The sequence below is a fragment of the Streptomyces sp. NPDC058758 genome (assembly GCF_042746075.1).
GTDB lineage: Bacteria > Actinomycetota > Actinomycetes > Streptomycetales > Streptomycetaceae > Streptomyces.
Window position 1 is genome coordinate 1 of sequence record NZ_JBHYPS010000023.1, and the last position, 54,323, is coordinate 54,323.

The following is a 54,323-nucleotide window of genomic DNA, read 5'->3' on the forward strand; positions in this document are numbered from 1 at the left end:
CACGTCCTCGTCGACCGTGTCCACCACGAGCACGACGACCTCGGGCGCGGGGTCCGCCGTCTCGCTCCATTCCGTCACGTTGATCTCGGGCCGGGGCCGTAACTGGCTCGTCACCCCCGCCTGCGAGATCGGGTCCTGCGCGCGCAGGGCGACCGTGGTTCGTTTCGTGGTCGTCATGGTGTGAGCACGCTTTCGCGGATCACGTCTTCGCTGAGGTCCAGGGCTGCGTTCAGGCTGCGGTGCAGCGGAGAGGGCAGCGCTCCTGTCCGAAGGCCGCTCCTGGCGATGAGGACGCGGAAGTTCGTGAGCTGCGTGGGGGAGACCAGTTTGTGGAACAGCGGGTCGACCAGTGCTTCCCGTGCGGCGAAGCCGTCGTCCGCGTCCAGGATTCGGCAGTGGATCTGATCGGTGATGCGCTGGGCTGTTGCGGTGCTCGCGAGGGGGGCGAGGTTCAGCGCGGTCAGGCCGAGCCGCGTCTGGAAGACGACCGGTCCAGGCGCGACAAGGACGGCGAGCACCGCGTCCGTGAGTTCGTCCGGGTCGGTGCCAGCCCGGTGGCACAGGGCTGCGAGGCAGGCGGTCACAGCCTGTTCCCAGGGCTCGCCCGGCGCCGTTTCTGCGATGAGGCGAGCGGCCTGGTCGGTGCGGTCGCCGGCGAGCGCTGCGACGACGGCGACCTGCCGGCCGTCGAGCATGCGCTGCCCCACGCCCTTCCATTCGCGGAGGTGGGTGAGGGCTTCCTCCCAGCGGCCCGCGGTCGCGAGCGCGCGGGAGCCGTCGGCGAGGAGTACGCGCCACAGCCAGTCGCGTACCTCTGCGCGATCGGCTGCGGTGTGGGTCAGGTCGGCGGGCACGCGGACGGCGTCGAACTCGGTCTCGATGCCGTCGCTGACTGCGTGGAGGAGGCGCCGGAGCCGGTCGAGTGCGTCTTCGGGGGCGCCGGCCCGGATCTGGAGTCGGGCCAGGTTGACGACGGGTTCCAGGGCGCGGATCGCGCTGCCGGCCGGTAGGGGAGCGGCGCTCAGGTACATCGTGGCGTGCTGCTCGCACAGTTCGCGTGCGTGGTCGGGTTGGCCGAGGTCGGACGCGAGGAGCGCGGCCTGGTTGTAGACCGTCGAGGCGACGGAGGCGTCCATGGTGTCGCTCGCCGTCTGCGCGAGGGCCACCAGGTGCTCGACACGTTGGTGGAGGGGGACGCAGGCGGGCCGGGGGCGGGGGACGAGTGGGAAGCGGGTGGCGGTGTCAGGCAGTGCCGGCATGGGGCTGATTCCTCTGGGCGGTGGTGGGGTCGGGGCCGAAGACGACCGTCCTCGCGGCACAGGAGAGGGCCGCCTGGACTGCGTGGGGGAGCCCGGCACGGTTCCAGGCGAAGAGCACGTGGTGGGCGAGGACGTCCCGCAGGCCGCGGTGCAGGTGTCCGGTGGCCGCGAGGCGGCGCAGGTCGGTGCCGGCGTTGATGTAGCCCTGGGCCCAGTCGGCGAGGCGGGCGAGATCCGCGCCCGGCCGCAGCAGCTCCTCGGTGCCGACGGTGATCAGGCGGCGGACCGCGGCTTCGTGGCGGGTGGCGCTCGCCGCGTCCGGCAGGGGGCGGTGGGCGCTGACCCGGGCCCAGACATCGCCCTGCTCGTACCAGTCGAGTCCGGCCGAGCGCATCATCAGGCCGCACATCAGGAGGGACGTCTCGCTGCGGTGGCTGGTGTCGTGCTGGAGGTGGAGGGTCAGGCCGCGGCTGTCGTGGTGGAAGAGGCGGTGCGCACCGTCCATGGCCTGGGGGCCGCCGAAGGCGTGGGTCTCGGGCTCGTAGACGGCCCTCGTCCAGCCGGTGATGTGCCCCTGCGCGGTGAGGGCGTCCAGGGCCGCGGGGAGAGGGTCGCGGCCGGTGGTGGAGAGCTGGTAGCGGATACGCCAGCACGGGTGCTTGCGTATGAAGAACCAGGCGGCGATGGTTCCCTCTGCCACGGCGGCGCGAAGCTGCGGGGCGAGGTGCGTCAGCGCGGTGGGCTCGGCGGAGGCCCAGTCGGCGAAGGCCACGTTCGACTGGTGCCAGACGGGTTCGGGCATGGCGGCTCCCGGGGGTGTGGTCAGGCCAGGGCGAGGAAGGTGTCCCAGTGCGGGGCGGGGGCGTTGTCCGTGCCGACCGTGTGCAGGGCGAGCGCCGCGCCGGCGGTGCCGTCGAGGAGTTCGGGGGCGTGGCCGGGGGCGTCGAGCGCGGCGATCAGGCGGTCGGCGAGGTGCGGCAGTTCGGCGGCGATGGCCTGGTTGCCGGTGTCGGTGGCCATGCGCCACGAGGCGTGCAGCAGTCCGGCCATGCCGTGGCACAGGCCGATCTCGGGCAGCCTGTCGAGTTGGGCCTCATCGCGCAGGACCGCGAGGAGGGCGCTCTCCGCGGTCTGGACACGGCCGGGGTCGCGCAGGGCGAGGCCGGCGAGTTGCTGAGCGCGGGCGGTGCCGGCGGCGCCGTAGCACCATGAGGGCCGCGGGCGCAGTTCGGACGCGATGTGTCCGGCCGCGTTCTGGTCGGGGTCGATCAGACCCGGCCACCAGGGGCCGGAGCCGTTTTCCTGGCGCCACTGGTCGGTCCAGGCGCAGATGCGTTCGACCGCGCCGGTCAGGCCGGGAAGGTCCATGCCGTACAGCAGGGCCCGGGACAGGACGGCCAGCGGGGCGCTGATGCCGTGGGCCATGCCGAAGTTGCCGTGGCCGCCGGGGTAGTCGGGCTGGGGGTTGCCGGTGGTGCCGACGTTCATCCACCAGGGCGGGAGGCTGGCCGGATCCGGCAGGGGTTCGGTCAGGAGGACGAGGTACGCCATCACCTCCTCGGTGATCTCGGCGTCGCCGTACCGGCTCAGGTGGTAGGCGCCGAGCCCGCTCAGCCCGCGGATCAGGTCGAACTCCTCCATCGGCGGTCGCTCGCCGCGGGCGAGACGCTGGTGGGCCTGGGCGAGGCGGGCGCGGGTGACGTTGATGGTGGCCGCGTCCAGGCGCGACAGGATCCGCGGGTAGCGGCCGGTCGCGCTCTGCGCGCGGTGGAAGACGAACGCCAGGGCCGGGGCCCCGTAGTACGGGCCCGCGTTGGCGGCGGCGCTGACCTGGCCGCGGACGCTTTCGGTCAGCCAGCGGTGCGCGGTGTCCCAGTCTCCGTGCCCGGTCCGGGCCCGTTCGACGTGGAGCAGGGCGATGCCGGCGGCGCCTCCGGCGAGGGACTGGGGCCAGCCCCGCCAGCCGTCGGCCCGGCCGGCGAACCATGCGGTGGACGGGTCGGCCACGGCCCGGGCCAGTGTGTCGGCGGCGGCCAGTGCGGCGGGGACGCTGAGCGTCGTGGTCACGGGTTCCTCCATGCTCGGGCGGTCCAGCTGAGGGCGGCTGCTCTGGCCAGGTGCAGATGGCCGCGTTCCTCGTCCAGGCCGGGGCCGCACATCCGTACGTGATGCAGGTGCAGCAGGTCCGCCAGGACGTCCTGCGGTTGCGCCCCCGAGGCGTACAGCGCGCGGCGGTAGTCGGCGAGCGCGGCGCGGCGCTGCGCCCAGGCCGCGGCGATGTTCCCGCCGAGCGCGTCCGGTGTTCCGTGGGCCAGGTCGACGGCCTGCTGGTAGACGGCGCGGGGCGGGGCGGGTGCGTGAGCGCGCGTGTGCGCGATGAGCCATTCCATTCCCGCGCGGGTGGTGCCGAGCAGGCCGGTGGCGATGTCGGCCATGCTGGCGGCGGTCAGCGCGCGGGGGGCCGGCCCGGCAGGTGTCTGTGCGGCGAGTTGGGCGACCGCCGCGGCGGAGTCGGCGGCGAAGTACGCCTCCGCCTCGGTGATGGCGCCCGGCCCACCGAAGCGGGCCGTCTCCGGCAGGTGGGTGTCGACGGTGAGGTGCGTGATCAGACCGCGCTGCCGCAGCCGTTGCGCCCACTGGCCGGCCGTCTCCATGGCCCGGCCGACGGTGGCGGACGTACAGGTCAGGCGGAGGCGGAGGTGATCGGCGGGGTCGGGGTAGCGGATGAACCACCAGGGCGGTGAGCCGAGTTCTCGCAGGAGATCAGGCAGGTGCCGGATCAGGATGGAATCCTGCCGGGCGCGGTGGCCGTGCAGCTGGAGGTAGAGGCGGCCCCCGCAGCCGGGAAGCTGCCCGCGCTCGCGGTCTGCGACGTGGCCGCCCGTCACCGGGACGGGGGCGGCGCGCTGGTTTGCGGCGAGGGGGATGACGACCTCATGCGCACGGTCGCCGGTCCATCCCAGGTCCCCGGCGTGCGGCGCGGGGCGCAGGGACACGGTCCGGTGGCGGTCCAGGTGGGCGCGCAGGACGGCGCGGTGCGCGGGTTCGGCCAGGTCCAGGGGGAGCGTCTGGTCGGCCTCGCTCAGGTAGACCCGCGAGGGTAGACCGGCTTCCCGCGCCCAGCGTTGCAGGGCGGCGTCCCATTGCGGCCACGGGGTGCTGGGCTCGGGCAGCTCGGTGTCGGTGAGCCGCCAGCGGGCCGGGGACAGGATGGTGCGGCCGTAGCGCAGCGCGGGCAGGAACGGCAGCGCGGACGCGGCGGTGCCCCACTGGAAGCCGGCGCACGGCGCGGCGAGCGCGACGGGCGCTTCGGTCAGGAAGCGGGCCAGAGGGTGGGTGTGCCGGGTCAGGTCGACGGCGTTGAGGAGCAGCGTGTGCACGGGCCGACCGGAGGCGAGGTGGACCAGGTGCAGCTGTCGGGCATCGGCGGTCACCGCGAGGTCCGTGACGGGCAGGACCTCGGCATCGGGGGCGGCATGGTCGCCGACGGGGACGATGAGCTGCGCCGCGCGCGGGGCCCGGCCGACGTTCTGGCCCTGTACGGACAGCGGCGGGGAACTGATCTGCGCGAGGAGCGCGCCGCGGTGGAGAGCGGGCAGGGAGGCGTACGCCTCGCTCATACGGTGGCGGTCTGCCTCGGGCAGCAGGTGGAGAAACCGGCCGGTGGTCGTGCCGGCCGACCGCGCCACGCCGGTGACGTGCAGCGTGAACGCGCCCCGCTCCAGGGCGGGCAGGCTCGCGGCGTGGATCCGTACGGTCAGCTCGGTGCTCGGCTGCACCGGCCCTGCGGGGCCGCTGGTGGCCAGGGTGTCGATGGCTTCGTCGTCGAGCACGACTTCGCGGCGGCGCTGCATCGCGGCGCGGTAGGCCAGTTCGAGCAGGTAGGTGTCGCGGTCCGTCGGGGCGCCGGGCACCGGGTCGGGGGCGCCGCGGTAGCCGGCCGGGTACCCGAGCACGTCGACGGCGTCCAGGACCGGCACCGTGGCCCTCGGGCCGTACCAGTCGAGGAACCGGCGGTGCCAGTCGGACCAGCCGGAGAGCGCGGCCCGGGGAGCCAGCCGGGCCAGGACCAGCGCCGCGGCCTTCGCCTCGCGGGTCACCGCCTCGGGGACCGTCAGGTCCCAGTCCACCCGCAGATCCACCGCCGTACGCGCCATCTCGCCCAGGGCTGCCGCCTTCTGCGGGGCGCGGTTCTGCACGCGGGTGGCGATCTCGCCGGCCGGGTCGCATACGGTCATCGGCGGCCGCAGATCGGTGAGCAGAACGCGCTGCTCGACGAGGCCCGCGATCAACCGGTCCACCGCGTCCGCTGCCGCGCGGGGGAAGGCGGCGGACAGCTGCGCCGCAAGCTCGGCCCACCGGATCGGGGAACGGGCCCGGGCCAAGGCCGCGCGGACCGGGCTGGTCAACCGGATCTGGACGAGGTCCGCGCCGCCGCCCGGGCCGGTGGCCGGCCGGTGCTCGACCACCACGTACCCGTCCCGCTCGACCGCCAGCACGGAGGTGACCACCAGCAGGTGGGGCCGTACCTCCGGGTCCTGCTCGAACCGCGACACCACGTCGTTCACGGTGTGCGCGTCGGGTCTGGCGACGGCGTGGTGGGCACTGCCCACGGTCAGCTCGGGCGACGGACCTAAGCGGGCGGCGGCCACGCCGGCGAACCGCCCGAAGGGCGTGGCCCGTCCGCTCGCGCGCAGCAGGTAGCGCAGCACGGCCAGCACGGCGCGGCGTACGTCTGCCTCCGCGAGCCGGTGGCCGTCGAGGATCCTGCCCACCCGGGCGCCGAGGTCCGGGCTGGCCGTCGTGACCGTCGCGGCGAAGCTGTCGCTCCAGACTTCGCACAGCCAGGCCCGCCAGCCCTCCGGGCCCGCGTCGGGGCTGGTGAGATCAGGCCAGGACATCTCGCGGCCGGGGTCTTCCCAAGCGGCGGCCCGGACTACCGCCGCGTCGACACTGTCGTACACACGCCCTCCTGTGGCCGAACGGTGCCCGGCCGCGCCTTTGGGGACGCGGCCGGGCACCGCGGTGAACGCGGGATGTGCCGTCACGGCCTCAGGAAAGGCCGCGACGGCGGGTGGCGGTAGCCGCTACGGGCAGCTGACGCACGCCGACGCGCACGTCGAGTTGCACCCGTCGCCCGTCAGCTGGATGAGCTGGTCCGCGGCGACGCCGTCCTCGACGATCGTCACGTCCAGGTCGAAGCTGGTGTCCCCGTCGGTCTGCGGCGCGACCGTCTTGTCCATCTGAATCGTCATCGGTCCTCCTGTTGGGTGGATGGTGCGATGTACCGGGGCCGATCGGCCCCGGAGTCTCAGGCCCAGGTCACGGTCACGTAGCCGTGGCGCTTGCGCGCCGTGCCCGGGGGCAGCGGGGACGGCGCGGGACCCGGCACGTACCGGATCGTCGCGGCGCCCCGCCGCTGGTGGTCCGCCGCCCAGCGGCGCAGCAGCTCCGCGTACTGCTCGGCGAGCTCCTCGGCCTGCGGTCCGTGGGCGACGACTCCGCTCTCGAACCCGGCCGTCCCGGTGTCCGGGTTGGCGCGACGGGTGCGGTAGGCGAAGCTGTCCTCGCTGACCAGGGCGGCGACGCCCAGCCGGGCGGAGGGCTCCACGAGGCCGCTGTCGATCACGTCCTTGCTCGCGTGCAGCCGGGCCGGGAACGGCAGGTTCAGGGTCATGAACCACTCCAGCTCGTCCGGCAGGTCGTAGGCCGCGCCGGACCACTTCTCCAGCCGGTCGCCCGCCAGGGCACGGTCCAGGGCCTTCGCGTCGAGCGGGGTCTCCTCGTGGTCGGACTGGAGGGCCACGCCGTCGCGGAGCATGATCTTGCGGTCCGGGGCGGCGCCCTCGCCCTGCAACGGCACGAAGCTGCTCAGCCGGTACGACAGGCTGACCAGACCGTCGCCGTCACGCTCGAAGGCGGTCGACCGGGTCGTCCCGCACACCGTCAGCGGGGTGACGAGTCGGCCCTTCTCCGACAGGGCCTCGACCCACGACGGGGGGATGTCCCACGTGGCGACCGTGACGATGATCCTGTCGAACGTTCCCAGGCCGGCGACCCCGGTCTCGGCGTCGGCCACGACCGACTTGACCCGCTCGTACCCGGTCTCGTCCAGGTGCTTCCGGGCCCGCGCGATGACGTCGGCGTCGATGTCGAGAGTGGTGACCTCTCCGTTGCCCGCGAGTTCCTGGATGAGCGCGGCGTTGTAGCCCCCCGAGCCGATCTCCAGCACCCGCATGCCGGGCTCGACGCCGGCCTGCTCCAGCATCACCGCCTGGAGGTGCGCCGCGGAGATGACGCTCATGTCGAGCCCGTGCTCGTTCTTCTTCACCGGCAGGATGCCGTGCAGGTCGTAGGCCGTCTCCAGCGGCGCCTCGGGCGCGAACAGGTGGCGGGGCACGGCGGTGAACGCCGCCTCGACGGCCGTGGAGGTGATCGCGTCCTGCTCGCGCAGGGCGCGCACCATGCTGGCGCGCAGCGCCTCGGGGGTGGTCTTCTCGGGCTGGGTCATCCGTTCACCTGTTCCGTGTGGTGGTGGGGTTCTGTGAAGCTGCCGGGGGCTTGCGCGGTCGGGCAGCTCGGCGGGTTCGCGAGTAACTCCCCGTCTGAACGTGTCAGAAACGGGGTGATCTCCTCACGGGTTCGACGTGCGCGGCGGGCCGAAGGGCGGCAGTTCGTCCTCGGGCGCCTCGTCGTTGACGTCGGGCTCGTCGTCGCAGTCGAGCTCGGACATCCTGCTCTCCTTCGGTAGTGCGGTGCGGGTGCAGAGTCACAGCAGGCCGTGCGGCCCGGCGCGGGGCTGATCGCGGGAAGACGACCGCCACGATCACGGGGGAGGCCCCGCGCCGGGGGCTTGGGCCTGTCCGACGGCTGCGGCCGGATGCCATCCGAGCCGCCGGACAGGGGTCTAGGGGAGGGCGGCGCCGGCGGCGACCAGGGCGACGTTCGCCAGCTCGCGCACCAGGCCGCGGGCAACGACGAACGGCAGGTCGGCGGAGCCGTACAGGACCAGGGCGTCGGGGTCGGGTTCCGCGTTGCTGCCGGGGCGGGGGTGGAGGGTGCCGCGGACGCCGACCAGCTCCGCCTCCCGCACGCGAAGCTCGACCCAGCCCTCTCGGAGCCGCGGGCAGCGCAACTTCGCCTCGCTCGCGCAGGCCTCACACATGGGAGGGGTCACGGTGCGCACGCCTTCCCAGACGGTGTCCTCGGCGTGGTCGAGGACGGGCAGCACCCACAGCATGCCGAGCTCGTTGCGGTCGGCGTCCTGCTTGCACCCCGCGCACAGCAGCGACTCCATCGCGATCAGCTGACGCTCCGGATGCAGCTCCGCGGCGTACACGGGCTTCCCGGAGGGGAGGCCCGTCCACGCCTCCCACAGGGCGCCTTCCGGGTCGCGGTTGAGCGCGTCCCACACCGGGTCGGTGCACGAGACACCGTCCCGGGTGATCGTGAGGTCCATGGGGAGGGCTCTCTCCCCTTCCATGGGCACCACGTACGGCGCCTGCTTCATGTGCACGGTTTTCCCCTGATTCGGTTGAAGCCGGTGGTGAAGCCCGCGGTGTCGGAGCCGAATCCGCTCCGACACCGCGGAGATGGACCGCGCCCGCCCGTGTCTGGGGGGACTGCGGCGGGCGCGGGGTCTAGTGGGGGGTCCCGAATCGTGCGGCGAAGTCCGCGTGGGGCGCCGGCTCGGGCTGGTGCTCGTCCAGCGCCTGCCGGAGCGGTCCGACCGGTACGAGCCGGTCCTTCGTCTCCGGGCGGAGCCAGTACGGGCCCGGGGGAGCAGTCCGGTGGAGGGCCGGGAGCGTGATCTTGTACGGAGCGCCGAGGCACACAGCGTGGGAGTGCGGCGCCCACCGTTCGGCGGACCCTGGCGGCACCAGCCAGTACACCAACCCGTTCTCGGGGTCCTCGATCACGGGGCCGCAGCCGTTCTGAATCTGGTCCATCAGGTCGGCGACGGCCCGGGAGGCGGGGCCGGCGGCGGTGATGACGGCGTCGAAGAGGCCTCCGCCGAGGGGCACCCGGGTGCTCTGGCCGCCGTTGAGGTCGAGCAGGGCACGGATGACGCTCGCGAGGTCCGCCATGTCGGGAGCCGGCTTTCGGACGGAGGCGGCGCTCTCCCGGACCAGGTGCTCCATCAGCTTGGAGGTGTCGTCGAACTCCAGCGGCTCCGTCACCGGGGCGCTCACAGCTCCGCCCGCCCCGGCTGCATGGCAGTGGAGAGGCTGCACCAGGTCGTCGTGCGGTCCCTGCTGACTCCCCAGGAGTCCGCCAGGGCGTCGACGAGGACGAGCCCGCGGCCGTGCTCGGAGAGGAGACCGGTGGGGCGCGGGAGCGGACCCTGGGGAGTGCCGTCGTTGACCTCGATCATGAGGAGATCGCCCTGGCGGTAGACACGGACACCCACCGTCGGAGCGTCCGCATGCAGGAACGCGTTGGTGACCAGCTCGGTGAGCAGCAGGTCCGCGGTCTCCACCAGGTGGGAGAGCTGCCAGCAGTTGAGGCTGGCCCGGAGGATCCGGCGGAGCCGGTACGGCCAGGCGGCGTTCTCCTCGCAGAGCTCCCGCTCCTCGCCGAACTCCCCGACCGCGGGGTCCAAGCACCGCTTGATCGAGAGGTCGATAGCCGACCCGATGGCCTCAGGGGGGCCCTTGACGGCTGCGAGGGTGGTGCTCTGGCTTGTCGTCATGATCTGCCTCGGCGTGGTCGGAAAGAGGTGCAGCCCGAAGGCCGGCCCTCGCGGTCGGGTAGTGCTCGGGTGAGCACGTACCGTAAACGAGCCGTCATCGTTCACCGACCGACCGTGGCCTCGCCATGGCTTGGCACGTGGCCTCTGCGCCTCTTTCGGGCGACACTGGTGGCCTCGGGGTGGCTTTGAAGTGGCTTCTGCTCCGGGCGAGTTGCCAGTGAACGGAGAAACGGGTTCCCCTTCGAGGGAAGGGATCGACTCGTCGACGAGGCGTCGGGAGCGGACAGATGAGAAGCGCACCGAAGACGTTGCTCGCATTGCTGTGTGAGCGGGACAAGCTCACGTACCAGCGCTTCGCAGAGAGATTCACCGAGGCTGGCGACGCGCTGCTCGGGCGGAAGAGCACCAATCCGACGTGCGGCGAGACGCAGTTCCGCCGCTGGACGGGCGGCAAGCTCACCGGTTTACCCGGTCCTGCGACCTGCCAGATCCTTGAGGCGATGTGGCCCGGCCTCACGGCGGAACAGTTGTTCGCCCCACCTCCCGCGGCCGATCCCCAGGCACCCGCGCTCGACCTGGAAGAGCAAGTAGCTATGACTGCAAATGAGGCTTTCGAGAGCGCCGGCGCGACTGCGTCGGCGTCTATCTCCGACACCACGATCGATGAGCTGCGCGACCAGCTGGTGAGCCTGGCCCGGCGCTACCACCGTCTGCCCGCGGCAAGGGCGTGGCAGGACGGTAGCCGCCTTCGCGAGGAGATCGAGCGTTACCGCGACCGGACCCAGGTCCCTTTCCAGCAGCAGAATCTGATGATCCTGAACGGCCAGACCGTGGCACTCCTGGCGGTGGCCGCCTTCGACCTCGGCCACTTCGCCCCGGCACGGAGCCTGGCTCGTACAGCGGCTGTGTTCGCCGAGAGCGCCCGCTACACCCCTCTCCAGGCGTTCGCCGACGGCACCCTGGCCTACATCGCCTACCATTCTGGGGAGGCGGGCGAAGCGGTGGCGAAGGCCCGCCGCGCGTTGTCGTACGGGGGCCTGGGCGACACCGCGCAGGGCCGGCTCCACGCCATCGCGGCCCGCGCCTATGCCCACACCGGCGACACCGCATCGGCGCTGCACTCCATCCAGCTCGCCGACAGCCTCGGGCGGGACTCCCGGGACGAGCTGCACGACGACATCGCCGGCGAGTTCGGCTTCACCGACGAGCGCCTGGCCATGTCGCACGCCACTACGGCGCTGCTCATCGGCGACGCGGCACGAGCCGAGACGGAGGCCACCCGCGCTCTCACGTTGCTCGCGCAGCGCACCGAGGGCGAGCAGGCCACGGACGTCCGGGCGGGCGCGGCCGCCGACCTGGCCTACGCCCGTCTCCTGGGCAACGACGTCGACGGGGCCGCCGAGGCCCTGACGATGGTGTGGAACGTGCCCGCCGACCAGCGCAACACCGGCATTGTCTTGCGGGCGGCTCGCATCGGCCGGTACCTGGCCAGGCCCGCGTACCACGGCTCCGCGCTCCCCGGGGAGCTGCGGGAGCAGATCGAGGACTTCACCCGGGTCTCGCCGCCGTACCGGCTCGGCCCGGGTGTTCCCCTGCTGGCAATCGACGCCTGATCAGAGGCCGGAGAGGATCCGCTTCTCCTTCTCCGGGGCGATCCCGTGATCATCCCACCGGGGGTGAGCCACGGGACGCCCGTCTGCGGACCACCAGTCCCAGGTGTCGCGGATCGTTTCGGCGAGCGGCCGGCAGCGCAGGCCAGCGTCGACCGCGCGCTGGGAGTCGACCGCCCACACGCCGGCGTGGGTGCGCCACAGCGGCAGCTCGGTCCACTGGGCGACGTCGTGCTGGGCGAGCACGGTGGGGTCCGCCCAGACCGGTTCCCCGTCGCCGCCGGTGACGCGCAGGCACTCGCCGAGGAAGTCGGCGAAGGCGATGCCCTCGGGGTGGGTGACGTTGAAGCCCCCGCGGTCCGCTCCGGCCGCCTGGTCGAGAGCGAAGTGCGCGACGTCCCGCACGTCCACGGGCTGGATGCGCTGTTCGGCCGGGCCGGGGGCGAGGATCCGCCCGCCGCGCTTCGCGCGCTCCAGCCACCACGGGAGCCGGCCCACGTACTCGCCGGGCCCCAGGATGACGCCGGGACGGAGGAAGACCGCCTCGTCGCCGAACGCCTCGGCGACGGCCCGCTCGCCGCCCGCCTTCTGGAAGCCGTACTGCGTGGGGCTTCCGCTCTCGCCGGTGTACCCGAAGTCGGCGTCGGCGTCGGGCGGGCACTGGAGGAGCGCCGAGCCCTCCGTCAGCGGCTCGTGCGGCCACCCCTCGTACACCGAGACGGTAGAGATGTGCACCCAGCGGCGGGCCTGGGCCGCGAGCGCATCGGCGGCCAGCAGCACGTCCCTCGGCGGGAGCTCGGAGCTGGAGGTGTCGATGACGGCGTCCCACGGGCCGTTCGTGGCAAGCTTCTGCAAGTCCTCGCGCACGGTGCGGTCGCCATGGACGGCGTCGACCCCGGGCACGTCGCGGCCCGATCGCCCGCGGTTGAAGGTGGCGACCTCCCATCCCCTTGCCAGCGCGCCTTCCGCGATGGCCCTGCCCAAGAACCACGTCCCACCGATGACCAGAATCCTCATGCCCCGATCCTGCCCTGTCCGGGATCACCGCAACAGGGCAGGCCGGTGAAGCACGGCTGGGTCATGCCTCCTTCGCGCCAGCGGCGTCCGCACGGGCCTGGGCCACCGCGGCGTGGGCTGGCCCGCCGTACAGCGGGACGGCGTCGAGAGGGTCGTGCTTGGTGATGTCGACGGAGCCGTCGGGCCGGTTGTAGACGTCGTCAGCGAGGGTGGAGTCCGGGCTCCAGTCGCCGGCCTGGTTGCGCTCTTCGAGCGGCACCTGGGCCTCGACCATGTCCGTGTTCGGGCCGGCACGCAACGACTGCGAGGTGACCTTGAGCCCGTCGATGTGGACGAGGCCGACGGCGGCGACCCGGGCCTTGACCATCTCGTTGACGGCTCGGCCGCTGAGGAACCGGCCACTGATCTTGGCGTTCCGGCGGCGGGTGAGGTCGCCCTTCGAGGTCAAGGCCCGGAAGAGCGGCTTGTTCGGGAGGTAGGCGCTCTCGCCGTCGGCCGGGTTCTGCTCGGTGGCGCTGGGCTCGCAGAGCTCGCGGAGGTCGGCGAGCCAGGCCCGGACGCGGGCGACGAGCCGCAGATCCTCGCGGTCGCGGATGAACCGCCACCGGCCGTTGCCCTTCCTCCTGGTCTTGGACTTCGAGGTCCACACCGAAACGCCCCCGGCGTGGATCCGGACGTTCTTGACGAGCAGGTGGGTGACCTCGACCGAGCGGTACAGCATGCCGTACTGGAGCACGAGCATGGCGGCATCGCGGCGGCCGATCCGGGTGGTCTCGTCGATGCCGTCGAGGACCTTGACCAGGTACTTCATGGTCAAGGCCGCGGCCTCCCTCTTCTCCCCGCCGGCGGGGATGTACTCCTCCAGCCGGTAGTCCTCGATCATCTCGCGGACCGCGGAGTCGTCGGGCCGTTCGCCCTTGGGGTACCAGGTGGCGATGCGGGTGCAGTAGGCGAGGAGGGTGTCGGGGCTGTACGGCTGGAACGGCTCACGGGGCTTGCCCCGGCCGGTCTCGATGAGGTGGCCGATGTAGGCAGCGAGGTTGGCGGTGGTGGTGCCTGGCCACGCGACGCGGCCCTCCTTCTCACACCACGTCCGGTAGCGCTCGCGGGTGGAGTCCCGGTTCACGCGGGTGTTGCGGGGCCCGCGGTTGTCGAAGCGCTCCTTCACGGAGTCGGGGACGCGGATGTCCGCGTTGGTGAAGCGGGCGGCCCCGTCGGCGCGGGGCGGCAGCTCCCCCTCGCCGAGCACGGTGTGCCGGGTGATGTGGAAGGCGGGCGCCGGTGCGGCCTCGACGACGACGTTGGCCGGCAGGCGTCCGGGGCGGTCGTCCACGAGTTCGCCGAAGACGATCTCCTGGTCCTCAGTCGCTTCGGTCGCTGTCTCGGTCATTACGCCTCGCGGTTGTGCGTGTGGAGATCATCGGTGGGCTTCATGCAGCGGAAGCAGAAGGCACGCGGCTTGTCCGGCGCGTCGGCCAGGTAGACCTCGGTGAGCACGTTGTGCGTCTGGCACGTCGGGCAGACCTCGCTGCCGCCAGGGGGGTCACGGAAGTCCTCCGCTGACCGGCCCTGCACTCCGACCGCATACTCAACGAGCAGCCATCCGGTGTACTCCCACTCCTCGAAGCAGAGGTAGCAGTAGTTCTGGCCGTCTTCCGTGACAAGGGCCCACATGCCGCAATTAGGGCAGCGCAGGGTGCTGCTCTTGAAGGGCTCCAGTTGGGGCGCGAGCTGCGTCATCCGGGCGGTGGCGTAGCCCCGGATACGGGGAACGCTGGCGCGGATCCGTTCCAGGTCCTCAACGTAGGCGTCGACGTGGTCGGCGTCGACGCCTCTCCAGAGGTGGTTGTCGATGAAGCGCATGAGGATTTCGAGGACGATGCCGGCGCGGGCCTCGATGGCTGTTGCGCTGAGGGTTGCGCCGAAATGCATGAGTTTGTTGCGTTCCGCAGAGAGGGCCGTGATCGCCGCCTTCTCCTCGGGGGATATGTCCACTCCGTGTTGGCGCAGGCGCTGGATGGTGTCGGGGATGCCGCAGCTGGGGAAGTCCCCGGTTCTGTAGATGGCCTCGTCCGCCTTCTCGGGCTTCTTGAAGACCAGTCGCCAGTCGATGCCTGCGAGGCATGCCTTGAGCAGTACCTCGGTTGCGGCTTGGAGGTGGAGGACGGCGAACTTGAGCGAGCGGGGCTCGGGGTCGGGGCCGTCCAGCAGGTCGAGCACGCTGAGGAGGTAGTCGATTCCGTTCGTCAGGGCGTCGTAGGCGAGTTCGGGCTCGCGCGCCTTGTCGTTCACGAGGGCCACTCCGAGACGGGCGCAGGCGGCTGGGGCGCGAAGTAGGAGCGGACGTTCAGCACGCCGGTGAGGGTGAGGCACGCTGCGTGCAGGGTGCGGGCGGTGCGCTCGAAGACGTCCGGGTCGTCGGGGAGGCTGCGGATGTCCTCGGGGCCTCCGTTGAGGTCGAGGCCGAGGCCGGCGGCGAGCGCCCTCGCTTCCTTCGCCGAGCGGATGTAGGACGGCACGGCGGAGGTGCTGGCCTGGAAGGTGAGGTACATCAGCAGCTCGCGCAGGACGCCGGTGCGGTAGGCCCACACCATGGGCACGTCGTCGCTCTCGTCGGTGAACTCCATTGCTGGGTGCGAAAGTTGGGCCCGAACGGCGTCGAGCACGACTCGGTTGCCGGGGGTGTCGAAGATGTCGCGGAAGGGATCGGTGTTCAGCGTGTCGAGGGCAGCGGCGTAGGCGACGCAGGAGGGCCGGGTGCAGCGAGCCCAGGCGGTGACGGAGACCACGCCACCCTCGGTCTTGGTACTGGTCCTGACCTGGCCGGCGCCAGCGGTGCTCAGGCAGGGCGCACCCTCGCGGAGTTCCTGGATCACCTCCTGGCGCAGCCCCTCCAGGCCGTGCTGCTCAAGCAGGGCCGGGCCCCAGCCGGTCTCGACCTCGTGCTGGGCGGCCACCGGGTCGCCGGTGAACGGGTCGTGCTCGATGATCGGCATGTGGTTCCTCAGCCCTGGACGTAGATGTAGCCGGTGCTGGTGGGGCGCAGCCGGTCGAGGCGGACGCGGCTGGGGCGGGCGCCGGGGGCAACGGTCGCCTCGCCCTGCGGGGTGAGGGTGACGCGTTCCATGACGGCGTGGGTGCCGTCGATCTCGATGATGCGGAGGTAGCGCGGTTCGGCGAAGCGCAGGCGGCTGTCGTTGTCCCGCCAGACCTGTCCGGCCTTGGGCGCCGGCGGCTCGCTGTCGGCGGCGGGGACGTCCGGGATTTCATTGCTGTAGCTAACGTTCAAGGTCTGAATCCTTGCTGACGCGCCGTTTCCTGAGCCTGCCTCAGGTACCTCGTATTCTTCCACGAATAGGAGGTAAGGGGGCCCTTAATAAAACGACCTCCACTCGCGCGAGTCAGCAGGACGTCGCCGGCGGGCCGTTCGCCGGTCGCCGCGAGGCGCAAAACGGCTGTGCGCCCCGCTGGCGGCCGTACAGCCCCCGCCGCGTCCGATCACACCAGGGTGCTCGCGATCGGGGCTCCTGGGGGCCTTCCTGACGGTCGTTTTTCTGTCGATTTGTTGAAGTTGTCGCGTTGGCGGCCGCCAGCCGCAGGCCGTACGCGGGGGAGGGCGCCCCCAGGGCACGCCGAAGGGCGCACCGGCACCGGCGCGCTTCAAATTTATCCCAGTCTCCTTGCTGGCTAATTTAAAAGGGTGAATTCACTGTGGCCGAAGTACTCCACGATTCTTTTATCCTCCCAATTAGCCGTTGCCTCAATGTGGAGTCCCAGAGTTCCTCGAAGCTCTGTCTGTGCTCGCTCATCGGCAGCAGCTCTTGAGGCAAGGGGACGAGGAGGGCCATTCCCTTGCCTCCCTTCGGCCGGTCGGCATGTGGAAGCCAGAGCACCACCACCGTCGGCTCCGCTGTTGCAGCACCGGAGCCGGTGTCCAGCAGTTCGGCCAGCGTCTCGGCCCACCGCCGTCCCGCGGCCGGCTCCTTCCACCGGTACTCGCCGGACGCCGTGTGCCCGGTGCACCGCTTCCCGCGCGGCAGTTCGGCCGGTGCCGAGTCGAGCAGGACGAGCAGCATCTCCGTGGCAGGCGGGCGTTCCAGGCCGGTCCCGCTGGTCGGGCTCCACCAGGTGTGGTCCCGGCCTGAGCCGGGCTGGTGGAGGTCGAAGAACCGCCGGCAGGTGACGACCGCCGAGTCCGAAAGCCACGTGTAGAAGGTCGCGTCGCTGCGGACCGCGTGGACGTCGAGCTCCGCAGCCGGCGCGAATCGCTTGCTCGGCCGCTCCGTCGGCCTCGGGGGAAACCTCGGGTCGCCGTCGGGGAACTTGACGAAGTGCTGCCGCCGGGAAGATGCGACAGAGGAATGTTCCGGATAGAAGAAGAACTCGGCCCACCTCCGTGTTTCCGGATTCGCGGGAACCTCCTGCACAGAATCCTCCTCGTCGCAGGCGAGCAGGGCGGACTGGCTGAGGCTGAATTCAAGAACCGTGCAGACATCACCATTCTCGGCACTCCGATCCGATTCTGGAACCTCCTCACAGAACTCCTCGCCGAACAGCTCGGCGATCCTTCTCTCGACCTCCCGGTCGGACACCTCGGCGGGCTCAAAGGGTTCTTCCAGGAAGGTGAATGCGTCGCGGACGATGGAAAGCCCGAGGGAATCCCCGGTGTCCCCGAAGGCTTCTCCGGGCAGAAATTCGGGGGCGTTTCTCCAGTTCATCCCGTTCTCCTCGTCGGGCATGTGGGTGGCGTCCGTCTTCTTGTCGATGGTCACTTCTACGCCTCCCCGCCTGCGTTGGCCTTCTCGATCTTCGCGAGGAGGCGATGGCGACGTACCCGCTCGGTCCCGGGCTCGATCCCAAGCTGCTCCGCGCACTCCTGCGGGGTGTAGCCGTGCCGCACCAGCACTACGTGAAGGCGATCCTGCTCCGTGAGTCGGGCGAGGACATCCACGGCGTGGAGATGACGCAGCACGAACGGCTCGGGATTGCCGTCGGGTCGGGGCCCGCTGTCGTCCTGCTCGATCACGCACGCCTCCTCGGCGGCCTCCCGCAGGCGATCCCGAGTCAGCCGGGACCGGTAGTCGTCGATGGCACGATTCTTGATCCGGGACCACAGGAACCTGGCCACCGCATCGGCCGATTCGAAATCCCTCTTGAGCGCTTCGAGGACGAGCCCCGAAAGAATTTCCTCGGCATCCTGGATGTCGATTCTGAAATTCTTCATCGTGTATCCGAGGAGTTTGCGGTTCTCTGCGCGATATGCCTCCGCGCAATACCTCTTCGACGATTCTGAGGCCGTCGTTTCATGCGTCACAGCTCCCCGGCTCCCGTGCCCTCCGACCGGGCGCGTGCCCGGAGTGCGTCGATGGGCCGTCCACGGCCCCCCTTCACCACACTCCACGTACGTCAGCCCGGGTTCGTTACACGAGGAGCAGAACTTCCTCGGAGCCGCCCGCAGGCAGCTCCTGAGCTGCGGCGACGCTACCGGGGCTCCTCCGTCATCGTGCGCACCTTCTGTCGCATCGAAGGAGAGGGGCTGTCGTGACGGGAGCCGAGTCGGTACCTGCTGAGCGCCGTGCGTTCCCCGCGCTCCGGGGACATCTGGAGAGACCGGCGCCGCGCCGGCGACGGCACGGGGCGCTCGTCGAGGTGCCTGCCGACGTCGTCCCAGGCCGCTCGTGGGAGATCGCGGTGCCCGACGGGGTGAAGCTGCTGAACAGCAACGCCCGGCTGCACTGGCGGCAGGCGGCGGCCCGGACGGCGGCGATCCGCCGCGAGGTGGCCGCGGCCGCCCGGTCGATGCGGGTGCCGCCGCTGCGGTGGGCGCACGTCGTCTACCGCATGCACCCCGGCCCGCGCACCACCCGCTTCGATCCGGGAAACTGGGCCCCGACCGTGAAGGCCGCGGTCGACGGCCTGGTCGACGCCGGCGTTCTGCCCGACGACAACTCCTCCCGGCTGCGGGGCCCCGACCCGCGGCCGGGGGAGCGGTGCACGCAGGCCGGCGGCCGCGTCGTCCTGGTGCTCACCGAGCTCCGCCCCGCCCCGACCCCTAAGGAGAGCAGCGTCCCGTGAACTACGACTACGACGTCTACGAGCAGCTGGAGCAGGAGCGGCTGGACCACGAGCGGCGCGCCGCGAATCTGGAGCACATCCGGACCTACTACGGCCTGGAGGCGCGGTGCGGGATCCGGGTCGACATCGGTATCCGGGTCCGCTCGGAGGGGCGTGAGGGGACGGTGGTGGACACGGCCGGGCAGTACCTGATGGTGCAGCGCGATGGCGAGGAGTGGCCGGTGAAGCTGCACGTCACCTCGGGGATGGAGTACGAGACGGCTGGCGGCTGGGTGTCCGCGTCCCCGAGGCCGACACCTGCGTACCCGGGCGCCGCCGGCTGATTCGAGCGAACCGGTATTCGCGAAGGTGCCTATCGGTGCATACTCGGGAGCATGGCAGACACCACAGTGAAGGTCAGCACCGAGACCAAGAACCGGTTGGCCGCCGTCGCGGCCGCGCACGGCGTGAGCCTGCGCGCCTTCCTGGCGAGCCTGGCCGACCAGGAGGAGAACCACCTCCGGCTGACCCGGGCGACCGCCGAGTTCCGCGAGGTCACCAGGCGGCCGGGCATCGCCGAGGCGTTCGACGACGCGTTCCCCGATGACGCCCCGGCCCCCCGGGACGCTGCCCGCCGGGCGGCCTGACCTTGGAACTGCACGTCGACCTCCGGTGGCTCCTCGACCGCCAGGAGGACCTGCTCGGCAAGGAACTCGGTGTCCGCGACTGGTCCGGCCTGGTGGCCGCCGTCGCCCGGCACAAGGTCAACACGCCCGGCCTCGACGCCGGCGAGCCGGACGCCTACTGGCGCGCCGCCGCGCTGCTCGACGCGCTCGTGCTGCTGCGCCCCCTGCCGGCCCGGAACGCGTTCTTCGCGTACGGCGTGGCCGTGGCGTACATCCGGGCCTCCGGGGAGAGCGTTGATGACGCCTTCGAGCCGTGGGAGACCCTGGTCCGCGACATCCGCGGGCTGCGGCTGTCGGTGTACGACATCGCCGATCGGCTGCGATCGATGCAGCCTGAGGTGTAGCAGAACCGGCTCCCACTCCGTCTGTTCAGTACCGGCCCCCTGCACCCCGGCAGGGGGCCTTCGTACGGCTCTGGAGCACCCGGTGAGCACGATCACGACCTCCCCGACGGACCCCCGCCTCGCGGAAACGGCCCTCGCGATCTGCGGGCGCCGCGAGGGCAAGACGGCGGCGTGCAGGAGCTGCACGCGGAAGGCGGTCGGGGCCCTGGCCCTGGTCGACGGCCCGGAGCTGGGTACGGCTCTGCTGCCCGAGCTGGCCCGGATCGTGTGCGGCAGCGAGGACCGCTCGTGCGCGAGCTGCTGGGACCGGGCGACGGCGCTGCTGCTGGAGCTCCGTCCGTGACCCTGTCGAAGCGCTCCACCCTGATCGTGACGGCCTCCGCCGTGTACGACGACCAGGTCGTCGCTCACCAACTGGCGGTGGACTCCGCGCTCGTCGCTGAGGGCGCGGGCCTCGTCCCCCGCTCGTACGTTGAGGACATGGCGCGGCGGCGGCTGTTCGAGGCCTTCCCCAGCTTGGCCGCCCAGCTGGGCGAAGAGGACGTGGCCGTGAAGTGGTCCGACCTGCCGGCGGCCGCGCCCGCGCGGAAGAAGGAGCGGGCGGCGGTCGGCGGCTGATGGGCCGTGGGATGATCGGCGCCATGATCAAGGGGTGGGGGAAGGCCGCGAGCGTGCTGCTCGCGGTCTCGGCCGTTGTGGCGGTTGCAGGATGCGGTGAAGGCACGGGGGAGGCCGGGAAGGCCGAGGCGAGCGCGAGCCCGGCGCCGTCGGTGTTGGAGGCCCGGAAGGTCTTCGAGGACGACCTGGGCGCGCTCACGTGGGACGGCTGCCCGGACGACTGCTCGCACGACCTGGACGAGGTCGTGGCGAACGCCCGGGCGTTGCGGAAGGCGATGAACGCCGACCCGGCCGGCCCCGGGTTCTGGGGGCCCGCGTACAAGCTGATCGACCAGATCGAGGCTGGGCGGGCGAAGGTCGAGGGGGATGCGGGCTGGAACCGGACGCTCGTGTTGCAGCCGGCGCACGCCTTGGAGGACTGGCTCGCCGCCAACCCGACTGGATAGCGCCGCTTCCCGATGATCTTGTGGGACGCTTCCAGGGCGCCGCTCCTGGAAAGGACCTCCTTACATGGATTCGAACTCGCGCCTGAACGCGAAAGTCTCTCGCGAGAAATACACCGTGTGGGTCAGCGTGAGCCTGGCCTCGCATTTCCGTCTCCTTGTTCGACTGAACCGGCTTCGGGAGTCGTCCTACGTGGAACGGCTGATCGAGCGGGGGATGCCCCCGCGGGAGGCTCGGCTGCGGGGGGCACGCCGGCGGGCCCGATGGTGGCCGCCGGTGACGAAGATCGTCGCGGACTCGATCCGCCTGCGCCTGGAGGAAGAGGACTTGCGCGGGCCGTGGGTGCCGCTCACGTCTGAGGAGGAAGAGCAGCTGCGGCTGTCGGGGCGGTGGCCGGGCCACAACGTCGGCGGCCTGCTCCAGCGAAACTACGAACTCCCGTCGACCCTGCTTACCGCATTGCGTACGGCAGCGTGGCGGGTGAGCGAGGGGCCGCTGGCCGAGCTGGAGGAGAAGGACTTGACCCTCTACAGCCGCGATCTGACCTTGGAGCAGATGGAGGAGCGGGAGGAGCTGATCAAGAGGGTGTACTCCCCGCCGCGGATCGTCCGGGAGGCGCTGGAGCGGTACGGGCCGAAGCCTGCTGGGCTCCGGGAAGAGGGGGGCAGGTGAGGCCCTGCGGCCTGTTCCACCTAAGGACCTCCTTTCAGGGGATTCTTTTATAATTGATCCCCGAAATGGCACGTTTCGTATCTTCGTTTGCGGCGGATGATTGGCGTTGCTTTTCACCTAGAGAATGCGCTAGACACTTCTCAACGGGAATTTGGAGCGAGCGCGTGGAGGGCCATCGTGGCGAAGACTGATGAGGCGGTGCTGCGGTATCACGGGGCGGTGCCGGTGTACCGGTCGGATCGGGCTCCGGAGGGGCTGCTGACCCGGCGGCAGCTCCGAGCGGCCGGGCTGAGCGCGGCCGGGCTGAGGCCGGCGGCCTACCTGCACTACAGCCCTCATCACGGGGTCTGCGAGCTGTTCGATCGCGAGGCGGCCCGCCCCGTACGGCCTCTGACGGAACGGCAGCGGGAGATCCTGGCCGCGGGGCGGCTTCTGGCCGGCACGAGCCCCTGCCAGCGGTGCGGGGAGCGCACGAAGTGGTCGTCGGCGGACTGGGAGGAGCGGGGGAATCCGGTCTGCCGCCCGTGCCTGCCGGCTCTTCGGGCGGCGCAGAAGAAGAAGGCTGCCGAGCGGTACGCGGCGGAGCGGCAGGCGTTCGAGCGGATGCTGGCGAAGGACCGGGCGGCCGCCGCCGATTGGGCCCGGGAGGTGCTTGCCGACCCTCAGGCCGTCGTCATCGACGCGGAGACCACTGGCCTTCTGGGTGATCATCCGTTTGTCGTGCAGCTCGCGGTGGTGACGGTGGGCGGGGACGTCCTCCTGGACACGCTCGTGAACCCGCAGATGCCGATCCCGCAGGCCAGCACGTTCATCCACGGCATCACCGACGGCATGGTCGAGTCGGCGCCCGTCTTCGACGCGGTGCTGGGGCAGCTGACCGAGGCCCTGCGCGGGCGGCGTGTGATCGGCTGGAGCGCGCCCTTCGACGCCGCGGTGATCCGGAACGAGCTCGTGCGGTACTTCGAGGCGCGGACCACGCCGGCGCCCGTGGATGAGGCGCGCCCGTGGATGGGTGAGGGGGTGTCGCCGGAGGTGTCCCGGCAGTCGGCGGAGTGGCTGCGGGCGTTCCTGGTGCCGGAGTGCGCGATGGAGCGGTACGCCGAGTGGTTCGGGGAGTGGGACGAGTACCACGAGAGCTACACGTGGCAGCGCCTGAACGGCCCGCACAGCGCCTGCGGGGACTGCGAGGCGGTCGTGGAGCGCCTGCGGCTCATGAGCCAGTCACAGGGCCACGAGGCGGCTCCCGTTGCTGCGGTACAGGGGGCGTGATGTCGCAGATCCGCTTGATGGACTCCGACCCCGAGCGTGCGCGGCGTACGGCGGCCGCGGTCATGCGGGCGCTGGAGGCGTCGCCGGAGCTGGTGGCGACGAACATGTCGGAGGTGGTGCCGAACCGGCGAGGGTCGGGCGGCCGGGTGTACCTGGAGACGATCCTGCTGGAGGCCCGCTCGCCGGCGAACGCGGAGGAGGGCCTGGAGGTGACCGTAGAGCGGGCGGACAGCGGGCCCGGGCGCGCTGGCGGCGGCCGGAGAGCTCTTCCCCGGGGCCCGCGGGCTCTTGGACGGTGATCTGCGGGACGGTCAACGGCTCGTCCCGGTGGTGGGTATGCTGACCGCCCGGGCGGCCACGACCGTCCACCGCCGAAGAGGCTCCTGCCCACGCCAGGCCCTCGCCGGAGGCCAAGCCGTCCTTCGACGCATCGTGGCACCCCCTTCTTCGTCCGCTTCAACGCGGCGTGCGCGTGGGGCGTGCCGCGGCACGGAGTGAGACGTGGCAAGGAACAAGCCGGGGAAGTCCGGGAAGTCCCGGAAGCGGTCCCGGGAGCTGCGCGAGCAGAGCCGGGCAACGGGCGCAAAGTACACGAAGCTGATGCGCGAGAACGATCTCCGGCGCGCCGCCGGCTTCGAGTGGCCCCCGGCCGGAACGCCCCAGTCGCCCTACGTCGAGGACAAGAACGTCCAGGCGCTCTCGATCGCAATCCTGCTGATCGCGACGGTGCCCGAGGGCTCCGATCCCGATGACGTCGGTGCGCACGTCGCTGACGCCTGCTCGCGGCTCGTACGGGACGGCGAGGGCTGGTACCCGGCGATGGCGCACGTGTGGACGACCCCGACTCGCCAGCCGGACCCGGAGGTTCCCGGCCACGTCATGGAGTCCCTGCTCGTCGCGGTGGCCGCGAAGCGTCCGTGGTTCCAGCCGGACGGCACTCCGACCGAGGGCGAAGTGGACCAGGTCGCCACCGACGCGCAGAGGGCGATCGGCGCGGCCCTCGCACGCCTCTACCCGACCGCCGGGGCCTCGCCCGTGGCCATCCTCCCCGTCGGGCAGGACAAGGCCGAGGCCATCATCGCGAAGGCCGGCGGGACGGATGCGGCGATCGTGACCGTCGACATCCACGCCTCGTTCGAGGACGCGGAGGCTGAGTCGGCCACGGAGAGCCCCGCGGCGGCCGAAGCGGCGCCGACGTACCGGTTCGTGGACCGGCTGAATCGCGGCTGGCACATCGCTTCCAGCCGGGACGAACCGCTGCGGTACGCGGTCGACTGGGCCGGGCTCCGCCCGGACCGGCCCGAGGAGCCGCTGTCCCTCGGCGAGCTGGAGGCCGAGCACGGGCCGCTGCGCCCGGTCACGTCGCCGGACCCGAGCGACGCCATGGTCCTGCGCGGGGCGCTGCACGATGCCGGGGCGAAGGCCGCGGGTTCGGTGCTCGTCGCCCTGTACCGCCTGGCGGTGGAGTACTCCCGCGGGTCATCGCCGGGCGGGTTCGAGGGGGGATCGCTGCGCGCCGGCCGCGAGGGGTCATGGGAGGCCGAGGTGCTGTACCGGCTGGCGTGGACGCTCGGCGGCGACCTGGCCGAGAAGCCCAAGCGGTACAGCGAGGACTGCGTGAAGAGCGTGGTCATGGTGCTGCGGGAGTGGACGCAGAACCCGCGGTACTACGTCGAGGTCGCTGAGAACCTGCCGTACTTCTTCGGGCAGGTGGCCGACGAGCTCGGCGGCTGGAGCAAGGTGGCCGACGGGCCGTTCCAGCCCGGCACGAAGGTCGGCCGGCACCCGGCCGAGGTGATCCAGACGGTCTACGGGTACCTGATGTCCCAGTCGGAACACCGCTTCGCCCTCGACATCGGCGACTTCGCGTAGGCGTCTCGTCGTCCTGGTGCTCCGTGCGGGGCGCCAGGACGACGGGCTTCGGCTCCGAGGGTCAGCTCGGGCGGCCGCGGACGACGAGGAGCTGGGGGGTGTCGCCTTGGCGTTCCTCGCGCTGCTGGAGCTCCAGGGCGACGGCGCGGCGAAGGGGTTCGAGGCGGGTCGGCATCGGCTCCCACTCCGGCGGCCGGCCGGCGGCGCGCCTGCGGATCAGATCCTCCATCTCCTCGTTCAGGAGCTCGGCGGCCTTGGCGAAGATGCGCTGGATACCGCCCATGCGCAGGGGGACGCCGGGCGGCTCCTGGATGGTGGTGCCGTCTGGGCGGTGGCCGGTGTGGTTGTGCTCCAGGCTGACCCACAGATGGTTGACCGGGTGCTCCAGCGGCGCGACGAGGCTTTCGCGCAGGGGGAGGTAGGCGCGGAGGGCCTGCCGGGTGGCGGGGGACAGGGGCCATTCCTCCGGCGGCGGGGGCGTGGCGGCGCGGCCGCCACGGGGCCGGTGAACGCGAAGGGTGGACAGGTCGGCTGCCAGGTGGGCCATGTGCTGGGCTACGAGGCTGCCGGAGCTGGAGGCGGTGTCGAGCACGATCCCGTACATCGCGAGGAACCGGATGCGGAAGGGCTCGGTGACTTGCCGGTCGACCTGCTTCTCGAAGTGCTGCATCAACAGCTGGCGGACGGGGGCGGCCACGACGGGTGCGAGGTCGGGCGGGGGCGGCATGTCGGGCAGCTCGAAGGGCACGCCGGCCTTGGCGGCGATGAGTTCGAGGCAGCGGCCGCGGGCGCGGAGCGCGGAGTCGGACTCGCTCTCGCCGGTCTTGCCGTCGCCGCGGACGAGGCCCTTGACCGCCAGGTCGAAGAAGGCGCGGGTCGTGTCGTAGGCGAGCAGGGAGGGGAGGTCGTCGTACGCGTCGGGGGGCAGGCCGCCGAGGCCGAAGGCGCGCTCGTAGGCGCCGAGGAGGGCGCGGAGCTGTTTCTGCCGGGAGCGGCCGATGTCGGGGTCCCTGCACAGCGCGTCCACGACGCGGCCCATGGCGTGCAGGGACGGCACGAGCGGGAGCTGTAGGGCGGTGGACATGGGTACATGATGGCGGCTCCGGCTGTGTGGCGGGGGCCGAGGCCGGGAATCGAGCCTGGCCGGCGCGGGCGGGGCGTGGTGGGGGTCGCCCGTTCGGGTGCGGGCGACCGGGCCGCGCGGCCGGAAATCCGGCCATCGAAATGGCCTGCGGTGTCAGTTGAGCAGGCCGCGGTTCCGGATCGGTTCGGACTCGTAGATGCACAGGAGGATGCCCTCGGCGCGGTCGGGGCTCTTCATGCCGCGGGCCTTCATCTTCTTCTTGGACTCGACGACGACGTGGCCGCCGGAGTTGTATTCGAGGTTGGGGGTGGAGAGCTGGATGGCGGCGTCGTGGTCGACGCGGAGGCGCAGCCGGCCGACTCCGGTCCCGGGGTCGGGCTGGAGGAGCGCCCTGGTGGCGAGCCACATCTCGTCGCGCTTGGTGAACGGCCGCATGACGGCGCCGGGGTCGTCGCGGAGCGGGGCTTCGGAGACCATGACGCCGACGATGGCGGATGTGTGCCGGCCGTTCTCCCCCCAGGTCTTGAGCATCGACACGGCGCCGTGGCCGAGACCGTTCTTGTCGATCTTGACGCGGACCTGGTGGGGGCTGCCGAGGGCCTGCGCCAGGCGTTCGGCGGCGAGGACTTCCTCCAGGATCTTCTTCGCGACGCGCACCTGATTGTCGTTGGCGGAGCCGCTGGAGTGGTGGCGGTGCTCGACGACGTCGCCGACGATCCGGTAGATCGTGAATTCGTCGCCGCCGTCGGCCGCGACGTCGACGCCGAGGCGGACCCAAGCGCCGCGGCGGACGGTGTGCGTCGCGGTCTCGCCGGTGAGGCCGAGGTCGCACAGCCGGACCCAGCCCGGGCCGGTGGGGTCCTCGACCGACTTGGCGTCCTCGATCCAGGTGATGGGGATGACCTTGCCGCCGCCACCCTTCGGAAATTTCGCGTGGACCTTCGCGATCACGTACGGGTGGTCCTCGCCGTACTCGCGGATCGTGCGGTTCACCCAGTCCATGTCCGGCAGGTGGATGGCGAGGGAGTGCTTGGGCACGCCGCGGGGGCAGTCGTTGCAGTAGGGGACGCGCTCGCCGGTGATGGCGGGGGAGTCGAAGGTGGCGATGGGGATGGTGACGGTGGTCGGCTCGTCGGGGTTCTCGCCCTCCTCGCACATCACCTCGAACCAGCTCCGCGGGTCGTCCATCGCGGGGTTGCCGATGCCGAGGAGCGCGGCCTCGCCGGTGAGGAGGTTGTTGGTGCCGTTGCCGATCGCGCGGGCGATACCGCCGGCCTCGTCGACGACGATGAGCAGCTTCGGGGTGCCGTGGATACCCTGCATGGACGCTTCGTCGTGGGCCTGGGCGGTGAAGCCATACGCCACGCGGACGTCGTTGCCCCACTGGTCGGGGATCTTCCACTGGACCTCGTCGCAGAAGCCGGGCAGGCCCGCGCGCGCGATCGTCTTCCGGATGTGGGGCCAGAGCTGATTGCGGACCTGCCGGAACCGCGTCGCGGTGGTGACGATCAGCATCGTGCCGGGCGGGTTCACGGCGCCGGCCCAGGCGACGAGGCGGCCCGCGATCCACGTCTTGCCGACGCCGAACCCGGCGGGGACCATGGTCCGCTTGTACTTCGGGATGGCGTCGACGATCTCTCGCTGCTTCGACCAAATCGACTCGCCCAAGACGTCCTCGATGAAGCCGCTCGGGGTGTCGGCCCACAGGCCGTACAGGGAGCCGGTCTCGCGCTCGACCTCGGTCAGGATCTGTGCCTGGTCAGCGTGGCCGAACTGGCGGAACGCCTCACGCCGGACGGGGACCGGGACGCGGAGCAGCTGGTCGGCGAGACTCCCGGCTTCCTTCGACCGTATGCCGGACCGGTTCTCCTTGGAGGCGGTGGCCGCTTCGGCGGCGGCGGTGCGGGTCGGGGGCGGCGTGAGCATGGCGCGCACGGTGCCGGGGCGGGTGAGCTTGTGTCGCGGGCTGCGGAAGCCGCGGGCTGTAGGCGGCCCCCGTCCGGTCTCGTGCATCCGCCCGCGGAGGGGAGTCCGGGTTGGCGCGTGATCGGGGACGGGGGCCGGTGCCAGTTCTCCGGCGGCCGGCTCCGGGTGGGAGAAGAGCCGGCCGCCGCGGGGCCCCGGGCATCGGGCCCGGGTGGGTGAGGCGGGGGATTGCCTCACCGACTACAGACGGAGTGAGGTCCGGAAGTGTTACAGGGTCCGCAGAACTTTTTCCGGACCTGGCCTCAGCCCTTCACGGCCACCGTGACGTGCTGCGGGAAGACCCCTGCCACGTCGGCGATCCGCTGGTGCGTCCACTCGTACGGCGCGGCCGCCAGGACGGGCATCGCGGCGTCGCGGATCGGGACGACGGCTTCGTGGATCGCTCGGTACCGCTCGTACTCGCGGGCGATCTTGGGCAGCGTCTCGTGGGCGTCCTCCACGAACGGCACGCCGGCGTCCTTGCCCGCCTGCACGAGGTCGTCGCGGGTCGGCACCTTGGCGTCGCGTTCGAGCTTGAGGGCCCGCTCCAGCACGCGCTTGAGGCCGGTACGGCTCAGGCCCGCGGCGAAGTAGACCGCCTTGGCGGTGGTGTAGCAGCACAGGGACGCGATGGCCTGGTCGCGCTCGACGATGAGGCGGTTCATCTGTTCCTGCGCATCGATGTTGATCTCGGCGGCGCGCTCCAGGCGCTCCTCGGGCCGGGTGATGTCGGTGAACGTGTCGAGGACCTGGTCGCGGGCGGCTTCGCGGATCGGCTTGAAGTCCGGACGCTCCAGCTCCGGCACGGGGACCCGGCGGGACGCGAGCTTGGCGGCGGCGAGACCGCGCTTGCGGTAGGCCTCCTGCCATTGGGCCTCGTTCTCCTGGAACTTCACCGCCAGCTCGACGGCCTGGGCGCCGGTCTCGGCGGTGCAGCGCAGGCCCAGGCTGTCGGCGAGGCGGGGCCTGTCTTCCTTCGGCGGGAGCGCGGCGCCGGGGGCGCCCCAGGTGTAGCCGAGCGCTTCGATCCGGATGCGGCGGATGGCGGATGGGCTGATGCCGAAGGCCGCGGCCAGCCCGAGGAGCGTGTGCTCGCTGGGGTGGTGGAAGGCGTAGGCGGCGATGAGCTGGTCGCGCTCGGGCCGGATGATGGCCATGTTGGTGTACGCGGCTTCGCGGATCTCGTCGGCGGCGTCGCGGCGGGCCTTCGGGTCCCTGATCCGCCTGAGGGCCGTGCGGACTTCTTGGACGGCCTTGCGGCGGATCTCGTCGTAGTCGACTTCGGGGAGGGTGCTGGTCATGACGGGTCCCGTGCGGGAGTGCGCCCGGAGGCGCTGGTGGCAGGGGAAGCCCCTAGCCGTAAGTCCTTCTCTTCGGAATGTACACCAAGTTTCCCTCGTCTGGCCCAACCGCGGGCGCTACCGCTGGGCGGCGGCGGGCAGCGGACCTCTGACGTGGGTGCGGGTGCCGTCGGCGTAGAGGACGTACTGGGCGCCGTTCGGGTAGGTGACGGGCATCTCGCCGGGGAGCATGGGCCGGCGGACCTTCCAGCCGTGGCTGTAGCTCTCGCGGGGGTGGTCCTCGAACCATCCGTTGCAGGTCTGGCAGGCGAGGAGGAGGTTGTGGGGCTGGTTGATCCACGGCTCGCGGGCCCCGCCCATGCCGCGGTTGACCCGGTGGTGGATGGTCAGGTCCCGGGTGGTGTTGCAGCGGGTGCAGCGGCCGCCGTCGCGGATGAGGACGAGCTGGCGAACGGCGTCGGTGGGGCCGGTACGGCGTCGGGCTGGCACGGGGTGCTCCGTCCTGCCCCGGCGCCGGGCCGCGGGCGCGGCCGCTGGTGAGCGCGCAGGGCGAGGACGGGAACATGCACCTCGCGCGGGACTTACGTCGCGGCGCCGGCGAGCTCGCCCTCGTCGGTCGGGTCGGCGGCGCGGGTGAGCGCGTCGAGGATGGTCGCGGCGTCGGGGATCCGGACGTAGGACATGTGGAGCTTGCCGGCGTCCTGCTCGCCGAGGGTGATCTCGAACTCGGCGCCGGTGGTCTCCTCGTCGTAGTAGTAGGTGCCCGGGCCGCACTGGTCGAGGGGGCCGTCGGCGTTGTCGAGCCAGGCGATGCCGAAGACCTCGTCGATGGCCTGGGCGATCACGTCGTTGGGGATGCCCTCGAACTCGATGGTGCTGCGGCCCTCGTTGTCGATGCAGACCTGCCCGGAGCCGAGGCCGGGCTGGTCGTAGGCGAGCATCACGTCGCAGCAGTACGCGGGGGTGGGGTTGTGGTCGAGCGGGGGGAAGGCGGCCCGCATCGCGGCGGTGGCCGCTTCCTCGGTGTCCTTCCAGGCTCGTTCCCACTCTTCGATGGCGTCGGTGACGGCAGGGCGCATGGTTCTCTCCGTTCTTCCCGACACGGGCATCCCGCGGGGTGCGGCCGCCGGCCGGGGGGCGGTTCGGTCGGAGAGAACCGTGCAGGGGCGCGGTGCTTGTGTCGCGCGAGGCCGCTTGTCGGCCTCGTTCCCGCCCGGGCCCGGGCGGGCCGCGAGGGGCCCGGCCGGGGGCCACCACCCGCGAAGTTCATCTGGTTCTGGTTCATCTGGGTTGAACTACATCTTGTTTACGTACGCCACAGCGCATGAGGCCGGATGCGGCAGAGCGCATGAGGCCGGATGCGCTGTGGCGCATGTGGGGGGTGACCTCATGCGCTCTGCCGCATGTGGGTGACCTCATGCGCTGTGCCGCATGAGGGTAGAAAACCGCAGGTCAGGAAGCCATCTGGGGGGAGCGGGAGAACAGGGCGCGGAAGCGCGACCACAGCCCGGCCGCCGGGCGCTCCTCGGCGGCGACGGCCGGCTTGTCCTCGACGACGGTGACGATGACGGGCTCGGAGGGAAGGAGCACCGGCTGCGCTCCGGCCGTCACCGTCGCCTTGTACTTGCGGGCGGCGTCCGCCCGCATGATCCGCCGGTAGAGGTTGTCGTACGGCTGCTCGGACTCGTCGACGACGATCCCCTGGTCGAACTGCACCTGGGCGGCGCGGCCGCGCGTCATCCAGCGGGCGAACGAGCCGGCCGTGATCCCGGCGGCCTCCGCCGCCTGGGGGCGGGTCAGGCCCGCCTCGACGGCCTGGCCCAGCTTCTCGATGACGACGGGGGTCAGGAGCGTCGGGCGGCCACGGCGGGCAGTGCTGCGAGTAGTCATGGCGCGGACAGTAGGAGTGCCCCCGGCTTGTGTCGCGCCCTCGAAAATCAGGCCGGGACACAAGGCCCGGCACGGCCGCATTGTGCGCGGCGACCAGGGGCGCACCGGGCGCTCCTCGACTACGGGAGCACCATGTCCTCCTCGTCCCCTGCCGGCGCTCTCGCTGGGCGCGTCTTCGGCACCGGCGTCACGTACGCCCTCGGCTTCTCCCCCATCCTCCTCCTGCCGCCCCTGTTCTCCGTCGAGCTGACCCACGGCTGGCTGTGGTTCGTCGCCTCGGGCTTCCTCGCCGGCGCCGCGGTCGGGTTCATGCCCCAGGAGAAGCACGGCTGGATAACGCCGCTCAACACGAGTGTGCTCGCGGGCGTGTCGTCCGTCGGCATGTCGCACCTCCTCGGCATCTGGGCCTCCGCGCTCTACATCGTCGCGCTGTTCATCGCCTGGATCCTCGGCGGGCGCAGGAAGAGGAAACTGGCGCAGCGCGCCTCGGCCGTGGCGGCGCCGGAGAACGATCCGGCCCCGGGCCGCAGCGCCGGCGGTGCCCGATGACCACCGTGCGATCCCTCCAGCTGTCGCGGCGGTGGGCGGTCCAGTGCTGGTTCGACCCCCTCAACCCCTGGTTCGGGGCCTACGCGGTGCCTTGGCGTGCCGACGGCAAGCGCATCGGGGCGGCCGTCACCGTCCTAAGGATCACCACCGTGCTGATCTGGCGGCTGCCCCGGCCGAAGGCCTCCCGCGCGGCCGCCTGCACCCCGGTGCCGCCCTGGCGCCGGCGGCGGGTGCGGGACTGGGCCGACTCCGCGTGGGAGTGGATCGAATCGCTGTGGGACTGACCCGCCCGCGCCCGGGAGGTAGCCGCGCGGCGGCTCCCTGAGACGCACACCACCCTTGTCGTGCCCAGCACGATGCACAACGGCCGAGCCGGCCGCCCGACAGTGGGGCGGCCGGCTCGGCCGTTCCGTTCCGAAGCACCATCACACCCTGCCGACCCGGAGGTCTGCCGTGTTCGCGTCCGTCTTCATCCTGCTGTACGTCGCCCATCTGCTGTCCGACTACGCCTTCCAGACCGACTACCAGTCCGGCCACAAGGCGCTGCGCACAGCCGCCGGGTGGCGGGCCCTGGTCGTCCACGCCGGGACGCACGTCGCGACGTCGGCGGCCGCGCTCGGCGCCGGCATCGCTGTCCTGGACCTGCCGCTGACCGGAACCGACCTCGCCGTCGTCCTCGCGTGGGTGGGCCTGTCGCACGGCTTCATCGACCGCCGGTGGCCCGTCCAGTGGTGGATGGAGCACACCGGCAGCGCCGACTTCTTCACCAAGGGCGGGGCGCCGCTCGTCGACCAGGCCGCCCACGTCGCCGCCCTGTTCCTCGCGGCGCTGGGCGCAGCGGGGTGAGCGCCGCAGGTCAGTGCCGAACGGACAGGGGCTTCCGGCGCAGGAGCTTCGCCCACCGGGTCTGGCCGAGGCGGTGAGAGCCGCCGGCGGCCGCCAGGAGGCCGTCAACGGCCTCGATCACCTGCGGGTGCTCGACGTCGGGGAGCTGGGCCTTGCTCAGGGTCCCGAGCAGCCCGTCGTCGGGGTAGTCGGCCCGGAGGGCGGCCTGCTGGCGGTCCGACAGCACGAACAGCCGCTGGGCCTCCGTACGGAGGCTGGCAGCGCGGGCCGGCTCGGTCTCAGCGCTGCTCGCGTCCTTGTCGGTGCCGCGCAGCCATGTCGGGCCGATCTCCTCGGCGAGCTGGACGCGCCACTGGCCGACGAGGGGGATCAGCGCGGCCACGATCTTCCGCTGCCGAGCGGGGGAGAGCTTGCGTGCGTGGCCGACCGCCCGGGCCGTGAAGTCCATCAGCTGCTCGCCGAGGATCGGGTCCGACACGTAGGTGCTGCTGCGATCGAGCTCCTGGCGCGCGTGCACCAGGTCGGATCGCAGGTCGATCACAAGGGTGCGCAGCTCGACCTCGGCGGCGGCCTGCGCCTTGGCGTGCTCCTGGCGACGAGTGATCCAGGCGGCGATCAGGGCGGTAAGGGCGACGGTCGTGAAGGCGGCGATCGGCACCCAGGTGGGGACGGTTATCAACGAGGCGGGTCTCCTTCGGTTCGGGGGGGGAGGGGCGCCCGCCGAAGAGCAGCGGGGCGGCCAGTGGAACACCTCAACTCCCCCATGGGCCCCCGAATTCCCGGCCAGCACGGCGGAACGCGGGCGGGCCGCCGAGCGGGGTGCTCGGCGGCCCGCCGGGTCCTACCGGGCCTTGACGATCGACGGCGGTCTCGGCGCGGCGGGCACCTTCACGGCGGGCGCGGGCGGGGCCTTCGGCTTGGCGGCCGGGGCCGTCGGCTTTGCCGGCGCGGGCACGGCGGCCCCCGGCGGCGCCAGCGGCGCAGGGCCGCTCTCGGGCGTCCGGCTGCTGCTCGCCGGGGTGTTCAGGACGTACGGCCGGGGGCCAGCCGGGACGTAGTCGCCGCTGCCCTTGGACGACACCGTGCCGCACCGGGGGAGGGACCGCCGGTCGTCCTCGGGGCCGTCGGCGGCGGCGACCGCGACCAGGAGGAACGCGGCGAAGGCGAAGGCGAGCGCGCACGCGGTGAGCAGCAGCGGCAGCGCCGGAACGGTCGCCGTGGTCGGGCGGGTGGGGCGGAACATGCGGGTGAGCCTTTCGGTCAGGGGAGGAAGGGGAGCACCGCGGCGGCCTACATGAGCGGCTGCGCCTGGCGGCCGTCGTAGTCGCCGGCGTCCGGGAAGCGGCCTTCGACGTCGGGGAGGAGGACCTGCCAGACGTCCGGCTGGTGACCGAACAGGGCCCGCATGCCGGTGAAGGGCCGGGGATCGGTCGCGCGCCGGAGCCGGACGGGGAAGCCGACGAGGACGCCGGTCACCTCCAGGCCCTCGGTGGCCTTGAGGCCCTGGAGGATGAGCTGGTCGACCGTGTTGTTGAGGACCGCGCCGGCGAGCTCGGCGGGCAGGCCGGCGAGGGCGAACTCGTAGTCGCCGTGCCCGGGCAGGGAGCACACGCCCACGGTGTACGCGAAGGGCGGCTTCACGCCGTCCGGGTCGAAGACCCACCGGATCGTGTGTCCGAACCGCCGGATGATCCGGTTCGTCTCGTCGTCGATGGTGCTGCTGCCCATGAGGCACTCCTCGGACCGGGGTTCGGGCGGGGACGCGGCACGGGCGCAGCGGGGCACTGGCGGGCCTGCTCGGCGAGCTGCGCGGAGACGTCGGCCATCCACGCCCGGAACGCGTCTGGGGGAACACAGCCGGCCGTGGCCGTTAGCGTCCACACCTGCGCCGTGGTGGCCATGCCGGGGAGCGCGGCCGGGGAGGCGGGGAGCAGCGGCCCGTGAGGGATGCGGTGGATCCCGAGGGCGGCGGCCACGTCCCGCGTGAACCAGACGACCTCGCCGTGCCGGACGCGGGCGCGGACGGGCGCGGCGCCGAAACGGAAGACGCGCGACAGGGACGGCATGGGGAGGTTCCTCCGGGGCGGCGGGCGGCTGGCACTGGTACAGACGGAGTGGGAGGCCGATCCGCTACACCCCGCCGGCGTCGGGCCGGGCGGGGCGCAGCGGCGGCGGCCTCACAGGATGTTGCGGCTGGACTCCTCGAACCGCCCGGAGGTCAGGTCGACGATGAGGTGCGCCCCGTCGAGCGGCGGCCGCAGCGCCGAGTACTCATCCAGGAGGTCCACGTACCGGCCGTAGGCGTCCTCGAACGCGTCGTCCTCCCCGACCTCGGGGTACTCCATGCGCGCGACCGTGCCGTCCTTGCGGTGGAGGTAGAACCTCTCCTGCTGCCAGTGCGGACCGTTGCCGTCGTCGCCGTCGTACGTGACGAACTCGACCCGGGCGACGTCCTCAGGGTCGACCAGGGCCCGCAGGGCGGCGAGGAGCGCGGCGCGGGTACGGCCGGTCAGCTCCTCGGTGCACCAGCTAATGCAGTCGTACACGGACTTGCTGCTCATGACCCGCAGGAGCGCCCGCAGCCGCTCTTCGTCGGTGAGCAGCGCGGCGGGGTCGACGGCGGCCGGGAGCAGGACGGCGGGGGCGCGGGTGACGCCGACCTCGATGGTGTGGATGTTCATGCGGAGGTTCCTTCCGGGAGTTCGGGCAGGGTGTATCCGGCGGTCTCCAGGCGCGCCACGAGGTCGTTGACGTCCAGGCCGCCGACGTCGTTGGACTCGGTGACGTACTCGGCGACGATGCGCAGGACGGCGGCCGGCTCGGGAGCGGCCCACTCCAGCACCGTGTGCCGGAGGAAGGGGCCGACGTACGTGGCGCGGTGCTTCTCCGTGGGCCCGTGCGGAGCGCGGCCGCACGTCACGGCGTCCGGTCCGTCTTCGGGGCCGGGCGCGCCGCACAGGGCGTCGGGCTGGTTCAAGGGCTCTCCTGGAGCAGCCGGGGGGCGGGCCGGCGGTGGTGCCCCGGGGCCGCGCGGCGCGGCCCCGGGGCGGGACGGGGGTCAGGGCAGGAAGGTGCGGGCGGCCTTGGCGATCGCCTTGCCGACGGTGCGCAGCTCGGCCGGGAGGCTCGGGGCCCCGTCGGGGAGGTCGATGGTGACCGTCTCCCGGTCCGGGTAGTGCTTCCAGCCGAGGACCAGGTCGTCGTAGTCGTCGACGTACAGGCGCAGCTCCGGGGTACCGCCGGGGCCCCACAGCAGCCCGTACGCGCCGATGTAGCCGGAGTCCGCGCCCCATCCGTCGCCGAGGGCTTCGGCGGCCGCACGGGCGTAGTCGGAGATCCCGTACGCGTACTCCCTGCCCAGGCCCTTCTCCTCGGGCCGCTCGGGCGCGAACGGCGGCGGGACGACGACGATCAGGGTGTCGCCGACCTGCGGCTGCTCGAAGTCGCCGAGCTCCACCAGGGCATCGGCCACCCCCGAGCGCTCAAAGTCCTTCGGGTACGGCGTCCCTATCCAGGCGTCGGTGAAGTACGCCGTGGCGTCCCACGTGGCCCACGCGGGGCCGTCGTCGTACTCGGTGGTGACGCGGAAGCCGATCGCGGCCGGGCGGCGCTCCTTCGGCTCGTCGTCGAACCACTCCGCCAGGCGGTCACGCAGGTCCTCCAGGAGCTCCCCGTACTCGTACCGGGGCGGGGTGACGTCCTTGGTGTACGGGCGCGGCTTCTCGCAGGCGCTGCACGCGTCGGTGTTCAGGGTGTTGACGGTCCGGCAGACGCAGCGCCACATCAGGCCCTGGTGCGCCGCCAGGTCGGCGAGCTCCGCCCGCTGGGAGGGGAGCGCGGCGCTCAGCAGGTAGTCGAGGGCCGGAGTGGCGGTGTTGCGGGTCATGGGCTGGGACAAGGTGTGTCCTTCGGATTGGCCGTACGGCGCGCGGGCCGGCGGCGGGGCGGGTCAGGCGTGGGTGAGCTGGGGGGCGTCGGCGAGCGACGCGAGGAGGGGGCGCACGAAGGTCCGGGCGAGGGGCAGGTCGGCGCCCCGCCACGCCGAGGTGGAGCGGATCGCCTTCCAGTGCTCCTCGGTCATGGGCAGGGCCGGGGCGCCCGCGCAGTGCGGCACGGTGCCGGGGGCGTGCGCGCCGGTGATGTCGACGTGGGCGCCGTCGGGCCGGGTGACGACGATGTGCCCGATTCGGCACGGGCACTCCTCGTCGCTTTCGTCGCCGCACATCCGGTCGGTGCCCCAGCACTCGGAGGTGAGCAGCGCGGTCGTCGGCCAGCCGGTGACCTCGTGCAGGGCGAGCGCCAGGGCGTGGCACTGGCCCTCGGTGAACGCCCGGCGGGCCGTGTCGTCCAGCCGGCCCGGGGTCACCTCGAACCGGGTGTGCCACTGGCCGAGGACGGTGACGGGCCGGTCGTCGGGGAGGCCGAACGCCTCCGTCAGGGCGGTCATCACGTCGTCGAGCCGTTCGTCCGCCTCCAGGGCGTACGTGAAGCGGTCCTCGTCGTAGGCGGGCATCGCGGTCTCCGGGATGTCTCCGTCGTCGTCGGCGTACTCGCTCAGGGCGACCAGGTGGGCGGCGTTCATCGCCCGGTAGTCGGCGATGGCGGCGTGAACGACGGCGAGGGGGGTCGGGTTCTTCGTCATGGCGGGCAGGGGTACCGGGCGCCGGGGTCTTACGTCTGGCCCCGGGCCGGGCGCAGCGTGCGGGGGCCGGGCGCGCCCCGGGCCGGCTGCGGCGCGGGCCCGGGGCGCGGGCGGGGAGGGGTCAGGCGAGGCCGGTGATGGTGATGTCGGCGGCCCGGTCGGGGGTGCCGAACAGGTAGGTGGCGAGCACCTTCGGGATGTCCGACTCGGTGGTGTAGCCGGGGACGATCTGTACGGTCTGGTACAGCGGCTTGCCCTCGTACTGGGCGGCGAGGCCGGGGCCGGTGGCCCGGAAGTGGACGGCGCGGGTGTACGGGTCGGTGTCCTCGGGGGCGGTGGCGACGGCGTACCGGGCGCGGCCGCCCGCGTCCTCCAGGCGCACGGTGCGGAACGCGGCGAGGGCGAACGCGGCCCACGTCTCGCGGGCGGCGGGGACCGTCGCGATGACGATGCTGTCGCTCTGCCGGATGGCGGTGACGTCTTCGAATCCGGCGCTGGTGAGGCTGTTGCGGACGGCGTCTCGGAGCTGCGTGACGGTGGGGTTGGACATGAGGGTCCTCCGGTCGGAAGGGGGCAGCACCGCGCCGGCGCGCGGGCGCCGGGGTGCTGCGGGAACGGGCGGGGATGGTGCCGGGCGGGAGCGGCTTGGGTCGCGCGCTCCCGCCCGGGAGGCCGGTCCCTAAGCGGGAAGGGGCTGGCCGCTCTCGGCGCGCTCCGCGTTGATCTCCTCGGCGTTCTCCTCCAGGAACCGGAACCACTTGGCGTACGGGCCCTCCTCCTCCCAGCGCACGCGGGCGAGGGTGAGGGCGTGCGCGTCGCTGTCGCTCTCGCCGTGGCGGAAGCCGTAGCGGGCGAGCCCCTGTGCGGCGAGTTCGGCGTCCACGGTGTCCCAGGGGCGGCCGCGCCGGAGCCAGTCGGTGCGGATGACCGAGTGGAGGGGGAAGTCGTGCGCGTGCTCGCCGGTGAGCGGCGAGACGACGTAGTAGAGGACCTGTCGGGGGGCCGGGGACTCGTCGGGGGATTCGGGCGCCGGGGCGGGGTGCGCGGCGAGGATGTTCCGGGCCCGGTCGAGGGCGAGGTCCCAGTGATACCGGGTGAGCGTGCCGGCGCGGGCGCGGCTGTCGAGGTCCGCCCATGCCTTGTTGAAGCCCTCGGCGGTGGCCCAGTCGTCGTGGGGGAGCCAGGCGGCCGGCTCGTCGCCGACGTACTCCCACACTTCCTGGGGGCCGATGTAGGGGCCGCCCTCGCGGATCGTGTCGATGACGTTGCCCCGGTGGCTGTCGATGGCCTTGCGGGCGGCGGGGTGCAGCGCGGCGAACAGGTCGGCGGCGAGGGTGTACTGCTCGCGGTCGCGCTCGGCGTCCGCCTGGGCGGCGGCCGCCGCGTTGAGCTTGTCGCGGCACCGGTCGTGCAGGGTGGAGAGGGGGAAGGTCTCCGCCTTGGCCATGGTGAAGAAGTTGGTGCTGCGGTTGTAGTGCCCGCGCGGCTTGATCCGGCGGTTGCACAGGGCGCGGCCGTCGGGTCCGTAGACGTGCCAGAGCTCGGAGGAGGACTCGGTGGTGGCCCAGACGCGGGCGGCGGCGGGGTCGGTGCCGATACGAGGCATGGGTGTCCCTTTCTGAGGCGTGCGGCCTTGGTGTTGACCCCCTCGCTCTTGGGGGCCAACAAGGAAAACTGTACACCAACTTTAGTCCGATGGGTCACGCGCCCCCGAACAAGCCGGAGTTCCCCCGGTGCTCCTGCGCCGCCGCGAGCGCAGCCATCCGCGACCCGTACGTCCCCCGCCACCCGCACGTGCACGTAGCCGAGGCCGACGCGTCGTAGGAGCGGCCCGCCCACAAGGACGACTGCACCCACCCCTTCGGCCCCGACGTCCGGGTCAGGTGCCGTGCGGCCGGGGCGCACAGCAGCCGCAGCCCCGCGTCCACCACGCCGGCGACGCGCCAGTCGTCCCACTGCGCCCCCTCCAGCCGGGCGGACAGCTCCACCCCAGCGTCCGACGTCACCGCGATCCGGCCGTCCGGCCAGACCCGCGCGGACGCCCCGGGCACGCCCCACCCCACCGACCCGTCCGACTGCCGGGGCACGCCGTTCGCGTGCGTCCGCGTCATCCTCGCCAGCAGCCGCACAGACGCCGGGGCCATGCCCGGACGCCGGTGATCGGCGGCGGCCGGGGCATGCGCGGCGAGCGCGGCCAGCCACGCCTCCACATGCCCGTACGCGGCCGGGCGCAGCGTCACCAGGGCGGCACGCTCGCCGTTGCCCGCCCGGACAGCGGCCCGGACGAACTCCCGCCCGGGGGCCCCGGCGTACTTCCGCAGCCGGACCGGGCCGTGAGGCGTCGGGTAGTCGGTCGTCTCGCGGTCCGCGAGCAGGAGCAAGCCGGGCATGGGGGCCTCCAGGGCGAGGGGGAGCAGCAGGGGCAGGACAGGGGCGGCGGCGCGCCCCGTCGCCCGTCCGGGTGAAGCGCGGGGCGCCGGGGGGAGAATCGACGCCCCGCGATCGTCATGTTCGTGAGCGGGCGCGCCCGGCCCGCCGGGTCAGGCCGGGCAGGGCTGGGGGTGAACGCGCCGGCGGGCGCGCTCCAGGACGGCCGGGCGCCGCTCGGCCGGTATCGGCAGGTGGTGCTTCGCGTACTCGTACGGGCCGTCGCCGGGGGCGGGCATCCGGTGCACCACGAGCACCCCTCCGGGGAACGCGCCGCTCGGCCGGGTGATCTGGAAGACGACCCGCGTACGGCCCATACGGCGCACCCACGAGTAGGTGACGTCCTCCCGGTCCGGCACGGCGTACCGGGCCGGGCCGATGCTCAGCCGGTAGAACGTGCACGCGGTCGGCGCGCCCGGCTCGTCGTGCTCGCGCTCCCAGTGCCCGCACCGGGAGCAGCCGGGGGTGAGCGGCGGCCGCTCGCACGGCGCGGCCCGGTAGACCGGCCCGAGGACGGCGGGGAGCATGCTCGCGGTCGGCCCGAAGGTGAAGACGACCGTGCCGTCCGGCTCGACGGCGGCGGCGCCGTGGGAGTGGAGCGCAGAGGCGAGCACGGAGCGCACCAGGGCGCCGGAGACCGGCACCGCGGCGCCGTCGCGGCGCACGTCGTTCAGGGCGTACGCGACCTTGGGGGCGTCCAGCGGGCGGGAGATGGCGAGCGGCAGGGAAGCGGTAGCGGTGGCCATGGCGGGGTCCTCTCGGCGGCCGGGCGGCACAGGCGGTGGGGGAGGGTGGCAGAGGGCGGGCGTTTGTGGCCCGGGGCGCGGCGGCGCGCCCCGGGCAGTAGGCGTTCAGGCGTAGAAGCGGCGGGCGCGGAGCAGGCGGGGGGCGTACGGCACGGCGGCGTCCTGATGCCGCTCGACAACATGGCGCAGCGCGTTGTCCCGGGCGGCTTCGGGGGTGCTTTCGATGCCCCACTTCGGGCAGTCGTAGGACGTGAGCCGGCCCGCGCACGCGGCCCCGGCGACCGGCACGTTGAAGAAGTGCACGCCACACGACCAGCCGTAGGGGTACGTCCCGTTCCAGCGGTGCCGGTAGGCCACGGCCACGGGGCCGGGCGCTCCGGGCTGCGTCAGCCACGCGTCGACGACATCGCGCACGTCCGGGTTGAGAGCGTGCGGGGTGACCATCTCCCAGGACAGGGCCAGCGCGGGCCACTGGTCGGCGGGAAGCGGGGCGTCGGTGATCAGCGGGGCGACGGCGGGGAACTCCGGCCAGTCGGCGGGGGCACCGATCGGGCGGGGGAGCGGCGCGGGCAGGGACAGATGAGACATGGGGATCCGTTCGAGGGTCGGGCCCGGGGCGCGGCTGGCGCGCCCCGGGCCGGCGAGGTGGCGCCGGGTCAGGACCCGGCTTCGCTGTCGGGGTTCGGGTACTGGGAGGCCGGGTTGCGCAGCAGGGCGAGCGCCGCGCCGTAGAAGACATCGATCGGGGCCGGGTCGGCGGTGAACGCCTTCGCCCGGTCTCGCGCGGTCTCCAGGGCGCGCGTGATGGCGTCGAGCGGGTACTGCTCGGGCGGCAGGGCCGGGATGACCTCGAAGCTGTCCCCCAGCGGGACGCCCTCGGTGCTGTGAAGCTCTTCCCAGTCCTCGCCGGTGGGCCAGTGCCCGACGGTGAGCGAGCCGTCCGCGCGCAGGTCGAGCGCGATGTACCCCAACTCCGGGCGGTCGGCCCGCTCAACGGCGAGCGTGACGGTCTCCTCGGCGTCGGAGACGTCGACGACGGCCAGGGGGCGAAGCTCGTCGTTGGTGATCAGGAAGCGCATGGGGGTTCCTCTCGGGTGGGTCGGCCCAGGGCGCGGCCGGTGCGCCCCGGGCCGGCGGTCAGGTGGCGGGCTGGGCGGCCGGGCGGGTGAGGGTGACGAGCGTCGGCCACAGGCGGCGCGCCCCGTACGTGGCCCGGAAGTACCGGTGCGTCTTGGGGCGGGGCGGGTCAGTAGCGGGGGCGGGTGTCGGCGGCGAGCACCCGCAGCGCGGCGGCGTACTCGGGAGTCCCGGGGCGGTGGGGGAGCGCGCGGAGCAGTGTGGGGCCGCCGGGCCGGCTCGCGACCGTTACGCACAGGACGGTCGCGGCGCGGGCGTTGCGGCACTCGGCGGGGAGCCCTTCGGCCGTGCAGGGGCCGGGGCCCGTGCAGTCGGCGGACACGGGGGCGGGCGCGGGGCCGCACTGGCGGTTGCCCATGGTGGCGCAGTCCCATCCGGACTCATCCTCATCGATCCGGCCGTCTCCGTTGTCGTCGCCGTGCGGCGCGACGGTGGCGGTGCGTCCGGCGTCGGCGGCGGCGCCGTCCAGGGCGGCGCCCATGGCGTACGCGGCGAGCAGGGCCAGGGCGAGGAGCAGCAAACCGGCGGCAAGGTTGAGCGCGCGGTCGAGGATGCGGCGCATCAGGAAGTCTCCGATCGGAGGGGGCGCGGCAGGGGCGCCGCGCCCTGGTGGGCGGCGGGAGGTCAGGCGGGGCAGCAATCGCCGGCGAGCTGCCGGTGGCGGTGGCACGTGGCGCGTCCGTCGGCCGCGATCACGCCGTACTGCTCGCACGTGTCCTCCAGGCCGGCAAGGCGGCCGAGGGCCGGGCCCTGGGCGGGGTTCCGCAGGAGGGCAACGTGCATGTCCCTGAGGGCCCTGAGGGCGTCGGCGGGGGCGTCGGGGAGCTGCGTGCGGCGGACGCGGCCCGTCGCGGCGGCGAGGACCGCGGCGAGGGCTTCCGCGACCCGCAGGGAGTTGAACCGGCGCACGGCCCGCTCCCGCGCCGCGTCGATGTCGGGCGCCACGGGGGAGTAGACGGCGTACTGCGTGGGGGTGCGGCCGGTCCGGCGCTCCCAGGCGGCGTTGTGCTGCCAGTCCGCGTAGTTGCCCCACGCGTGGGTGCGCGGGTTCCGGCAGGGGTGCGCCTCCTGGAAGACGGGGTCCACGGAGTACGGGGCGCAGGTGACGCACGGGCGGCCGAGCCAGTAGGCGTTGGAGCTGTCGTAGGTGCCGTCCGGGGTGAGGACGCACGCGAGGAAGATGCGGCCGATGTCGGCCGGGGCGCCGTCCGGGAGCTTCACGCCCAACAGGCGGGCGGTCGTCAGGTCCGTCAGGGCGGCGGTGAAGTCCTCGTTCGCCTGCTCCCGCTCCTCGCCCCACACGCCGTGGTCGTTGAGCTTGTCGAGCGCGGCCCGGTAGCGGGTGAGCGCCGTCTCGGGGGCGGTGAGGTAGCCGATCGTCTGATCGAGCCGGACGCACCACGTCTCGTCGGGGTCCAGCTGGAGTTCGGATGTGGGGACGGTGTGACCGCACGGGCAGTGCGCACGGCCGTCCGCGAGGATGCTGGGGGAGTGCACGCAGCACCGGTCACAGATGAGCGACGTGGTGCTGTGGCGCGCGGGGCTGTCGAGCATGAACGTGGTCATGGCGGTGTCCTCCGGGGACGGGCGTTCGGGGTGAAGGAGAGGGGCCGGGCGGCGGCGGAGGGGGGAAGGCCGGCCGCCCGGCGGCACACGGGGCGCGGTGGCGCTCTACGCGGCGGGGACGTACTCGGCGGTGCGCTTGTACTTGCCGCATCCGGCGGGGAGCGCGGGGTCCGTCAGGCGGTAGACGAAGACCTTGATCCACTTGCCCTTGGGGTAGCCCTTGCACGGCTTGGTGCGCGTCCGGGTTCGGAGCGGGGTGTTGTAGCCGTGGTGCGCGGCCCGGTACTCGGAGGCGACGTACCGGCCGGCCCACGAGCCGTAGCGGTCGATCTCCGTCTCCTCCATGCCGAGGATCGTCAGGTAGTCGCTCACCTTGACGCGTTCGGTCATGTCGCGGTGCTCGCGGTTGGCGCGGCGGCGGTCTCGCAGGACGGCGGCGGCGGTACGCCGGCGGGCGCGGCGGGCGGCAGCAGACACAGAGGTCCCTTTCTGGTGAGGCCGGGCGACGGGTGCGGCTCGCTCTTGCCGCTCCGTTCCGGTCGGTGCTCCACCAGCATAAGGGCAAGCGATGGCGTTTGTACACCAGATTTAGGAAGAGGGTCCGGGTCCCCTCTCGCGCGACCCAGGGGGGAGTTCATCAAGGAAAGGGGATTGACGCCCACGCCTAAAATCGGTGTACAGTTCTCGTCGTTGGCCCCCAAGAGCGAGGGGGCCGGCCAAGCACCCCGTGCTCCCAGAAAGGCCATACGCCCATGTCCGTCACCCTGGCCAAGGTCACCGACCACAACCCCGCCGGCGACACCGACGAACCGCTGTTCATCACCGTGCGCACCGAGCCCGACGGGCGCGTCACCGCCGTCGAACTGACCGACTGCCCCCCGTGGAACGACTCCGTGTTCCGGGAGAACGGCCGGTCCACCGTGTGGCAGACCCCCCTTCCCGCCTACGAGGGCGACCCCGCCCACGCGATGAAGGTGCTCGACCTCGCCCACTCCACCACCTACCGCAACGAGAACGGCACCGAGTGGAGCAAGGGCGAGGAGGAAGCCCGGGCGTTCTACAACAACCGCACCGAGGAGCGCGCGTTCCTCCGGGCCGCGGAAGCGCGCCTCATCCTCGCCGGCTTCCTCGACGGGTACACGGGCATCGTCCGGTGCCAGGACTACGGCCTCACCCTCGTCGGCGCCGAAGAGCACTGGGCCTTCCGCAACCACGACGGCGCGTGGGAGTTCGCCACCCGGGACTTCCTCGCCATGGAGGGGTGGGACCACAAGGGCACCATCGCCCCCGCCGACGCGTCGCCGGCCCGTGTCGCCGCCGCCGTCCTCATCCAGCTCGCCGACGCGAGCGACGTCGACCTCGCGCAGCTCCGGCCCCTGGCGCGGCTGCGCACCCGCATCGGCGTGTGGCGCCTGACGCCCCACTGGCGCAACTCCAAGCACCGGGCCCGCCTCGCCTACTCCCAGTACCGCTACCGGGCCCGCGAGGTCTACGGCCGGTACCGCCACCGGGTCACCGTCCGCATCGACCGCGACAGCTGACCCCCGGCCGCCCGGGGCGCACCGCACCCGCCGGTGCGCCCCGGGGCCGGCCCACAGCCGCCCTCGTGACACGCGCGCGCGTAGAACGGTTCAACGAAGTTCAACGAGATGTTCCTTTCGCAGGTCAGAGGCTTGCGCTGTTGGCGGTGAGGTTCCCCGCCGCGCGCCCGTCCTGCTCCCCTTTCACCCGCTTTCGCCCTACGGGAGTTCCACCGTGGAGTTCAACGAAGTTCCCCCCGCCGTCGCGCAGTACGCCCCCTTCACCGATCCGGCCAACGCGACGTTCCCCGCCTACCGCGTGTTCGCGTACGGGCCTCACGTCCTGTCCCGCCAGAAGGGACAGGTCATGTCCGGGGCCCTGATGCGCGCCGTGCTCCTCAACGTCACCCGCGACCACGACGGGGCCATGTCCCGGGACGAAGTGACGGGCGCGCTCGCGTACTGGTACCCGGACCTCCCGGACGTGTTCGTGGCGCACCCCGACCCGGACCCCGACCGGCCGCTGTGCGCGAAGTGCGGGCAGTGGAAGAGCGAGCACGCCAACCCCAACGGCACGGCCTGCAACGCCTTCACGGTGCGCCCCGCCGGGCACCCCGACACCGCCGAGTGCTCCGACTGCCGTCAGCCGCGCCTTCACCACGGCGGCCGCTACACCGTCGCCTGCAAGGGCTTCATCGACGCCTGACCCGTATGCCGGCCCGGGGCTGCTCCCTCCCCCGCCCCGGGCCCGTTCCGCCGCCTCCCGCACATGCCCGCGTCCACCGTCGCCGCGGCTGTGTGCAGGGCGCGCCGTAACCGCGTCTGCCGGGCCACCATGCGCCCGCCCTTCCCGCCTCCCCCGTGACTTCCTGGAGGACTCCGCCATGACCACCGTTGCCGTCGACTACCGCACGCCCTTGCTGGCCTTCCGTACCGCCGTCCGGGCCGTCCGCCAGGACCCGGGGCTCTCCACCCTCATGGACCTGTCCCAGGCCGCCCGTGCGCTCCCCGGCGGCCCCGCGAACAAGGTGCTGGACAGCGAGCAGTACGTGAACCTTCTCCGGGTCCTGGAGCGCGCCGAGGAGTCTCAGCTCTTTGCGCGGATCGAGTACTCCGTCTACACGGTGGTCGAGCTCACCCGGTTCGAGCCGCGTTGGACCCCCGCGTACTCGTCGGACGCAATGAGCGAGGTGACCAGGCTTCTGGCCCTCTGCCACGAGTACCGCCCCGACATGGAGGAGCACCGGCACGACCCGTGGACGCGGGCCGCCGAAGCGGGAGCGCGCCTGATCGGCATCCTCCTGCGGCGCACCAACGCCCGGCCGCTCAACGACCTGATGGTGCGCACCTCGGCGGAGTTCGCCGGCCGGATGCGGACCGCCGTCACATGGGTCGCCCAGATGACCGCCGCACACTTCGCCGAGTACGCCGCGCGCGTCTACGGCGAGTTCCCGATCGGCCCCCGCGTCGCCCGGGAGAACGGCAGCGCCATCACGCGGTGGACCCGGGTCCTCGGGACGCGGCGGTACGTCTTCGACCTCACCGAGGGCGGCTGTCTGGAGGGCTTCCCCCACGGGCGGCTGACCGTCCTCTCCGGTGCGTACGAGCCCATCCGCGCGTTCGCGCTGACCGCCCGCACCCGCCGCAAGGCCCTCGACCAGTTCATCAGCTCCCTGTGATCCAGCCCCGGCGGGGCGTGTCCCGTACGCCCCGCCGGCTGTCCGCACCCACCCATCTCCCACCCTTCTCGGAGGACCCGTCCATGAACACCATCGTTCCCGTCACCCCCGCCGCCGCGGCCCCGCCCGTCCGCTACTTCGCCGAGCACTGGGCCGGCGTGCAGGTCACCCGCCGCTCGGAGGGCGCGCGCCGCGAGGACCGGGTGAGCATCGTCGCCAGGGGGAAGGGCCCGGACGCCGTGGCCCGGTTCACCGCCCCGTACGACTCGGCGGAGGGGTTCGCCGGGGACCGGCTGCTCCACGCCAACGGGTGGCGGGCCCTCGGCTCCTGGGAGTACATCGCCGGCCGCAACGCCTACCGGGCCGAGGTCGAGCCGCTGCGCCCGTACGTGACCGCCGTACAGGCGGCCGTGCGGGCCGTCGAGGAGCGCCCCGCCCACGACACCCTCGGGGCGCTCGACGCAGCCCTGTGCGACGCCCCCGTGGCCTCCGTGGACGACTTCGCCTGGACTTCCCTTCACGATGCGCTGCGGGTCGTGGTGCTCGCCGAGGACGCCGACGAATGGGCGATGCTCGAAGAGCTGCGAGAAGAACTCGCCAAGATCGTGGGCCTGGTGGAGACCGCCACGACGGCGCACCCCGCGTTCCGGGCCCTGGTGCTGCTCGCCGCCCAGTGCGAGACCCGTTACCGCGCGGGGGACGGCGCCGCCTGGAACGCGGCCTGGTTCAACGGCCTGGCCGCCCTGCGGCGGCTGGGCGAGATGGCGCACAGCACCGGCGACCCGACCGTTCTGTTCGGGGCCAGCAAGGCGTTCATCAACTCGGTGGAGCGCGCCATAGCGGCCCCGGCCCTGTACGAGTCCCGGCGCGCGCTGGTCGCCATCGCGCAGGCGTACGGCCTGTTCGTGGTCGGCATGCGTCAGCCCGCGCCCGAGGACTCGTGGGCGGACTACAGCCGCCGCATCGGCCGCGCGGACTATCTGTTCGAGGTCGTCCCGCCGTTCGTGGCCGGATTCCCGGAAGGCGCCATCCGCGTTCAGCGCGTCGCCGAGGACGGGACGCAGGGCCCGGCCCGCTTCTTCCCCCGCAGCCCCGACGACAAGGCCCGGGCCGCCGTCGCGACCGCGCTGTCCCGCATCTGACCTCCCCGCCGGCCCGGGGCGTGCTCGCCGCGCCCCGGGGCCGCCCGGCGCTTCCTCCCCTCGGCCGTACCCGCTACGGCCGTGAGCAGGGCGCACCGTGCCCCCTTTCCCTTCACCCACCGAGGAGAACCCCGTGCTCCCCCTTGCCCCGTCCATCCCGGCCGCCGAGCCGGCCGCGTTCCCCCCGCCGTCCGTGCCGCTGCGCTTCTGGAACGGCGACCGCTACGAGTGGTCCACCGGCGACGTCTGGGAGCGGCGTACCGAGGGGTGGGCGCCCGTCCCGGACAACGGCTCCGGCTGCTTCACCGACGACGAGGTGCGTCACGCCCTGGCGGCCGCCGTCGAGTCGGGGAGCGCCGAGCACCGGTTCGTGCCCGTCTCGCCGGCCGCCTCGCTGCCGGGCCAGCCGGTGAACAGCCTCATGGAGCTGTACGCGCTCCGCCTGACGGCGCCGACCCGGCACGCGTCGCAGTACCTGATGGCGCGCGGCGGCCAGCTCTTCGCGGGCCGCGAACTGCTCGCCAAGCACAACGAGTGCTTCGCGTCGTACTTCCCCGCCACGGTGCCGGTCTGGCAGATGTTGCACGTGGTCAGGACGATCATGCTGGACCACCCCGGCGCCGCGGTGTCGTGGCACCGGCTGTCGGGCCGCCTGTACGCCCGCTACCTGCGCCCCGAGGAGCCGCCCCGCGGCGGGCTCGTTGAGTGCCTGCACGTCTTCGTCCTGACGGCGGCCGACGTCTCCGTGGGTGAGTGACCGTGTCGCACCAGGCCGAGCGTGACGCCGTCGCCGCGCTGCTCGGGGACGACTGGAAGTCCTTCGCCGAGATCCTCGACGCCCGGGGCGAGACCTGGGAGACGACCGACGCCGAGTCCTGGCCTGCCGGAAGCGCCCTGGTCTTCCTCGACCACGGCATCCGGCGTCTGCTGGCGGTCGCCAAGATCATCGGCCTGGACATCAGCCGGGAATCCCTGGAGAGCGAGCGCCGCGCGATCCAGGAGTGGCGCCGCATCCAGCCCACCGACCCGACGCTGCACGACGTCGTGCACAACACCCCGCCGGCGCCGTGACCCGCCGCGCCCGCCCGTTCCTTCCCGAACAGAACTGGAGCCCCGCCATGTCCCGTACCGTCGTTGACCCATCCCTTCCCCTGCCCGACCGGGTCGCCGCCGTCCTCGGCGACGCGTTCCCCCGGCACGAGCCCGGCCGGCGCAACGGCTGGCTCATCGTCCCGCGCAACGGCCAGTGGGCCGTTTCGTGGGAACTCGCCGACGAGGTGAGCATCGAGGGGGTGCAGGCCCCGAAGAGGCTGGAGCTCGCGAACGCGCTGGCGGCCGCCGGGTACGTCGTGAGCCTGCCCGCCTCGTACTACCTGGTCTTCTTCGCCGACCGGCCGCACGACACCGCCGGGCCCCGGTACGAGGTCCACGGGGACACCACCGTGCTCGGCGGTCTGTTCGGCGGCTCCCACATCGTGATGGACACGTGGACCAACGTCGTGATGGCGTCCTTCCGCACTCCGGAGCAGGCCGAGGAGCGATCGGCGGAGCTGGAGCGGGAGCAGGCCCTGGCCGACGCGATCACCAACTCGGCGCGCGGCATGGAGCCGCACCTTCGCCGGGCGGACGAACTCCTCGGGGGCGGGTTCTGGTGGCTGCGCACCGAGGAGCACAGTGTCACCGACGTCCGGCCGCCGATCGTGCACGAGCGCGTTGACGTCCTGGTCAACGTCGCCAACGCCGTACGCCGCGGTGTCGACATTGAGCACTCCGGGCGCCGGGTGGCGTACAGGGCCCCGTCGGGGGAGTTCAAGGTGGCGTGGTGCCCGAAGAGCGGCGCGCCGGCGGTCGGGTACTTCCCCGGGCGCGGGGACGGGGAACGCGTGACGCCGTCCGTGCGCGCGGCGATCGGGCTCCTGACGGACGCGGGCCTGACGCCGGCGCACTTCGGCGAGTCGGTGGGTCACGGCGGATTCATGGTCGAGCAGGAGGGGTTCAAGGTGGGCGTAGCGCCGTTGGCCGAGGGGGAGTCCACGCGCGTGTGGGTCTCGTCCTGCGGGCGGGGCGCCGTTGCCGAGCACGCCCGGGCGGTCGAGGTGCTGCGCGAGGCGGGATGGACGGTGAACCCCGCCGGCTTCGACGACGAGAGCATCCACGAGGCGTTCCCGCCCGCCGGAACGGTCGTGCCGCGCCGGGAGGGAACGACCCTGGGCCACTACCCGAACGATGCGGACGACGAGCACGTCCAGGCCGCCGTGTCCCTGCTGCTGTCCTACGGCTTCAACCCGGCCGAGACCCGGGGGGCCGATGACCAGCTGGCGAACGGGTTCCTCGTGGAGTCGACCACGCAGGGGGCGCACGTGGTCGTGCGGTTCCTGATCGATGGGGAGTACCGGGTCGGGAAGACGACGGACACGTCGCTGCACGCGTACCGGCGCGCCCTGACACACGGCGGGTTCATCGGCGGCTACGTGGACGGGTACTTCCAGATCCACGCGCGGCGGATGGTGGGCCAGGAGCTTGCCGACGTGCGCACGGTGTGGGAGGTCCTGAACCAGTACGGCCACGACCTGGAGTCGCTGCACCTGGAGGGGCTGCGGGTCCGTGGCCACTGGTACACGGGTTGGGCCGTGGTCAGGTTCTGGGACAAGGACCCCGAGAGGCGGCAGCGGCGTGCGGCCCGGATCATCGAAGACCTGACGGAGGCCGGCAGCAAGCCGGAACTCCTGGCGCCGGGCCACCTGAGGGTGGAGGTCTCCCCGGAGGCGTGGGAGGTGCCTGCCGGGATCGGCTGCAACATGGTCGACCACGAGCGGCCCCTCGTTCGCGCCGCCCTGCTGACGCTGGAGGGCTACGGAACCTTCGGCGGCATCTTCAACGACGACATCGCCACCCCGCCGTTCACGCCGCGCGCCGGCTTCCACCTCTTCCCGACCGAGGACGGCGGGCTCATCGTCACGGCGCCGCGGAACGTGGCCCCGAACGGCGATGTGTGGGCGAAGGAGGTCGTGGCGGAGCAGTGGGACACCCACGTGGGGTACGCCGAGGTCTTCCGGGGCGCGGGGTGGAAGGTGCGGCTTCTCGGGCGCCGGGACGAGACCAGCGGGACGCTGGCCGTGCGGCCGCCGGAGAAGTAGTCCGGCCGGGCGGGGGAGGGGTTGGCGCTCGCGGACCCCTCCCCCCGCTCATAAAGTTGGTGTACAGTTAGCTTCGTTGGCCCCCAAGAGCGAGGGGGCCGGCCAGCGCTTTGACCTCCCAGAAAGGCACCCTCGTGTCTCCTTCCACGAGCCCCATCAGCGTCGACACCGCCAACACCTTCTTCGCCGCCGTCCGTGCGGAGCTCGGCAACGGCTGGACGCTGCGCCCCGACCACTCCCCCCGCCACCCGCTGCGTGCGGTCCTCCGCTCGGCGCGCGGCCACCACGTCGAACTCCTCGGCGCGCACGACCACGTGGTCTACGCGACGGCGCACCTCCCCAACCGGGAGCGCGGCACGTTCACCACCATCGCCTACAAGAACACCCCGGAGGCGTACGCCGCCGCCTTCACGTGGCTGGTCACCGGCACCCTCATCCCGGCCCACAACGCCCTGTGCCCCGTCGCGTGCTTCCAGGCCGCCATGAACACCGCCCTCGGCGAGCGGGAGCACACCACTACCTGGGAGTTCGGCACCGCCCACACCTCCTGGGCCCTGCCCGCCAGCGGCCGCGCGCAGCTTGAGGCCCGCCCCGCACGGGTCGACAGCTCCCCCACGGAAGGCGCGGCCAGCGGGCCCGCCCTCGACGTCTCCGCCCGCTTCAACGACCTGTCGTTCGAGCAGACGGTGGCCCTGTTGTCCGTGCTCGACCTCGACAACGACGACAAGCGCCGGCACGCGCCGGTGTTCGGGCGGCCCGCCCTCCGCCTCCACGCCGCTTTCCCCTCGCTGCGCGGGCACGACGTCTTCAACTGGCCCACCCTGGGCGGCCGGTACACGCTCTCCCTCTCCGTGGACCACCGCGTTCACGTCGGGATCCGCTTCCCCGCCGGCGTGCCCCACTTCGGCGTCAAGGTCGACGGCGCCGACAACGTGCTCGCGGCCGCCCGCGCGCTCTGACACACCGCCGCCGCGCCCGCCACCGACCAGTCGCGGCGGCCCCAACCACCTTCCCGGCCCGTCCGCACACGCGCACGGCTGCCCTTGACCTTCCCGGAGCACCACCATGTCCGTACCGACCCCTGGCGACATCGCGTCCGCCACCACCACCCGCAACGCCCACCTGGTCAGGAAGCTGACCGCCGAACGGCAGACGGCCATCGCGGAGCTGGCCGCCGCGAAGAGCGACCTGCACACAGCCCGGAAGCACAGCAGCCGGGCCGAGAGCGCACTGGGGATGCTCGTGCGGTCCGACGAGTACCTGCCGCCCAGTCAGCGCCGTACGGCGGGCATCCGTGACCGCAGCGCATCCCGGCAGAAGGCGGCCGAGGGCAGGATGTACGCCGAAGCGCTGCTGGCCGCGAGCGGGACCGTGCTGCGGGCCGCCGAGATCGCCCTGTGGAACGCGACCGCCGACGACCTCGCCTCCGCCCAGTCGCTTCCGACCGGCTTCCAGGCCGAACCGATCAGCCGCCCCACGTACCCCGCCGTGCTCGCCGCGTTCGAGTTCAAGGCGGTCGATCGCCACCGGGACGAGGACGCGGCCACCGGCTGGCGCGTCACCAGGCCCGGCCCCTGGCCCCGCGAGTTCGTCGAGCAGGTCGTCTACAACTGGGCGAAGGCCGACGGAGCGTGGATCCTCAGCGACTACGCCGGCGTCGTGTTCATCGCGACCCCGGACCGCGTCATCGAGCTCTGGCCCGTCCGCGAAGCCCCCAACGAAGGCGACGTGCTCGACGCCGCGCTGAGCGCGTACGGCCTGCGCTCCCACCCGGACGACTTCGACGGTGTCACCTTCCGGGTGATGGCCGCCGATCCGGCCATCACCGATGACGTCTCCTCGCGGCCGCACCTGCTGATGTACGCCGGCGAGCTGGCCAACCGGCCCGTGCGGGAGCACACCGAGCCGTGGTCCGTCCACCTCCACGACGAGACCGGCGAGTACGTCGAACAGATCTACGCCGCCCCCGCCGAGCTGGGTTGCGCCGAGCAGAGCGCCGCGTGCGCCCGGGCCGTCGCCGCCTGGATGGCCCGCACCACCTCCTGACCCACCTCCCGGCGGCCGGCCACCCCCGGCCGCCCCACACCCCGAAGGAACCCCCATGCCCAACAGCAACCAGACCGCCGGCGACGTCCTCCGCAGCGCCCTCGCCACGCACGGAATCCAGGTGATCGAGGATGTCTCCTGCTTCGCCGTCCCGCTCGACGCCGGGGACCTGACCACCGGTGTCCTCTCCGGCCAGTACATCGCCATGGCCGACCGGGACCCGAGCGTCACCAACCCGGCCGACACGCACACCGGATGGGTCGTGGCGCTCTACGACCCGCACGGCGAGCCGATCCGCACCCTGCTCTACCCGGCGTTCCCCGGCCCCGTGGACTGCGCCGCCGACTCCGCCACCGCGGCGGCCGTCGTCGCCCTGTTCCTGGCCACGGCCGGTGAGCCCGCCGCGTGATCGCCCGGCTTGAGACGTGGTGGGACGTCGGCGTGGACTCGTTCGCCGAGGACGGCGGATACGAGCCGGCCGAGGTCCCCCGCGAACTGTCCTGGTACGTCTCCGCATCCATCATCGACATCGCCGCCCTGGCCGAGGCCGACGGCTACGCATACAGCTACCGCCCCGGCAGCGTCCGGGTGGTCGCCGGGCGCGTCCGCATGACGCTGTCGTGGCGCCTGTGCGCCGACCGTGCGAAGTGGGCCGCCGCCCGTGGCCTCGACCCCCGGGGCCCGCTGCGCCGTGACCTCGCCGAGCACGTGGCCCAAGAGCTCTTCACCCTGCCGTCCGTCTGCGAGACCGACGCCGTGATGACGGCCCGGTACGCCACCGGCTCTGGCCTCATCCGCCGTACCTGGCGGCCGGCCGACCGGCGCCGCGCCACCCTCTGACCCACTTCACTGCCCGGCTCGCTCTGAGCCGGGCTCCAGAAAGGAATCTCCATGTCCACCTCGATGCTCAGCCCCACGGGCGCGAAGATCCTCGACAGCAACGACGGCGGCCTCGTCACCGGGCACCCCGCGGCCCTGGCCAAGCTCGAAGGTGACCGCCTGATCGTCAAGCAGGTTGACGGCACGCGCCGGATGACCGCCGCCGGCCGTGCGGCCCTGGACGCGTGGCGTGAGGCGAATCCGTCCTCTCGGTCCCTCCAGTCCCTTCCGGCCAGCGTGGGCGTCCTGCCGAAGCTGCCCGAGCGGCAGCACGAAGCCGTGCTCACCGCCGCCCGCCGCCCCGATCAGCTCGTGGCCGGACGCGACGACGCTCGCGGCGAGAACCGAGACGCGCCGTGGTTCCGCGAGTCCACCCTCCGGAAGGTCAACCAGGCGGGGTACGCCAACATCCGGCCCGAGACCTGGGACACGTCGGCGGCGACGTGGGAGGACACCGGCCGGTCGCTCTACCTCACCGAGCTCGGCCGCGAATACGCCCGGCAGCGCGGCGGCATCAAGGTCCGCCGCCGACGGGTCGTCATCATCGCGTGCGGACAGAAGAAGCAGCCGGACCCCGGGGTCAACGAGTACGGCAACCCGCTCGCGGGCTACCCGGCCGGCGAGCTCTACGTGGGGGACTACCACCGGTCCCTGCGCGGCGCGGCGGACGCCCTGACCGACCCGTCGCTGGTCTTCATTGCCTCCGCGCTCCACGGCCTCGTCCCCCTCGCCCAGCCCCTCCACCCGTACGACGTCAGGGTCGGCGAAGAGAGGGCCGTCACGGCGGAGAAGATGGGCCAGCACACGGCCCGCCTCGGGCTGGACGACGCCGACGTCATCTTCCTCGGTGGGAAGGAGTACGCGGACCTGCTGCGGCCCTCGGTCCCGCACCTCTATGCCCCGCTGGCCGGCGGCATGGGGATACAGCGCGGGCAGTGCGCCCGGGCCCGAGAGGACGCCGCCCTGCGCGCAGCGTGGTGGAAGGCCGCGGCCGCGCTCTACGAGCAGCCCCCCGCCGCCGCACCGGCGCCTCCGGTCCCCGCGGCCAGGGCCCGGCTGCTGGCCGCGCTCGGCGAGTACGGCATCGTCCCCGGCCGGGAGCTGTCGTGCGTCTACGACACCGGCAGCGCCCATTACCAGGTGCCCATCCCGTTCACCCGCGGCGCCGTCGGCTTCCTGTCGATCGTCGGCCGCGACGGCTCCGTCGACCATCCGGCCGGCGAGCACACC

At 72.5% G+C, this 54,323-nt stretch carries 65 protein-coding genes (1 of these 65 running past the window's edge); 27 read left to right on the top strand and 38 right to left on the bottom strand.

What is annotated here, in order from left to right; translation table 11 throughout:
* Positions 1–173: 173 nt before the first annotated feature.
* The 9 genes from ACFW6A_RS24265 to ACFW6A_RS24305 all read right to left on the bottom strand — a co-directional run bounded on the left by ACFW6A_RS24265 (position 174) and on the right by ACFW6A_RS24305 (position 9,951).
* Positions 174–1,259 (bottom strand): hypothetical protein, encoded by a 1,086-nt coding sequence (locus ACFW6A_RS24265; RefSeq protein WP_386642685.1) that lies wholly within the window; start codon positions 1,257–1,259, stop codon positions 174–176.
* The gene (locus ACFW6A_RS24270) at positions 1,243–2,061 is read right to left on the bottom strand and encodes a thiopeptide-type bacteriocin biosynthesis protein (protein WP_386642688.1); all 819 of its coding nucleotides are present in this window, start codon (positions 2,059–2,061) and stop codon (positions 1,243–1,245) included. The genes ACFW6A_RS24265 and ACFW6A_RS24270 overlap by 17 nt, the downstream gene beginning before the upstream one ends.
* A 20-nt stretch (positions 2,062–2,081) precedes the next feature.
* Positions 2,082–3,326, bottom strand: a complete 1,245-nt coding sequence (locus ACFW6A_RS24275) for a lanthionine synthetase C family protein (RefSeq protein ID WP_386642691.1) — start codon at positions 3,324–3,326, stop codon at positions 2,082–2,084.
* Complete coding sequence (locus tag ACFW6A_RS24280; protein WP_386642694.1) at positions 3,323–6,223, bottom strand: lantibiotic dehydratase; 2,901 nt, start codon at positions 6,221–6,223, stop codon at positions 3,323–3,325. Before ACFW6A_RS24280 ends, ACFW6A_RS24275 begins: the two co-directional genes overlap by 4 nt.
* 123 nt (positions 6,224–6,346) lie before the next feature.
* Positions 6,347–6,514 (bottom strand): FxLD family lanthipeptide, encoded by a 168-nt coding sequence (locus tag ACFW6A_RS24285; protein ID WP_351847714.1) that lies wholly within the window; start codon positions 6,512–6,514, stop codon positions 6,347–6,349.
* A 56-nt stretch (positions 6,515–6,570) separates the two neighbouring features.
* On the bottom strand, positions 6,571–7,770 hold the full coding sequence (gene fxlM, locus ACFW6A_RS24290; protein ID WP_386642698.1) for a methyltransferase, FxLD system: 1,200 nt from the start codon (positions 7,768–7,770) through the stop codon (positions 6,571–6,573).
* A 396-nt stretch (positions 7,771–8,166) separates the two neighbouring features.
* Positions 8,167–8,718, bottom strand: coding sequence for a hypothetical protein (locus tag ACFW6A_RS24295; RefSeq protein WP_386642701.1), 552 nt, complete (start codon positions 8,716–8,718; stop codon positions 8,167–8,169).
* 181 nt (positions 8,719–8,899) lie between these two features.
* Positions 8,900–9,451, bottom strand: coding sequence for a hypothetical protein (locus tag ACFW6A_RS24300; protein WP_386642704.1), 552 nt, complete (start codon positions 9,449–9,451; stop codon positions 8,900–8,902).
* The gene (locus tag ACFW6A_RS24305; protein ID WP_386642707.1) at positions 9,448–9,951 is read right to left on the bottom strand and encodes an ATP-binding protein; all 504 of its coding nucleotides are present in this window, start codon (positions 9,949–9,951) and stop codon (positions 9,448–9,450) included. The genes ACFW6A_RS24300 and ACFW6A_RS24305 overlap by 4 nt, the downstream gene beginning before the upstream one ends.
* Before the next feature lie 287 nt (positions 9,952–10,238).
* Between ACFW6A_RS24305 and ACFW6A_RS24310 the strand changes: the two genes are divergently transcribed.
* Positions 10,239–11,564 carry a DNA-binding protein gene (locus ACFW6A_RS24310; RefSeq protein WP_386642710.1) on the top strand — a complete coding sequence of 442 codons (1,326 nt, stop codon included), beginning with the start codon at positions 10,239–10,241 and terminating at the stop codon, positions 11,562–11,564.
* On the opposite strand, the gene ACFW6A_RS24315 is transcribed toward ACFW6A_RS24310, so the two are convergent.
* From ACFW6A_RS24315 to ACFW6A_RS24345, 7 genes are all read right to left on the bottom strand, one after another.
* On the bottom strand, positions 11,565–12,578 hold the full coding sequence (locus ACFW6A_RS24315) for an NAD-dependent epimerase/dehydratase family protein (protein WP_386642713.1): 1,014 nt from the start codon (positions 12,576–12,578) through the stop codon (positions 11,565–11,567).
* Between the two features lie 61 nt (positions 12,579–12,639).
* Positions 12,640–13,968, bottom strand: a complete 1,329-nt coding sequence (locus ACFW6A_RS24320; RefSeq protein ID WP_386642716.1) for a hypothetical protein — start codon at positions 13,966–13,968, stop codon at positions 12,640–12,642.
* Positions 13,968–14,870: a hypothetical protein gene (locus ACFW6A_RS24325; protein WP_386642719.1), complete on the bottom strand. Its 903-nt coding sequence runs from the start codon at positions 14,868–14,870 to the stop codon at positions 13,968–13,970. Before ACFW6A_RS24325 ends, ACFW6A_RS24320 begins: the two co-directional genes overlap by 1 nt.
* The gene (locus tag ACFW6A_RS24330) at positions 14,867–15,574 is read right to left on the bottom strand and encodes a hypothetical protein (protein WP_386642722.1); all 708 of its coding nucleotides are present in this window, start codon (positions 15,572–15,574) and stop codon (positions 14,867–14,869) included. The genes ACFW6A_RS24325 and ACFW6A_RS24330 overlap by 4 nt, the downstream gene beginning before the upstream one ends.
* A gap of 8 nt (positions 15,575–15,582) precedes the next feature.
* On the bottom strand, positions 15,583–15,867 hold the full coding sequence (locus tag ACFW6A_RS24335) for a hypothetical protein (protein ID WP_386642725.1): 285 nt from the start codon (positions 15,865–15,867) through the stop codon (positions 15,583–15,585).
* Between the two features lie 403 nt (positions 15,868–16,270).
* A complete protein-coding gene (locus ACFW6A_RS24340) occupies positions 16,271–17,350 on the bottom strand; it encodes a hypothetical protein (protein WP_386642728.1) in 1,080 nt (359 codons plus the stop codon).
* Between the two features lie 2 nt (positions 17,351–17,352).
* Complete coding sequence (locus ACFW6A_RS24345; RefSeq protein ID WP_386642732.1) at positions 17,353–17,979, bottom strand: sigma-70 family RNA polymerase sigma factor; 627 nt, start codon at positions 17,977–17,979, stop codon at positions 17,353–17,355.
* A 290-nt stretch (positions 17,980–18,269) separates the two neighbouring features.
* On the opposite strand from ACFW6A_RS24345, the gene ACFW6A_RS24350 reads away from it, so the two are divergent.
* The 11 genes from ACFW6A_RS24350 (at position 18,270) to ACFW6A_RS24400 (ending at position 24,537) form a co-directional block, all read left to right on the top strand.
* Complete coding sequence (locus ACFW6A_RS24350; protein WP_386642734.1) at positions 18,270–18,653, top strand: hypothetical protein; 384 nt, start codon at positions 18,270–18,272, stop codon at positions 18,651–18,653.
* Positions 18,650–18,976, top strand: a complete 327-nt coding sequence (locus ACFW6A_RS24355; protein WP_386642737.1) for a hypothetical protein — start codon at positions 18,650–18,652, stop codon at positions 18,974–18,976. Before ACFW6A_RS24350 ends, ACFW6A_RS24355 begins: the two co-directional genes overlap by 4 nt.
* Positions 18,977–19,027: 51 nt before the next feature.
* Positions 19,028–19,279 carry an antitoxin MazE7 gene (locus tag ACFW6A_RS24360; RefSeq protein ID WP_386642740.1) on the top strand — a complete coding sequence of 84 codons (252 nt, stop codon included), beginning with the start codon at positions 19,028–19,030 and terminating at the stop codon, positions 19,277–19,279.
* A 2-nt stretch (positions 19,280–19,281) separates the two neighbouring features.
* The gene (locus ACFW6A_RS24365) at positions 19,282–19,662 is read left to right on the top strand and encodes a toxin Doc (RefSeq protein WP_386642743.1); all 381 of its coding nucleotides are present in this window, start codon (positions 19,282–19,284) and stop codon (positions 19,660–19,662) included.
* An 82-nt stretch (positions 19,663–19,744) separates the two neighbouring features.
* A complete protein-coding gene (locus tag ACFW6A_RS24370) occupies positions 19,745–20,005 on the top strand; it encodes a hypothetical protein (protein ID WP_386642746.1) in 261 nt (86 codons plus the stop codon).
* On the top strand, positions 20,002–20,280 hold the full coding sequence (locus ACFW6A_RS24375; protein ID WP_386642749.1) for a hypothetical protein: 279 nt from the start codon (positions 20,002–20,004) through the stop codon (positions 20,278–20,280). The genes ACFW6A_RS24370 and ACFW6A_RS24375 overlap by 4 nt, the downstream gene beginning before the upstream one ends.
* Before the next feature lie 11 nt (positions 20,281–20,291).
* Positions 20,292–20,726, top strand: coding sequence for a hypothetical protein (locus tag ACFW6A_RS24380; protein ID WP_386642752.1), 435 nt, complete (start codon positions 20,292–20,294; stop codon positions 20,724–20,726).
* A gap of 274 nt (positions 20,727–21,000) precedes the next feature.
* The gene (locus tag ACFW6A_RS24385; RefSeq protein WP_386642755.1) at positions 21,001–21,396 is read left to right on the top strand and encodes a hypothetical protein; all 396 of its coding nucleotides are present in this window, start codon (positions 21,001–21,003) and stop codon (positions 21,394–21,396) included.
* Between the two features lie 177 nt (positions 21,397–21,573).
* Complete coding sequence (locus tag ACFW6A_RS24390) at positions 21,574–22,665, top strand: exonuclease domain-containing protein (protein ID WP_386642758.1); 1,092 nt, start codon at positions 21,574–21,576, stop codon at positions 22,663–22,665.
* Complete coding sequence (locus ACFW6A_RS24395; RefSeq protein WP_386642761.1) at positions 22,665–22,964, top strand: hypothetical protein; 300 nt, start codon at positions 22,665–22,667, stop codon at positions 22,962–22,964. The genes ACFW6A_RS24390 and ACFW6A_RS24395 overlap by 1 nt, the downstream gene beginning before the upstream one ends.
* 301 nt (positions 22,965–23,265) lie before the next feature.
* A complete protein-coding gene (locus tag ACFW6A_RS24400) occupies positions 23,266–24,537 on the top strand; it encodes a hypothetical protein (protein ID WP_386642764.1) in 1,272 nt (423 codons plus the stop codon).
* A 61-nt stretch (positions 24,538–24,598) separates the two neighbouring features.
* On the opposite strand, the gene ACFW6A_RS24405 is transcribed toward ACFW6A_RS24400, so the two are convergent.
* From ACFW6A_RS24405 to ACFW6A_RS24430, 6 genes are all read right to left on the bottom strand, one after another.
* Entirely contained in the window at positions 24,599–25,621 is a 1,023-nt protein-coding gene (locus tag ACFW6A_RS24405) for a hypothetical protein (protein WP_386642767.1), read from the bottom strand.
* 153 nt (positions 25,622–25,774) lie between these two features.
* A complete protein-coding gene (locus ACFW6A_RS24410) occupies positions 25,775–27,547 on the bottom strand; it encodes a hypothetical protein (RefSeq protein ID WP_386642770.1) in 1,773 nt (590 codons plus the stop codon).
* A gap of 302 nt (positions 27,548–27,849) precedes the next feature.
* On the bottom strand, positions 27,850–28,887 hold the full coding sequence (locus ACFW6A_RS24415; protein ID WP_386642773.1) for a hypothetical protein: 1,038 nt from the start codon (positions 28,885–28,887) through the stop codon (positions 27,850–27,852).
* 117 nt (positions 28,888–29,004) lie between these two features.
* A complete protein-coding gene (locus ACFW6A_RS24420) occupies positions 29,005–29,376 on the bottom strand; it encodes an HNH endonuclease (RefSeq protein ID WP_386642776.1) in 372 nt (123 codons plus the stop codon).
* 92 nt (positions 29,377–29,468) lie between these two features.
* The gene (locus ACFW6A_RS24425) at positions 29,469–29,966 is read right to left on the bottom strand and encodes a hypothetical protein (RefSeq protein WP_386642779.1); all 498 of its coding nucleotides are present in this window, start codon (positions 29,964–29,966) and stop codon (positions 29,469–29,471) included.
* A 373-nt stretch (positions 29,967–30,339) separates the two neighbouring features.
* Complete coding sequence (locus ACFW6A_RS24430; protein WP_386642782.1) at positions 30,340–30,777, bottom strand: hypothetical protein; 438 nt, start codon at positions 30,775–30,777, stop codon at positions 30,340–30,342.
* Between the two features lie 132 nt (positions 30,778–30,909).
* On the opposite strand from ACFW6A_RS24430, the gene ACFW6A_RS24435 reads away from it, so the two are divergent.
* From ACFW6A_RS24435 to ACFW6A_RS24445, 3 genes are all read left to right on the top strand, one after another.
* Positions 30,910–31,326, top strand: a complete 417-nt coding sequence (locus tag ACFW6A_RS24435) for a hypothetical protein (protein WP_386642785.1) — start codon at positions 30,910–30,912, stop codon at positions 31,324–31,326.
* Positions 31,323–31,610: a hypothetical protein gene (locus ACFW6A_RS24440; protein WP_386642788.1), complete on the top strand. Its 288-nt coding sequence runs from the start codon at positions 31,323–31,325 to the stop codon at positions 31,608–31,610. Before ACFW6A_RS24435 ends, ACFW6A_RS24440 begins: the two co-directional genes overlap by 4 nt.
* A gap of 169 nt (positions 31,611–31,779) precedes the next feature.
* Entirely contained in the window at positions 31,780–32,172 is a 393-nt protein-coding gene (locus tag ACFW6A_RS24445) for a DUF3307 domain-containing protein (protein WP_386642791.1), read from the top strand.
* A gap of 10 nt (positions 32,173–32,182) precedes the next feature.
* Here ACFW6A_RS24445 and ACFW6A_RS24450 read toward each other — a convergent pair whose 3' ends face one another.
* The 16 genes from ACFW6A_RS24450 to ACFW6A_RS24525 all read right to left on the bottom strand — a co-directional run bounded on the left by ACFW6A_RS24450 (position 32,183) and on the right by ACFW6A_RS24525 (position 43,167).
* Positions 32,183–32,851, bottom strand: coding sequence for a hypothetical protein (locus ACFW6A_RS24450; RefSeq protein ID WP_386642793.1), 669 nt, complete (start codon positions 32,849–32,851; stop codon positions 32,183–32,185).
* A gap of 162 nt (positions 32,852–33,013) precedes the next feature.
* Positions 33,014–33,415 (bottom strand): hypothetical protein, encoded by a 402-nt coding sequence (locus ACFW6A_RS24455; RefSeq protein WP_386642795.1) that lies wholly within the window; start codon positions 33,413–33,415, stop codon positions 33,014–33,016.
* Positions 33,416–33,462: 47 nt separating this feature from the next.
* A complete protein-coding gene (locus ACFW6A_RS24460; RefSeq protein WP_386642798.1) occupies positions 33,463–33,900 on the bottom strand; it encodes a DUF4262 domain-containing protein in 438 nt (145 codons plus the stop codon).
* A gap of 449 nt (positions 33,901–34,349) precedes the next feature.
* Positions 34,350–34,853 carry a hypothetical protein gene (locus ACFW6A_RS24465; protein WP_386642801.1) on the bottom strand — a complete coding sequence of 168 codons (504 nt, stop codon included), beginning with the start codon at positions 34,851–34,853 and terminating at the stop codon, positions 34,350–34,352.
* The gene (locus ACFW6A_RS24470) at positions 34,850–35,149 is read right to left on the bottom strand and encodes a hypothetical protein (protein ID WP_386642804.1); all 300 of its coding nucleotides are present in this window, start codon (positions 35,147–35,149) and stop codon (positions 34,850–34,852) included. The genes ACFW6A_RS24465 and ACFW6A_RS24470 overlap by 4 nt, the downstream gene beginning before the upstream one ends.
* An 81-nt stretch (positions 35,150–35,230) precedes the next feature.
* On the bottom strand, positions 35,231–36,070 hold the full coding sequence (locus ACFW6A_RS24475) for a hypothetical protein (RefSeq protein WP_386642807.1): 840 nt from the start codon (positions 36,068–36,070) through the stop codon (positions 35,231–35,233).
* A 51-nt stretch (positions 36,071–36,121) separates the two neighbouring features.
* Positions 36,122–36,814: a hypothetical protein gene (locus tag ACFW6A_RS24480; RefSeq protein WP_386642810.1), complete on the bottom strand. Its 693-nt coding sequence runs from the start codon at positions 36,812–36,814 to the stop codon at positions 36,122–36,124.
* A gap of 121 nt (positions 36,815–36,935) precedes the next feature.
* Complete coding sequence (locus ACFW6A_RS24485; RefSeq protein ID WP_386642813.1) at positions 36,936–37,364, bottom strand: hypothetical protein; 429 nt, start codon at positions 37,362–37,364, stop codon at positions 36,936–36,938.
* A 129-nt stretch (positions 37,365–37,493) separates the two neighbouring features.
* Positions 37,494–38,420, bottom strand: coding sequence for a hypothetical protein (locus tag ACFW6A_RS24490; protein ID WP_386642816.1), 927 nt, complete (start codon positions 38,418–38,420; stop codon positions 37,494–37,496).
* A gap of 94 nt (positions 38,421–38,514) precedes the next feature.
* Positions 38,515–39,204, bottom strand: coding sequence for a hypothetical protein (locus tag ACFW6A_RS24495; RefSeq protein ID WP_386642819.1), 690 nt, complete (start codon positions 39,202–39,204; stop codon positions 38,515–38,517).
* A 150-nt stretch (positions 39,205–39,354) separates the two neighbouring features.
* Positions 39,355–39,987: a hypothetical protein gene (locus tag ACFW6A_RS24500; RefSeq protein ID WP_386642822.1), complete on the bottom strand. Its 633-nt coding sequence runs from the start codon at positions 39,985–39,987 to the stop codon at positions 39,355–39,357.
* A 105-nt stretch (positions 39,988–40,092) separates the two neighbouring features.
* Positions 40,093–40,575 (bottom strand): hypothetical protein, encoded by a 483-nt coding sequence (locus ACFW6A_RS24505; protein WP_386642825.1) that lies wholly within the window; start codon positions 40,573–40,575, stop codon positions 40,093–40,095.
* Between the two features lie 68 nt (positions 40,576–40,643).
* Positions 40,644–41,066, bottom strand: a complete 423-nt coding sequence (locus ACFW6A_RS24510) for a hypothetical protein (protein ID WP_386642828.1) — start codon at positions 41,064–41,066, stop codon at positions 40,644–40,646.
* Between the two features lie 167 nt (positions 41,067–41,233).
* On the bottom strand, positions 41,234–41,686 hold the full coding sequence (locus tag ACFW6A_RS24515) for a hypothetical protein (RefSeq protein WP_386642831.1): 453 nt from the start codon (positions 41,684–41,686) through the stop codon (positions 41,234–41,236).
* A 62-nt stretch (positions 41,687–41,748) separates the two neighbouring features.
* Complete coding sequence (locus ACFW6A_RS24520; protein ID WP_386642834.1) at positions 41,749–42,690, bottom strand: hypothetical protein; 942 nt, start codon at positions 42,688–42,690, stop codon at positions 41,749–41,751.
* Positions 42,691–42,795: 105 nt separating this feature from the next.
* Entirely contained in the window at positions 42,796–43,167 is a 372-nt protein-coding gene (locus ACFW6A_RS24525; RefSeq protein ID WP_386642837.1) for a hypothetical protein, read from the bottom strand.
* Between the two features lie 275 nt (positions 43,168–43,442).
* Here ACFW6A_RS24525 and ACFW6A_RS24530 point away from each other — a divergent pair, with 275 nt between their 5' ends.
* The 12 genes from ACFW6A_RS24530 to ACFW6A_RS24585 form a co-directional block, all read left to right on the top strand.
* Positions 43,443–44,231 carry a hypothetical protein gene (locus ACFW6A_RS24530; RefSeq protein WP_386642840.1) on the top strand — a complete coding sequence of 263 codons (789 nt, stop codon included), beginning with the start codon at positions 43,443–43,445 and terminating at the stop codon, positions 44,229–44,231.
* Between the two features lie 214 nt (positions 44,232–44,445).
* Positions 44,446–44,916, top strand: coding sequence for a hypothetical protein (locus ACFW6A_RS24535; RefSeq protein WP_386642843.1), 471 nt, complete (start codon positions 44,446–44,448; stop codon positions 44,914–44,916).
* 178 nt (positions 44,917–45,094) lie between these two features.
* Positions 45,095–45,889 (top strand): hypothetical protein, encoded by a 795-nt coding sequence (locus ACFW6A_RS24540; protein WP_386642846.1) that lies wholly within the window; start codon positions 45,095–45,097, stop codon positions 45,887–45,889.
* A gap of 83 nt (positions 45,890–45,972) precedes the next feature.
* Positions 45,973–47,031, top strand: a complete 1,059-nt coding sequence (locus ACFW6A_RS24545) for a hypothetical protein (protein WP_386642849.1) — start codon at positions 45,973–45,975, stop codon at positions 47,029–47,031.
* A 133-nt stretch (positions 47,032–47,164) separates the two neighbouring features.
* Positions 47,165–47,788, top strand: a complete 624-nt coding sequence (locus tag ACFW6A_RS24550; RefSeq protein ID WP_386642852.1) for a hypothetical protein — start codon at positions 47,165–47,167, stop codon at positions 47,786–47,788.
* Entirely contained in the window at positions 47,785–48,102 is a 318-nt protein-coding gene (locus ACFW6A_RS24555; RefSeq protein WP_386642855.1) for a hypothetical protein, read from the top strand. The genes ACFW6A_RS24550 and ACFW6A_RS24555 overlap by 4 nt, the downstream gene beginning before the upstream one ends.
* Before the next feature lie 47 nt (positions 48,103–48,149).
* Positions 48,150–50,168, top strand: a complete 2,019-nt coding sequence (locus ACFW6A_RS24560) for a hypothetical protein (protein WP_386642858.1) — start codon at positions 48,150–48,152, stop codon at positions 50,166–50,168.
* 134 nt (positions 50,169–50,302) lie between these two features.
* Complete coding sequence (locus tag ACFW6A_RS24565) at positions 50,303–51,127, top strand: hypothetical protein (RefSeq protein WP_386642861.1); 825 nt, start codon at positions 50,303–50,305, stop codon at positions 51,125–51,127.
* Between the two features lie 106 nt (positions 51,128–51,233).
* Entirely contained in the window at positions 51,234–52,214 is a 981-nt protein-coding gene (locus tag ACFW6A_RS24570; protein WP_386642864.1) for a hypothetical protein, read from the top strand.
* Positions 52,215–52,269: 55 nt separating this feature from the next.
* A complete protein-coding gene (locus ACFW6A_RS24575) occupies positions 52,270–52,623 on the top strand; it encodes a hypothetical protein (RefSeq protein WP_386642867.1) in 354 nt (117 codons plus the stop codon).
* A complete protein-coding gene (locus ACFW6A_RS24580; protein ID WP_386642870.1) occupies positions 52,620–53,054 on the top strand; it encodes a hypothetical protein in 435 nt (144 codons plus the stop codon). The genes ACFW6A_RS24575 and ACFW6A_RS24580 overlap by 4 nt, the downstream gene beginning before the upstream one ends.
* 51 nt (positions 53,055–53,105) lie before the next feature.
* Positions 53,106–54,323, top strand: the 5' portion of a protein-coding gene (locus tag ACFW6A_RS24585) for a DUF6884 domain-containing protein (protein ID WP_386642873.1). The gene runs 243 nt beyond the window's last position; the window shows 1,218 of its 1,461 coding nt (coding positions 1–1,218); it begins with the start codon at positions 53,106–53,108; its stop codon lies beyond the right edge, outside the window.

Bases quoted from the DNA above. Each gene is read 5' to 3' on its own strand.
- ACFW6A_RS24265 (WP_386642685.1), bottom strand. From the start codon at position 1,259: ATGCCGGCACTGCCTGACACCGCCACCCGCTTCCCACTCGTCCCCCGC.
- ACFW6A_RS24270 (WP_386642688.1), bottom strand. From the start codon at position 2,061: ATGCCCGAACCCGTCTGGCACCAGTCGAACGTGGCCTTCGCCGACTGG.
- ACFW6A_RS24285 (WP_351847714.1), bottom strand. From the start codon at position 6,514: ATGACGATTCAGATGGACAAGACGGTCGCGCCGCAGACCGACGGGGAC.
- fxlM (WP_386642698.1), bottom strand. From the start codon at position 7,770: ATGACCCAGCCCGAGAAGACCACCCCCGAGGCGCTGCGCGCCAGCATG.
- ACFW6A_RS24295 (WP_386642701.1), bottom strand. From the start codon at position 8,718: ATGGACCTCACGATCACCCGGGACGGTGTCTCGTGCACCGACCCGGTG.
- ACFW6A_RS24305 (WP_386642707.1), bottom strand. From the start codon at position 9,951: ATGACGACAAGCCAGAGCACCACCCTCGCAGCCGTCAAGGGCCCCCCT.
- ACFW6A_RS24310 (WP_386642710.1), top strand. From the start codon at position 10,239: ATGAGAAGCGCACCGAAGACGTTGCTCGCATTGCTGTGTGAGCGGGAC.
- ACFW6A_RS24315 (WP_386642713.1), bottom strand. From the start codon at position 12,578: ATGAGGATTCTGGTCATCGGTGGGACGTGGTTCTTGGGCAGGGCCATC.
- ACFW6A_RS24320 (WP_386642716.1), bottom strand. From the start codon at position 13,968: ATGACCGAGACAGCGACCGAAGCGACTGAGGACCAGGAGATCGTCTTC.
- ACFW6A_RS24330 (WP_386642722.1), bottom strand. From the start codon at position 15,574: ATGCCGATCATCGAGCACGACCCGTTCACCGGCGACCCGGTGGCCGCC.
- ACFW6A_RS24360 (WP_386642740.1), top strand. From the start codon at position 19,028: ATGGCAGACACCACAGTGAAGGTCAGCACCGAGACCAAGAACCGGTTG.
- ACFW6A_RS24380 (WP_386642752.1), top strand. From the start codon at position 20,292: ATGATCGGCGCCATGATCAAGGGGTGGGGGAAGGCCGCGAGCGTGCTG.
- ACFW6A_RS24395 (WP_386642761.1), top strand. From the start codon at position 22,665: ATGTCGCAGATCCGCTTGATGGACTCCGACCCCGAGCGTGCGCGGCGT.
- ACFW6A_RS24400 (WP_386642764.1), top strand. From the start codon at position 23,266: ATGCGCGAGAACGATCTCCGGCGCGCCGCCGGCTTCGAGTGGCCCCCG.
- ACFW6A_RS24405 (WP_386642767.1), bottom strand. From the start codon at position 25,621: ATGTCCACCGCCCTACAGCTCCCGCTCGTGCCGTCCCTGCACGCCATG.
- ACFW6A_RS24410 (WP_386642770.1), bottom strand. From the start codon at position 27,547: ATGCTCACGCCGCCCCCGACCCGCACCGCCGCCGCCGAAGCGGCCACC.
- ACFW6A_RS24415 (WP_386642773.1), bottom strand. From the start codon at position 28,887: ATGACCAGCACCCTCCCCGAAGTCGACTACGACGAGATCCGCCGCAAG.
- ACFW6A_RS24425 (WP_386642779.1), bottom strand. From the start codon at position 29,966: ATGCGCCCTGCCGTCACCGACGCCATCGAAGAGTGGGAACGAGCCTGG.
- ACFW6A_RS24430 (WP_386642782.1), bottom strand. From the start codon at position 30,777: ATGACTACTCGCAGCACTGCCCGCCGTGGCCGCCCGACGCTCCTGACC.
- ACFW6A_RS24435 (WP_386642785.1), top strand. From the start codon at position 30,910: ATGTCCTCCTCGTCCCCTGCCGGCGCTCTCGCTGGGCGCGTCTTCGGC.
- ACFW6A_RS24440 (WP_386642788.1), top strand. From the start codon at position 31,323: ATGACCACCGTGCGATCCCTCCAGCTGTCGCGGCGGTGGGCGGTCCAG.
- ACFW6A_RS24455 (WP_386642795.1), bottom strand. From the start codon at position 33,415: ATGTTCCGCCCCACCCGCCCGACCACGGCGACCGTTCCGGCGCTGCCG.
- ACFW6A_RS24460 (WP_386642798.1), bottom strand. From the start codon at position 33,900: ATGGGCAGCAGCACCATCGACGACGAGACGAACCGGATCATCCGGCGG.
- ACFW6A_RS24465 (WP_386642801.1), bottom strand. From the start codon at position 34,853: ATGAACATCCACACCATCGAGGTCGGCGTCACCCGCGCCCCCGCCGTC.
- ACFW6A_RS24480 (WP_386642810.1), bottom strand. From the start codon at position 36,814: ATGACGAAGAACCCGACCCCCCTCGCCGTCGTTCACGCCGCCATCGCC.
- ACFW6A_RS24485 (WP_386642813.1), bottom strand. From the start codon at position 37,364: ATGTCCAACCCCACCGTCACGCAGCTCCGAGACGCCGTCCGCAACAGC.
- ACFW6A_RS24490 (WP_386642816.1), bottom strand. From the start codon at position 38,420: ATGCCTCGTATCGGCACCGACCCCGCCGCCGCCCGCGTCTGGGCCACC.
- ACFW6A_RS24495 (WP_386642819.1), bottom strand. From the start codon at position 39,204: ATGCCCGGCTTGCTCCTGCTCGCGGACCGCGAGACGACCGACTACCCG.
- ACFW6A_RS24500 (WP_386642822.1), bottom strand. From the start codon at position 39,987: ATGGCCACCGCTACCGCTTCCCTGCCGCTCGCCATCTCCCGCCCGCTG.
- ACFW6A_RS24505 (WP_386642825.1), bottom strand. From the start codon at position 40,575: ATGTCTCATCTGTCCCTGCCCGCGCCGCTCCCCCGCCCGATCGGTGCC.
- ACFW6A_RS24510 (WP_386642828.1), bottom strand. From the start codon at position 41,066: ATGCGCTTCCTGATCACCAACGACGAGCTTCGCCCCCTGGCCGTCGTC.
- ACFW6A_RS24515 (WP_386642831.1), bottom strand. From the start codon at position 41,686: ATGCGCCGCATCCTCGACCGCGCGCTCAACCTTGCCGCCGGTTTGCTG.
- ACFW6A_RS24520 (WP_386642834.1), bottom strand. From the start codon at position 42,690: ATGACCACGTTCATGCTCGACAGCCCCGCGCGCCACAGCACCACGTCG.
- ACFW6A_RS24530 (WP_386642840.1), top strand. From the start codon at position 43,443: ATGTCCGTCACCCTGGCCAAGGTCACCGACCACAACCCCGCCGGCGAC.
- ACFW6A_RS24540 (WP_386642846.1), top strand. From the start codon at position 45,095: ATGACCACCGTTGCCGTCGACTACCGCACGCCCTTGCTGGCCTTCCGT.
- ACFW6A_RS24545 (WP_386642849.1), top strand. From the start codon at position 45,973: ATGAACACCATCGTTCCCGTCACCCCCGCCGCCGCGGCCCCGCCCGTC.
- ACFW6A_RS24560 (WP_386642858.1), top strand. From the start codon at position 48,150: ATGTCCCGTACCGTCGTTGACCCATCCCTTCCCCTGCCCGACCGGGTC.
- ACFW6A_RS24570 (WP_386642864.1), top strand. From the start codon at position 51,234: ATGTCCGTACCGACCCCTGGCGACATCGCGTCCGCCACCACCACCCGC.
- ACFW6A_RS24575 (WP_386642867.1), top strand. From the start codon at position 52,270: ATGCCCAACAGCAACCAGACCGCCGGCGACGTCCTCCGCAGCGCCCTC.